The sequence below is a fragment of the Mycolicibacterium sp. HS_4_1 genome (assembly GCF_054515875.1).
This window is the reverse complement of sequence record NZ_CM137261.1, coordinates 4,046,452-4,102,684: the sequence shown is the minus strand read 5'-3', so window position 1 is coordinate 4,102,684 and position 56,233 is coordinate 4,046,452. Positions and strand designations below refer to the sequence as shown.

The 56,233-nt window shown below is 65.5% G+C and carries 59 protein-coding genes (2 of these 59 running past the window's edge); 37 read left to right on the top strand and 22 right to left on the bottom strand.

Annotated features, from left to right (window positions below; genetic code table 11):
• The 3 genes in view from ACX12F_RS19815 to ACX12F_RS19805 are tightly spaced (at most 54 nt apart) and all read left to right on the top strand, a layout consistent with a single transcriptional unit that may run on beyond the window.
• Positions 1-236: the 3' end of an acyl-CoA dehydrogenase family protein gene (locus tag ACX12F_RS19815; RefSeq protein ID WP_459366188.1), read on the top strand. It extends 985 nt beyond the left edge of the window; 236 of the gene's 1,221 nt are visible here — the last part of the coding sequence; the start codon falls outside the window, past its left edge; it ends in the stop codon at positions 234-236.
• A gap of 54 nt (positions 237-290) precedes the next feature.
• Entirely contained in the window at positions 291-755 is a 465-nt protein-coding gene (locus ACX12F_RS19810; RefSeq protein WP_459366187.1) for an RrF2 family transcriptional regulator, read from the top strand.
• A gap of 54 nt (positions 756-809) precedes the next feature.
• A complete protein-coding gene (locus ACX12F_RS19805; RefSeq protein ID WP_459366186.1) occupies positions 810-1,946 on the top strand; it encodes a hypothetical protein in 1,137 nt (378 codons plus the stop codon).
• Here the strand turns inward: ACX12F_RS19805 and ACX12F_RS19800 are convergent.
• Positions 1,880-2,680 carry a crotonase/enoyl-CoA hydratase family protein gene (locus ACX12F_RS19800; RefSeq protein ID WP_459366185.1) on the bottom strand — a complete coding sequence of 267 codons (801 nt, stop codon included), beginning with the start codon at positions 2,678-2,680 and terminating at the stop codon, positions 1,880-1,882. The genes ACX12F_RS19805 and ACX12F_RS19800 overlap by 67 nt on opposite strands.
• 106 nt (positions 2,681-2,786) lie before the next feature.
• On the opposite strand from ACX12F_RS19800, the gene ACX12F_RS19795 reads away from it, so the two are divergent.
• The 17 genes from ACX12F_RS19795 (at position 2,787) to ACX12F_RS19715 (ending at position 18,899) form a co-directional block, all read left to right on the top strand.
• The gene (locus tag ACX12F_RS19795; protein ID WP_459366184.1) at positions 2,787-3,587 is read left to right on the top strand and encodes a TetR/AcrR family transcriptional regulator; all 801 of its coding nucleotides are present in this window, start codon (positions 2,787-2,789) and stop codon (positions 3,585-3,587) included.
• Positions 3,584-4,447 (top strand): MlaE family ABC transporter permease, encoded by an 864-nt coding sequence (locus ACX12F_RS19790; RefSeq protein ID WP_459366183.1) that lies wholly within the window; start codon positions 3,584-3,586, stop codon positions 4,445-4,447. The genes ACX12F_RS19795 and ACX12F_RS19790 overlap by 4 nt, the downstream gene beginning before the upstream one ends.
• Before the next feature lies 1 nt (position 4,448).
• Positions 4,449-5,306 (top strand): MlaE family ABC transporter permease, encoded by an 858-nt coding sequence (locus tag ACX12F_RS19785; RefSeq protein ID WP_459366182.1) that lies wholly within the window; start codon positions 4,449-4,451, stop codon positions 5,304-5,306.
• Positions 5,270-6,826, top strand: coding sequence for an MlaD family protein (locus tag ACX12F_RS19780; protein WP_459366181.1), 1,557 nt, complete (start codon positions 5,270-5,272; stop codon positions 6,824-6,826). Before ACX12F_RS19785 ends, ACX12F_RS19780 begins: the two co-directional genes overlap by 37 nt.
• Entirely contained in the window at positions 6,823-7,872 is a 1,050-nt protein-coding gene (locus tag ACX12F_RS19775; RefSeq protein WP_459366180.1) for an MlaD family protein, read from the top strand. The genes ACX12F_RS19780 and ACX12F_RS19775 overlap by 4 nt, the downstream gene beginning before the upstream one ends.
• Positions 7,869-8,933: an MCE family protein gene (locus tag ACX12F_RS19770; RefSeq protein ID WP_459366179.1), complete on the top strand. Its 1,065-nt coding sequence runs from the start codon at positions 7,869-7,871 to the stop codon at positions 8,931-8,933. Before ACX12F_RS19775 ends, ACX12F_RS19770 begins: the two co-directional genes overlap by 4 nt.
• Entirely contained in the window at positions 8,930-10,123 is a 1,194-nt protein-coding gene (locus ACX12F_RS19765; protein ID WP_459366178.1) for an MCE family protein, read from the top strand. The genes ACX12F_RS19770 and ACX12F_RS19765 overlap by 4 nt, the downstream gene beginning before the upstream one ends.
• Positions 10,120-11,238, top strand: coding sequence for an MlaD family protein (locus tag ACX12F_RS19760; protein ID WP_459366177.1), 1,119 nt, complete (start codon positions 10,120-10,122; stop codon positions 11,236-11,238). The genes ACX12F_RS19765 and ACX12F_RS19760 overlap by 4 nt, the downstream gene beginning before the upstream one ends.
• The gene (locus ACX12F_RS19755; protein ID WP_459366176.1) at positions 11,235-12,494 is read left to right on the top strand and encodes an MlaD family protein; all 1,260 of its coding nucleotides are present in this window, start codon (positions 11,235-11,237) and stop codon (positions 12,492-12,494) included. The genes ACX12F_RS19760 and ACX12F_RS19755 overlap by 4 nt, the downstream gene beginning before the upstream one ends.
• Before the next feature lie 24 nt (positions 12,495-12,518).
• Entirely contained in the window at positions 12,519-13,148 is a 630-nt protein-coding gene (locus ACX12F_RS19750) for an Rv1363c family protein (protein ID WP_459366175.1), read from the top strand.
• Positions 13,145-13,738 (top strand): Rv1363c family protein, encoded by a 594-nt coding sequence (locus ACX12F_RS19745; RefSeq protein WP_459366174.1) that lies wholly within the window; start codon positions 13,145-13,147, stop codon positions 13,736-13,738. The genes ACX12F_RS19750 and ACX12F_RS19745 overlap by 4 nt, the downstream gene beginning before the upstream one ends.
• Positions 13,728-14,534, top strand: a complete 807-nt coding sequence (locus ACX12F_RS19740; RefSeq protein WP_459366173.1) for a hypothetical protein — start codon at positions 13,728-13,730, stop codon at positions 14,532-14,534. The genes ACX12F_RS19745 and ACX12F_RS19740 overlap by 11 nt, the downstream gene beginning before the upstream one ends.
• Before the next feature lie 149 nt (positions 14,535-14,683).
• Complete coding sequence (locus tag ACX12F_RS19735) at positions 14,684-15,877, top strand: PAS domain S-box protein (RefSeq protein WP_459366172.1); 1,194 nt, start codon at positions 14,684-14,686, stop codon at positions 15,875-15,877.
• Positions 15,874-16,257: an STAS domain-containing protein gene (locus ACX12F_RS19730; protein WP_459366171.1), complete on the top strand. Its 384-nt coding sequence runs from the start codon at positions 15,874-15,876 to the stop codon at positions 16,255-16,257. The genes ACX12F_RS19735 and ACX12F_RS19730 overlap by 4 nt, the downstream gene beginning before the upstream one ends.
• A 1-nt stretch (position 16,258) precedes the next feature.
• A complete protein-coding gene (locus ACX12F_RS19725) occupies positions 16,259-16,693 on the top strand; it encodes an ATP-binding protein (protein ID WP_459366170.1) in 435 nt (144 codons plus the stop codon).
• Positions 16,690-17,712 (top strand): SpoIIE family protein phosphatase, encoded by a 1,023-nt coding sequence (locus tag ACX12F_RS19720; protein ID WP_459366169.1) that lies wholly within the window; start codon positions 16,690-16,692, stop codon positions 17,710-17,712. Before ACX12F_RS19725 ends, ACX12F_RS19720 begins: the two co-directional genes overlap by 4 nt.
• Positions 17,713-17,738: 26 nt before the next feature.
• On the top strand, positions 17,739-18,899 hold the full coding sequence (locus ACX12F_RS19715) for a PAS domain-containing sensor histidine kinase (RefSeq protein ID WP_459366168.1): 1,161 nt from the start codon (positions 17,739-17,741) through the stop codon (positions 18,897-18,899).
• Between the two features lie 6 nt (positions 18,900-18,905).
• Here ACX12F_RS19715 and ACX12F_RS19710 read toward each other — a convergent pair whose 3' ends face one another.
• Together ACX12F_RS19710 and ACX12F_RS19705 are read right to left on the bottom strand one after the other, a co-directional pair.
• Positions 18,906-20,045 (bottom strand): acyl-CoA dehydrogenase family protein, encoded by a 1,140-nt coding sequence (locus tag ACX12F_RS19710; protein WP_459366167.1) that lies wholly within the window; start codon positions 20,043-20,045, stop codon positions 18,906-18,908.
• Positions 20,046-20,064: 19 nt separating this feature from the next.
• Complete coding sequence (locus ACX12F_RS19705) at positions 20,065-21,825, bottom strand: AMP-dependent synthetase/ligase (protein ID WP_459366166.1); 1,761 nt, start codon at positions 21,823-21,825, stop codon at positions 20,065-20,067.
• Between the two features lie 307 nt (positions 21,826-22,132).
• Here ACX12F_RS19705 and ACX12F_RS19700 point away from each other — a divergent pair, with 307 nt between their 5' ends.
• On the top strand, positions 22,133-22,738 hold the full coding sequence (locus ACX12F_RS19700; protein WP_459366165.1) for a TetR/AcrR family transcriptional regulator: 606 nt from the start codon (positions 22,133-22,135) through the stop codon (positions 22,736-22,738).
• Positions 22,739-22,741: 3 nt separating this feature from the next.
• Here ACX12F_RS19700 and ACX12F_RS19695 read toward each other — a convergent pair whose 3' ends face one another.
• The 5 genes from ACX12F_RS19695 to ACX12F_RS19675 form a co-directional block, all read right to left on the bottom strand.
• Positions 22,742-23,431 (bottom strand): Abi-alpha family protein, encoded by a 690-nt coding sequence (locus ACX12F_RS19695; protein ID WP_459366164.1) that lies wholly within the window; start codon positions 23,429-23,431, stop codon positions 22,742-22,744.
• A 73-nt stretch (positions 23,432-23,504) separates the two neighbouring features.
• The gene (locus tag ACX12F_RS19690; protein ID WP_459366163.1) at positions 23,505-24,344 is read right to left on the bottom strand and encodes a short-chain dehydrogenase/reductase; all 840 of its coding nucleotides are present in this window, start codon (positions 24,342-24,344) and stop codon (positions 23,505-23,507) included.
• A complete protein-coding gene (locus ACX12F_RS19685) occupies positions 24,341-25,858 on the bottom strand; it encodes a flavin-containing monooxygenase (RefSeq protein WP_459366162.1) in 1,518 nt (505 codons plus the stop codon). The genes ACX12F_RS19690 and ACX12F_RS19685 overlap by 4 nt, the downstream gene beginning before the upstream one ends.
• A gap of 28 nt (positions 25,859-25,886) precedes the next feature.
• Positions 25,887-26,972 (bottom strand): PDR/VanB family oxidoreductase, encoded by a 1,086-nt coding sequence (locus ACX12F_RS19680; RefSeq protein ID WP_459366161.1) that lies wholly within the window; start codon positions 26,970-26,972, stop codon positions 25,887-25,889.
• A complete protein-coding gene (locus ACX12F_RS19675; RefSeq protein ID WP_459366160.1) occupies positions 26,969-27,865 on the bottom strand; it encodes a metal-dependent hydrolase in 897 nt (298 codons plus the stop codon). Before ACX12F_RS19675 ends, ACX12F_RS19680 begins: the two co-directional genes overlap by 4 nt.
• Before the next feature lie 95 nt (positions 27,866-27,960).
• Between ACX12F_RS19675 and ACX12F_RS19670 the strand changes: the two genes are divergently transcribed.
• Positions 27,961-28,569, top strand: a complete 609-nt coding sequence (locus ACX12F_RS19670) for a TetR/AcrR family transcriptional regulator (protein ID WP_459366159.1) — start codon at positions 27,961-27,963, stop codon at positions 28,567-28,569.
• Between the two features lie 17 nt (positions 28,570-28,586).
• Here the strand turns inward: ACX12F_RS19670 and ACX12F_RS19665 are convergent, their stop codons facing one another.
• On the bottom strand, positions 28,587-28,934 hold the full coding sequence (locus ACX12F_RS19665; RefSeq protein ID WP_459366158.1) for a hypothetical protein: 348 nt from the start codon (positions 28,932-28,934) through the stop codon (positions 28,587-28,589).
• A 287-nt stretch (positions 28,935-29,221) separates the two neighbouring features.
• Here ACX12F_RS19665 and ACX12F_RS19660 point away from each other — a divergent pair, with 287 nt between their 5' ends.
• Both ACX12F_RS19660 and ACX12F_RS19655 read left to right on the top strand, forming a co-directional pair.
• Complete coding sequence (locus tag ACX12F_RS19660; protein ID WP_079481836.1) at positions 29,222-30,268, top strand: tyrosine-type recombinase/integrase; 1,047 nt, start codon at positions 29,222-29,224, stop codon at positions 30,266-30,268.
• Entirely contained in the window at positions 30,265-30,588 is a 324-nt protein-coding gene (locus ACX12F_RS19655; protein ID WP_043988434.1) for a helix-turn-helix domain-containing protein, read from the top strand. Before ACX12F_RS19660 ends, ACX12F_RS19655 begins: the two co-directional genes overlap by 4 nt.
• A 218-nt stretch (positions 30,589-30,806) precedes the next feature.
• Here the strand turns inward: ACX12F_RS19655 and ACX12F_RS19650 are convergent, their stop codons facing one another.
• Positions 30,807-30,962, bottom strand: a complete 156-nt coding sequence (locus tag ACX12F_RS19650; RefSeq protein ID WP_162563331.1) for a hypothetical protein — start codon at positions 30,960-30,962, stop codon at positions 30,807-30,809.
• Between the two features lie 291 nt (positions 30,963-31,253).
• Here ACX12F_RS19650 and ACX12F_RS19645 point away from each other — a divergent pair, with 291 nt between their 5' ends.
• Positions 31,254-32,426: a hypothetical protein gene (locus ACX12F_RS19645; RefSeq protein WP_043988433.1), complete on the top strand. Its 1,173-nt coding sequence runs from the start codon at positions 31,254-31,256 to the stop codon at positions 32,424-32,426.
• Here ACX12F_RS19645 and ACX12F_RS19640 read toward each other — a convergent pair.
• Positions 32,378-32,749 carry a helix-turn-helix domain-containing protein gene (locus tag ACX12F_RS19640; RefSeq protein ID WP_459366157.1) on the bottom strand — a complete coding sequence of 124 codons (372 nt, stop codon included), beginning with the start codon at positions 32,747-32,749 and terminating at the stop codon, positions 32,378-32,380. The two genes, ACX12F_RS19645 and ACX12F_RS19640, sit on opposite strands and share 49 nt — an antisense overlap.
• Positions 32,746-34,203, bottom strand: a complete 1,458-nt coding sequence (locus tag ACX12F_RS19635; RefSeq protein WP_459366156.1) for an APC family permease — start codon at positions 34,201-34,203, stop codon at positions 32,746-32,748. The genes ACX12F_RS19640 and ACX12F_RS19635 overlap by 4 nt, the downstream gene beginning before the upstream one ends.
• 185 nt (positions 34,204-34,388) lie before the next feature.
• On the opposite strand from ACX12F_RS19635, the gene ACX12F_RS19630 reads away from it, so the two are divergent.
• The 4 genes from ACX12F_RS19630 to ACX12F_RS19615 all read left to right on the top strand — a co-directional run bounded on the left by ACX12F_RS19630 (position 34,389) and on the right by ACX12F_RS19615 (position 38,089).
• Positions 34,389-35,729 (top strand): AurF N-oxygenase family protein, encoded by a 1,341-nt coding sequence (locus ACX12F_RS19630; RefSeq protein ID WP_459366155.1) that lies wholly within the window; start codon positions 34,389-34,391, stop codon positions 35,727-35,729.
• An 81-nt stretch (positions 35,730-35,810) separates the two neighbouring features.
• A complete protein-coding gene (locus ACX12F_RS19625; protein ID WP_459366154.1) occupies positions 35,811-36,239 on the top strand; it encodes a nitroreductase family deazaflavin-dependent oxidoreductase in 429 nt (142 codons plus the stop codon).
• A gap of 584 nt (positions 36,240-36,823) precedes the next feature.
• On the top strand, positions 36,824-37,057 hold the full coding sequence (locus ACX12F_RS19620; RefSeq protein WP_459366153.1) for a hypothetical protein: 234 nt from the start codon (positions 36,824-36,826) through the stop codon (positions 37,055-37,057).
• Between the two features lie 282 nt (positions 37,058-37,339).
• Entirely contained in the window at positions 37,340-38,089 is a 750-nt protein-coding gene (locus ACX12F_RS19615; RefSeq protein ID WP_459366152.1) for a hypothetical protein, read from the top strand.
• Positions 38,090-38,092: 3 nt separating this feature from the next.
• On the opposite strand, the gene ACX12F_RS19610 is transcribed toward ACX12F_RS19615, so the two are convergent.
• The 3 genes from ACX12F_RS19610 to ACX12F_RS19600 all read right to left on the bottom strand — a co-directional run bounded on the left by ACX12F_RS19610 (position 38,093) and on the right by ACX12F_RS19600 (position 41,000).
• Positions 38,093-38,929, bottom strand: coding sequence for a cutinase family protein (locus ACX12F_RS19610; protein ID WP_459366151.1), 837 nt, complete (start codon positions 38,927-38,929; stop codon positions 38,093-38,095).
• Positions 38,930-39,212: 283 nt separating this feature from the next.
• Positions 39,213-40,628, bottom strand: a complete 1,416-nt coding sequence (locus tag ACX12F_RS19605) for an HNH endonuclease signature motif containing protein (protein WP_459366150.1) — start codon at positions 40,626-40,628, stop codon at positions 39,213-39,215.
• Positions 40,629-40,808: 180 nt separating this feature from the next.
• On the bottom strand, positions 40,809-41,000 hold the full coding sequence (locus tag ACX12F_RS19600) for a hypothetical protein (protein WP_459366149.1): 192 nt from the start codon (positions 40,998-41,000) through the stop codon (positions 40,809-40,811).
• Between ACX12F_RS19600 and ACX12F_RS19595 the strand changes: the two genes are divergently transcribed.
• The gene (locus ACX12F_RS19595) at positions 40,984-41,430 is read left to right on the top strand and encodes a TetR/AcrR family transcriptional regulator (protein WP_459366148.1); all 447 of its coding nucleotides are present in this window, start codon (positions 40,984-40,986) and stop codon (positions 41,428-41,430) included. The two genes, ACX12F_RS19600 and ACX12F_RS19595, sit on opposite strands and share 17 nt — an antisense overlap.
• 80 nt (positions 41,431-41,510) lie before the next feature.
• Entirely contained in the window at positions 41,511-41,801 is a 291-nt protein-coding gene (locus ACX12F_RS19590) for a DoxX family protein (protein ID WP_459370433.1), read from the top strand.
• A 4-nt stretch (positions 41,802-41,805) separates the two neighbouring features.
• Here ACX12F_RS19590 and ACX12F_RS19585 read toward each other — a convergent pair whose 3' ends face one another.
• Together ACX12F_RS19585 and ACX12F_RS19580 are read right to left on the bottom strand one after the other, a co-directional pair.
• Positions 41,806-42,540, bottom strand: coding sequence for a sulfite exporter TauE/SafE family protein (locus ACX12F_RS19585; protein WP_459366147.1), 735 nt, complete (start codon positions 42,538-42,540; stop codon positions 41,806-41,808).
• Between the two features lie 62 nt (positions 42,541-42,602).
• Positions 42,603-43,262: a cysteine hydrolase family protein gene (locus ACX12F_RS19580; RefSeq protein ID WP_459366146.1), complete on the bottom strand. Its 660-nt coding sequence runs from the start codon at positions 43,260-43,262 to the stop codon at positions 42,603-42,605.
• Between the two features lie 134 nt (positions 43,263-43,396).
• On the opposite strand from ACX12F_RS19580, the gene ACX12F_RS19575 reads away from it, so the two are divergent.
• Both ACX12F_RS19575 and ACX12F_RS19570 read left to right on the top strand, forming a co-directional pair.
• Positions 43,397-44,851, top strand: coding sequence for an aldehyde dehydrogenase family protein (locus tag ACX12F_RS19575; RefSeq protein WP_459366145.1), 1,455 nt, complete (start codon positions 43,397-43,399; stop codon positions 44,849-44,851).
• A gap of 125 nt (positions 44,852-44,976) precedes the next feature.
• A complete protein-coding gene (locus tag ACX12F_RS19570; RefSeq protein ID WP_459366144.1) occupies positions 44,977-46,806 on the top strand; it encodes an acyl-CoA dehydrogenase in 1,830 nt (609 codons plus the stop codon).
• A gap of 51 nt (positions 46,807-46,857) precedes the next feature.
• Here the strand turns inward: ACX12F_RS19570 and ACX12F_RS19565 are convergent, their stop codons facing one another.
• Complete coding sequence (locus ACX12F_RS19565; RefSeq protein ID WP_459366143.1) at positions 46,858-48,267, bottom strand: alkaline phosphatase family protein; 1,410 nt, start codon at positions 48,265-48,267, stop codon at positions 46,858-46,860.
• A gap of 86 nt (positions 48,268-48,353) precedes the next feature.
• Here ACX12F_RS19565 and ACX12F_RS19560 point away from each other — a divergent pair, with 86 nt between their 5' ends.
• Positions 48,354-50,003, top strand: a complete 1,650-nt coding sequence (locus tag ACX12F_RS19560; protein ID WP_459366142.1) for a CocE/NonD family hydrolase — start codon at positions 48,354-48,356, stop codon at positions 50,001-50,003.
• Here the strand turns inward: ACX12F_RS19560 and ACX12F_RS19555 are convergent.
• Complete coding sequence (locus tag ACX12F_RS19555) at positions 49,990-50,961, bottom strand: NADPH:quinone oxidoreductase family protein (protein ID WP_459366141.1); 972 nt, start codon at positions 50,959-50,961, stop codon at positions 49,990-49,992. The two genes, ACX12F_RS19560 and ACX12F_RS19555, sit on opposite strands and share 14 nt — an antisense overlap.
• A gap of 44 nt (positions 50,962-51,005) precedes the next feature.
• On the opposite strand from ACX12F_RS19555, the gene ACX12F_RS19550 reads away from it, so the two are divergent.
• The 3 genes from ACX12F_RS19550 to ACX12F_RS19540 are packed head-to-tail and all read left to right on the top strand — an operon-like array spanning position 51,006 to position 54,641.
• Positions 51,006-52,097 carry an NAD(P)-dependent alcohol dehydrogenase gene (locus ACX12F_RS19550; protein ID WP_459366140.1) on the top strand — a complete coding sequence of 364 codons (1,092 nt, stop codon included), beginning with the start codon at positions 51,006-51,008 and terminating at the stop codon, positions 52,095-52,097.
• Between the two features lie 59 nt (positions 52,098-52,156).
• Positions 52,157-53,113 (top strand): alpha/beta fold hydrolase, encoded by a 957-nt coding sequence (locus tag ACX12F_RS19545; RefSeq protein ID WP_459366139.1) that lies wholly within the window; start codon positions 52,157-52,159, stop codon positions 53,111-53,113.
• 55 nt (positions 53,114-53,168) lie between these two features.
• Complete coding sequence (locus tag ACX12F_RS19540) at positions 53,169-54,641, top strand: flavin-containing monooxygenase (RefSeq protein WP_459366138.1); 1,473 nt, start codon at positions 53,169-53,171, stop codon at positions 54,639-54,641.
• Between the two features lie 3 nt (positions 54,642-54,644).
• On the opposite strand, the gene ACX12F_RS19535 is transcribed toward ACX12F_RS19540, so the two are convergent.
• From ACX12F_RS19535 to ACX12F_RS19525, 3 genes are all read right to left on the bottom strand, one after another.
• Complete coding sequence (locus tag ACX12F_RS19535; protein ID WP_459366137.1) at positions 54,645-54,983, bottom strand: MmcQ/YjbR family DNA-binding protein; 339 nt, start codon at positions 54,981-54,983, stop codon at positions 54,645-54,647.
• 94 nt (positions 54,984-55,077) lie between these two features.
• Entirely contained in the window at positions 55,078-55,995 is a 918-nt protein-coding gene (locus ACX12F_RS19530; protein WP_459366136.1) for a LysR family transcriptional regulator, read from the bottom strand.
• Positions 55,996-56,007: 12 nt separating this feature from the next.
• Positions 56,008-56,233, bottom strand: partial view of a CaiB/BaiF CoA-transferase family protein gene (locus ACX12F_RS19525; protein WP_459366135.1) — the 3' portion only. 2,174 nt of this gene lie beyond the right edge of the window; the window shows 226 of its 2,400 coding nt (coding positions 2,175-2,400); its start codon lies off the right edge, out of view — the gene reads right to left on this strand; its stop codon occupies positions 56,008-56,010.

Here is a 56,233-nt window from a genome sequence, read left to right as displayed (position 1 = left end):
CGGGAAATCGCGGCGCGCACACCGAGATTCAGTCCATCAAGATCGCTACGCCGCTGACCGTGCAGTGGATTCTGGACAAGGCCATCCAGGTGCACGGTGCCGGCGGGGTGTCGCAGGACTTCCCGCTTGCCGCGATGTACGCGGGCATCCGCACCCTGCGCTTTGCCGACGGCCCGGACGAGGTACACAAGAACGCCCTCGCTCGCACGGAGCTGAAGAAGCATCTGGTGAGCTGACCACGTCTGGCACGCTTATTTGCATCGGAAATGACGATTAAATAGCGTGGTCATGTGCGGTTGACCGGTTTCAGTGACGTCGGGCTGCGGATCTTGATCCGGCTCGCCGCTGAAGACGGCCGGCATCGGATTTCGACGCGGCAGATCGCCGAGGACATGCAGATCTCGTACACGCATGCGACCAAAGCGTGCGCGCACCTGGCGGCATCCGGCTGGCTCGATGCCGACCGGGGCCGGGGCGGCGGACTGGCCCTCACCGAGGCCGGCCGCACCGCTCGACTCGGCGACGTCGTGCGGTCGCTGGAAGACGATGGCGACACCGAGTTGGTCGATTGCAGTGGGCTGGATTGTCCACTGCAATCGGCGTGCCGGCTCCGTGCGGCGTTGGCAGAGGCCAAAGCGGCGTTTTACGCGTCGCTGAACACCAGCACGGTCGCCGATCTCGCGCAGCCACCGACCCGGAATCTCCTCATCAGCCTTGGTGCGCTGGCCGCGCAGATCGATTCCCGCGCCGATTGAACCGAATGGCTCGGTAGTTCGTGGTACCCACAACCGCTGTGTAAGGGGATCACGATGCAACTTTCCGCACGCCTGCCAACGGACCTCGTGGCCGCTACCGTCGCTTTGGTGGTCGTCGCACCTTTGGCGCCTCTCGCCCTGACCGTCGAGCATTCGTCGCCGCCGACTGTCGCGCGCGAAATCCGTTTGGCCGCAACGGTTCCACCGGGTGGGCTGCTCACCAGCTTCGTGAACAACCAGGGCATCTACTGTTCGATCATCTGTCCGCTGCTGGCGCAGACCGTCACGACGGGTATCACGACTACATTGCAGGAGCCGGGAGTGTTCCTCGCGGCACTGCCGGCGAACGGCCTGCTCAAGGCTATCGGCATCGCCGGCGCGTCGATGACGGGGCCCACCGCGGCGGCCATGGACAAGGCCATCGAGGCCGACGCGGCCATTCCCGCGCAGCGCGCCCTGAATGCCTTTGAGGTCGGCGTCGTCGGCCTGCTCAACATCCCCCCGGCGTTCCTGGGTGGCCCGGGCGCAGTTCTCGACGCGGTCCAGCAATTCCGTCAGCAGACCTTCGATGCGCTCAACGCACCTGTCGTACCGAACCCCGCGCCGACCGTCATGCCGCACGGCGTACTCCAGGTCGCGGTCATCGGTGCCATCAATGTGGTTGCGGCGGTGATCTTCCCGGCCTTCAACGACGTCCTCGCCGGCGCGTTCCATGTGCCCGACGCTGTCGCACAGGAACTGGCCAAAAGCGGCAATCCGCTCCGCGCGGCCATGGCGGGGATCCAAACCGCCGTCGGGGTCGTGACCGCGGCCGGAACGGTCATCGCGAACACTATCGTCACCGAGGTCAACAAAGTGCGCGCCGCTGCCATGGCGCCGGGTGCCTTTGCACCGCTGGCAGCGTCGAAGCCCGTCACCACGGCGGCGATCACCCCGTCTGCTGCCACCTCGTCCGCTGTCACCACGTCGCAGTCGGCGCCGAAGAAGCCGAAAACTGCGCTCGCATCACCATCGCAGACGTCCGCGCAGCTCCGGGGCCCGCTGCCCGGGCCGGCGAAAGGTCTGACGAAAGCCCTGACGCCCAAGACCGGCCCAAAGGCCGAGCCCGGCGGCAAGTCCGGATTTCAGTCCAGTGATCGCGGCGCCCAAACCGGCGTGTCGTCCCGACCGGCCTTGCGTGCCAAACGGTGATTGCGGCCGCGCAGCAGTCGCAGCTGCAAGAGCGACTCGGTCCAGAACGCTGACCGCGGCGTCGAGGTCCACGTCGAGTCGAACAGTTTCTTGGTGGCGGCCAACGCATCGGGAGACCGCTCGATGAGCTGTGCGGCCAACCCCTCTGCCGCCTGCATCGGGTCGTCGGCAACCGATGTGACCAATCCATAGCCCAAGGCCTCGGTCCCGGAGAACACCTCTGCGGTCATGGTCAGCCGCTTGGCCACATCTATCGGCAGTAGCTCGCGGAGTGTCACCGACCCCGTCATGTCCGGGATCAGGCCCCACCGGGCTTCCATGACCGACAGCTTGCAGTCCGGCGTCGCGATGCGGAAGTCCGCGGCCAGGGCCACCTGCAGTCCGCCGCCGTAGCAGTGGCCGTGCACCGCCGCGATCACAGGCACCGGCAACTCGCGCCACGCCCAGCAAGCTTTCTGGAACAGGTTGGTCTTCTGGCCGGGCACCTTGCCGAAGTTGCGCACGGCGCTGAACCCCTGCAGTTTGGCGCCGGCGAAGTCCAGTCCGGTGCAGAACGCGCGTCCGTCGCCGTGCAGGATCACGACCCGCACCGAGCGGTCTCGCGCCAGTTGGCCGGGGACCGTGGCGAGCGCCTCCAGCATCGGTAGATCGAGGCTGTTCATCTTGTTTGCCCGGTTGAGTTTTGCGTAAGCGATGCCATTGCGGATGTCGACGGTGATCCGGTCCGTTGCCATAGGGGCAGGATAGTGCGGCCCGGCTGATTACCACGGCGACCGCCGAAGCTGGGGGTATTCGGCGAAATTGCCGAAACAGCCACTTGGCTGCGAGGACCGCCCTACTGTGCTGCGGCAGCGCTTCTGTGCAATTTCCAGCAAATCCGCATCGCATGGCCACCTGCGCGCGAGACAATTCATTCCGCTTCGCGAAGACTGTGTCCCAAACCGGAATGGATACGCTACTGTGATCTGCGTGACAGGCGAGGCGCGCGCGACCATGGCAGAACGTCAGCGTGCGAAACGGGCTGAACTGGTACGCGAGGAAGTCATCGAAGCAGCGTTGGCCGAGTTCGCCGAGCGGGGATATCACCAGACCTCGATCAGTCACATTGCCAAGCGCCTCGGGTCCGGCCATTCGATGTTCTACCGGTACTTCGAGAACAAGCGCGACATCGTCGACCACGCCGTGCGCCAGGTGAATGCCCGGGTGCTCGCCGCGATCGGCGATACGACGCCGGGACGGCTGACGTCGATCATTGAGTTCCGCGATCACCTACTGGGTATCGGCATGGCCTACAGCGAACTGCTGGCCGATGAGCCGCGCCTGATGCAGTTGATCGTGGTGCAGGCGGCCGGCGTCGATCAGCTGATGACCGAGCAATTTCAGCGCCTCTTCGATGACGGAGTCAGTGTGCTCGCGACGATGCTGCGCGACGGTATCAAGCAGGGTTATATCCGTGCCGATGTCGACGTGCGTGCCACCGCCCAGACGATCTGCGCCATCCCGTTCGGTATCGCTCTTCGTTATGGACAGAAGCCGAGCCGCGAAGAGTTGCTCGCGCAGACCCTCGCAAGCAATGAACTGGTGTGCCGCGGCGTCGCCACCGAGTGGCCGCAGTCCGGCCGGGAAGCGGCGGCCGGATGACCGACCAGGCACAACCCCGGGGAGTGGCGAAGTGGGGCGCCATCGCAGAAGTCATCGACTGGGTGAAGCGCTATCTGCAGAACCATCCCATCGCGTCGCTGAGCACCGCCGGCGGTCAGATCGTGCTCGGGCTGCGGACGCTGGAGTACTTGTTCTTCGACATCGTCAAGCGTCGGTTCCAGGTACGCGAGTTCCTGGATCAGGCCGCGTTCATGGCCGGAACCGCCTTGACCCCAACGGTTCTGGTGACCATCCCGATCAGCGTGACGCTGTCGATCCAGTTCGCGCTGCTGGCGGGCCAGGTCGGGGCCTCATCGCTGTCGGGTGCTGCCACCGGCCTGGTGGTCATCCGGCAGGGCGCGCCACTGGTCGCCTCGCTGCTGCTGGCAACGGCGGTCGGTTCGGCCGTCTGCGCCGATCTCGGGTCGCGGACCATGCGTGAGGAGATCTCCGCCATGGAGGTCATGGGGGTGTCGCCGATCCAGCGCCTCGTCGTGCCGCGGCTGGCCGCACTGGTCCTCATCGGTGTGCTGCTGACCGGCGTCACCAGCTTCGTGGGCTACCTCGCCAGCTACATGTTCAACGTCTACCTGCAGAACGGCACCCCGGGCTCGTTCATCGCCACGTTCTCGTCGTTCTCGACCGTCGGCGACCTGGCGCTGGCCATGGTGAAGGCCATCGTCTTCGGCGTGATCGTGGCTGTGATCAGTTGCCACAAAGGCCTCGACACCCGCGGCGGTCCGGCCGGTGTGGCCAACTCGGTGAATGCCGCGGTGGTGGAATCCGTGCTGCTGATGATGATCGTCAACGTGGTGATGAGCCAGCTGTACGTCATCGTGTTCCCGAAGACGTCGATCTGACATGGCCGCTCCGTCAACATTCACCCCGCAACTCTTGCGGCCGGTCACCGCGGTCGGCAACGGGCTGCTGAAAGTGGCCGGACGCACCGGTCACATGATCGAGTTCTTCGGCAAGGTCGTACTGGCCATGCCGACGATGTGGTTGCGCTACCGCAAGGAACTGCTGCGGCTGCTGTCGGACATCACGTGGGGTAACGGCTCAATCGTGGTAGGCGGCGGCACGCTGAATGTCGCTGGGGTGCTTGGCATCACGGCCGGGGCGCTGGTCGCGGTCGAGGGCTATAACGCGCTGAACCTGTTGGGCCTCGGGCCGGCCACAGGTCTGGTCTCGTCGTTCGCGACAACCCGAGAATTGGCGCCGGCCATGATCGCGATGGCCTTCATCGCCCAGGCCGGCTGCCGGTTCACCGCCCAACTCGGCGCCATGCGGATCAACGACGAGATCGACGCGCTGGACACCCTCGGCATCAACTCCGTGGCCTACCTCGTGGCGACGCGGGTGGTGGCCTCGGTGATCGCCGTGGTCCCGCTGTTCCTGGCGGCGCTGGCGCTGGCCTACCTGTCCTGCCAGGTTGTCAGCGTCGTGGCGGGCCAGTCGACGGGCACGTATCTGCACTACTTCGGACTGTTCCTCGAGGGCCGCGACGTGCTGTTCGCGACCGTCAAAGCGGTCATCTTCGTGTTCATCTCGTCGACCATCCAGTGCTATTACGGCTACTTCGCCTCCGGCGGTCCCGCAGGTGTCGGCGTGGCGGCCGGCCGGGCCATGCGCGGCAGTGTCACTGTGGTGATGATCGTCAACATGCTGCTCACCATGGCGCTGTGGGGCGTCATCAGCGGCGCAAGGTTCGGTGGCTGATGGGCAACTCGTTCGACCACGACCCGCGCGGATCGACCGACCGCAAGCTGGGCATCATCGGGCTGTGCTTCACGGTGATCGCAGCATTCTGCGCCGTGCTGATGGTCGCCAAATCGCAAGGCAAGCTGGACGATTTCATCCGCGTGGACCTGAAGCTCATCAACATCGGTGACGGCCTGCCGGAACGGTCTGACGTGAAGTTCCGCGGTGTCATCGTCGGCATGGTTTCGGGTGTGACGCCGTCCCAGCACGGTCAGCCGAACGTGGTGCACGTGAACATCCAGCCGCAGTTCGCCGCAGAGATCCCCGACAACGTGACCGCTCGCGTGGTGCCGGCCAACATCTTCGCGGTGTCGGCGGTTCAGCTCGTGCAGAACGGCAGCGGGACGCGGCAGATCCGTTCCGGCGACGTCGTGCTCGAAGACCAGACCCTGCCGACGGTGCTGTTCCAGAACGTGCTGGCGAAGTTGCGCCAGCTGCTCAAGGCCGTCGGTCAGTCACCTGATGCCAACAACGTCGGTGTCTTCGCGGCGCTGGCGGAGGCCACCCACGGTCGCGGGCAGAAGATCACCGACGCCGGCCACAGTCTCAATGCGGTAATGCAGCAACTGAATACGGTGGTCAAGTCCGACGACGCCGGCCCGACGACGCTGTCGGCATTGACGGCCGCGGCCGAGAGCCTGCGCACCGTGTCGCCGGATCTGTTCACCGCGCTGGACAGTTCGGTGAAGCCGATGCAGACCATCGCCGAAAAGCGAACGCAGTTGACCAATTTCCTCTCTGGTGGACTGAACACCACCGGAACCCTGGCGGACGCGTTCGAGCACCAGACTGACCGGATGATCCAGGTGAGCACCGGTCTGACGCCGGGACTTGGTGTGCTGGCCGACCACGCGGGCGAATTCCATGGTGTGTCAACCCGATTGCAGGCCTTGGCCAACAAGATCTACGACGAGGGCTTCGACAAGGACTCCGGTCTGCTCATCTGGAAAGCGGCCATCTCGATGAATCCGTCGCGGCAGTACACCCGGGCGGACTGCCCGCGGTACGGCGCGATGGAAGGCCCGAGCTGTCAGACCGCGCCGGAAACTCCGACCGCGCCGGACCTGAAGCCCGGTCTGGAATCGATGGGCATGGCCACCCCGCCGTGGGTGACCGAGAACCGTCCCAACATTGCGCCGCCGCGCTTTTCGGTCCCGGTCGTGCCGGACTTCCCCGGTCCGCCGGACCCCGATGCACCGCCTGCGCCCCAGCCTGCACCCGGGCCCGGCCAGCAAGCCGTGCCCGCACCGCCCGGTCCTCCGCTGCCCGCAGAAGCCGGCGCGCCCGCCGGCCAGGTTCAACAGCAATCGGCATCCGTGTTCGGCGGGACCGTCGGACCGGTCGGCAGCCAGAGCGAGAAGGACCAGCTGAGCCAGATCGTCGGTGGCCCAGCCACATCCGCCCAACAACTGCTGCTGGCGCCCGTTGTCCGCGGCAGTGACGTACAGGTCACCCCGGCGCCGGAGGGGCAGCCATGAAATTGAAGCGCAGCTCCGTCGTGTTCCTGACGCTGTTCCTCGTCTTCTCGGTGGCCGTCACCTGGATGGTTTTCGCCACGTTGCAGCGCAACGTCGCCGGACCGACGTCGAGCTATTCGGCGATCTTCAGTGACGTGTCCGGATTGGCCGAAGGTGACGACGTCCGGGTAGCCGGTGTCCGGGTCGGCCGGGTCGACAAGATCGAGCTGACCGGGGACAACCAGGCCAAGGTCTCGTTCCAGGTGCGCAGCAACCAGACGCTGTACACCAACACGCTGGCCTCGGTGACCTACCAGAACATCATCGGGCAGCGGTACCTGGGCTTGAGTCAGGGGGAGGGCGACAAGCGGAAACTCCCTGTCGGAGCCCAGATTCCGGAGAACCGAACCAACCCGTCGTTCGACATCTCCTACATGCTGAACGGCTTCGAGCCGCTGTTCACCGAACTGGACCCGAAACAGGTGGACAACCTGACAAGTGCCATCATCCAGGCGTTCCAGGGCAACCAGGGATCGCTGCTGACGTTGACCACCCAGGCCTCTGTGCTGACGCAGACCCTCGCCGGTCCCGATGCGGCGCTGGGCGATTTGATCGCCAACCTGGACAAGCTGATGACGACCCTGGCCAAGCAGAGCACCAATCTGCAGACGATGCTGCACGAAACCTCGCTATCGATCGCCGCGCTGAACGGCCGGCGTGACGAACTCGTGTCCTCGGTGGGTTCGATCACCGCCAACGTGACGCGGTTATCGGCGATCGTCAACGCGATCACCCCGAACATGCAGCAGTTCATCGATCGCGACCCTGGATTCTTGAAGTACAGCGTGACCGATGGCAAGGCCCGGTTGGGGTACGCGGTCGCCAATGTGCCGTTGCTGCTCAAGGGACTTGCCCGTGCCGGGCAAGAGGGCACCTACATCGACGTGTATGCCTGCGATCTCGATTTCGGTCTGTGGCGAGGTTTGCTCAATTGGTTCCGGATGTTCGTCACCAGGGCGACACCCGGCAACGGCGGCGAAGTGTGGCACACGGCGGTGTGCCGATGAGCAGCCTGTTCGGTGGCCCGCTCCGTCCGGCGAACATCCCGGGTGGGCGTAAGCGAGTTCTGGAGGACTACAACAAGTTCTGGCTCGGCGCGATCGGCCTGACGGTGATCATCGTGATGGTCGCTGCAGTCGTCCTGGTCAGTGTCCTGGACCTCGGGAAGAAGCAGTACACCGCTGAGTTCGCCCAGGCTGCCGCCATCAAGTCGGGCAACGCGGTGACCATCGCGGGTATCAATGTCGGCGAGGTGCAGAACGTCGAGCTGGCCGGCGACCACGTGGTGGTGACCTTCAAAGCCGACAAGAACGTGCGGCTGGGCACCGAAACTCGTGCGTCCATCAAACTCACGACCATCCTGGGGTCGCGGTACCTCGAGATCACCCCCGCCGGGCCCGGCCATATCGCCGGCAACACAATCACATTGAGTCATACGGAGGTGCCGTATGACTTGCAGAAGACCCTTGAGGGCGCGACCAGCACGCTGTCGCCGCTCGATGCGGACAAGATCGCCGAGTCGGTGCGGGTGATGAGTGGCAGCCTGCAGGGTATGCCCGACGCCCTGCCGGAGGCGCTGACCAACCTGAACTCGCTTTCTGGCGTCATCCAGTCCCGCCGTGACCAGCTCGGCACCTTGATCACCAACGCAGACACCATTGCGACGCTGCTGCATAGGCAGAAGGCTGATCTGGGTGCATTGGTGTTGCAGGGCAACCAGATTCTCGGTGAGATCGCCACGCGGCGAGCCGCGATGCAGCGGCTGTTCGACGGGGTGACGTTGCTGGCCGACCGGGCCCATACGCTCCTGGCCAATGAACCGCAGCTCGACGCCTTGATCACCAATCTGCATGAGTTTTCGAAGCTGCTTGCCGAGCATGACGCACTGGTGCGCAGCATTCTTCAGGTCGCCCCGGTGACGGCGCGCAACATCGCCAACCTGACCGGCAGCGGCAACGGCGCCGACATCACTCTGCCTGCGGGCGTCATGATCGATTCCTGGATGTGTGCCATCAGCGGCCGGGCCCGCCAGTTCAACATCGTCGAGTACTTCAAGGACTGCAAATGAGTAAGCGTGCCTTGATGATTGGGGCGGTCGTGGTGATCGTGGTCGTCGCGGCGGTGACGACGGCGGCAGCCGTCGTGCCGCGGGTCTGGCAGCGCAACATCACGGTGACAGCGCACTTCCAGGACGCCGTGGGGCTGTATCCGGGCAACGCGGTCTCGGTACTGGGCATGCAGGTCGGCAAGGTCGACAGCGTGGTGAACAAGGGCAATTACGTCGAGGTCACCATGGACATCGACAAGTTGGTCCCGATCCCCAGCGATGTCACGGCCGCCACTGTCTCCGCCTCGATCCTCACCGACCGGCACGTCGAGCTGACCCCGCCGTATCGCGGCGGAAATAAGCTGCGCGATGGCGATCTGATCGCGTTGGGCCACACGAGGACTCCCGTCGAGTTCGACAAGACCCTGTCGATGATCGACAAGCTGGGCACCGCGCTGCGCGGCAACCCCGAAGGCGGTGGTCCGCTGGGAGATCTGGTGAACCTGGGCTCGCGGATCAGCTCCGAGAACAGCAGCCAGATCAAGTCGACGCTGACCAAGTTGTCCGAGGCGCTCAAGGTCGGCCCCGACGGCGGGGCGCAGACCCAGAAGAACCTGCAGGAGATCATCCGCAGCGTCTCCGATCTCACCCAGTCCGCCGCCGAAAACGATGACGCCATCCGCAAATTCGGCGGCAATGTGCATCAGCTGAGCGATATCCTCGCCGACCAGAACCTGGGCTCGGGGCGGACCGGAGCCAAGGCCAATGAGATTCTCGACGAGGTCAGCGGGCTGCTGGATCGCCATCGCGATCAGCTCAAAGGGGCGTTCGGGGACTTGAACACCGTCGTCGGGTCCCTGTCGGACAACAAGCGTGAGCTGATGGAAACGCTCGATGTGCTGCCGCTGACCCTCGACAACGTCTACAACGTGCTCGACCCGGTGGGCGGCAGCATCCGCGGCCACCTGGTGACCGACAAGCTGTTGGCGTACAACCAGCTGAACAAGGAACTGTGCAACCTGATGGGCCTCAAGCAGTTGGGTTGCGCGACAGGCACTTTGCAGGATTACGGCCCGGACTTCGGCCTGACCTCGATGATGGACCTGATGGCCAACGGCATCGGGCCGTCCGGCCAGGGCGAACCGCCCAAGCCGGGTGCTGCCGCCGCGACACCGTCGCCGACGCCGGCACCGGGAGGCCCGACTCGATGAGCGTGAAATCCGTTGTGCACGGGGCGCGGTGGGCCGGAGCTCTCGGCAGTGTGCTGCTGATGACCGGTTGCGCCGCGGGCCTCGACAGCGTGCCGTTGCCGTCGCCGGGATCAAGCGGTGCGACGTACGGCCTCAATGCGGTGTTCTCCGATGCGCTGAACCTGCCGTCCAAGGCGAAAGTACGGCTGTATGGCGCCGACATCGGTGAGGTCACGTCGATCGAGGCTGTGGACTTCACCGCGAAGGTGTCCATGCGCATCCGCCAGGACGTCCCGCTGCCGGTGGGCAGTACCGCCGAATTGCGTTCGGCCACACCGCTGGGTGATGTGTTCCTGCAGATTCGTCCGCCGAGCGACAATGCCGACGGCGGCGCGCTGCTGCGCAATGGTGACACCATCGGATTGGCGTCGACGGCTGCGGCGCCGACGGTCGAGGAGCTGCTCAACTCCCTGGCGATGTTGGTCAACGGTGGTGCGATCCGGGCGTTGACCACCGATGTCAACGGCGCCGGACGGGTGGTCGGTGGGCGCGGTGAGAAGCTGGCCGGGTTGATCGCCGAGACCAACCAGTTCCTGTCGAAGATGACGGCGCGCTCCGCTCAGTTGGACGCGACCTTGCGCAGCACGTCGAACATGGCGGCCGAGGTGGCTCGCCACCAACAGACCATCGACACGGCGCTGGCCGCCGGCGCCCCGGCTTTGGCCGTCGTCTCCGACAACACCACGCGAATCATGGACGTCATCGACAACGTCGGCCGGATCACGCGGCAACTGTCCAAGTTCCCGTCGATGCAGGGCACCGACACCCGCAGTGTCGCTGCCGATGTCAACAAGTTGTCGCAGGCGTTCAACGAGATCGCGATGGACCCGAACATCTCGCTGACCGCGTTCAACCGACTGATCGGAATCCTGGTCAAGTCCACCGATTCGACTGCGGTGCACCTGCGGGCGGAGATTGCGAAGATCGCCATCGGTGCGCTGCCGGACAAGAACTACGCGGGCGACCCCGGCATGCACGGACCTGACGGCACCGACTGGCACCTGATGATCGGCAGCCTGCGCTACGAGTGGAACATGCTGCTCGGCCGCATCTACGGATCGGATCGCACCCGATGAACGTGCTGAACAGCCTGGTGGCGTTCGTGATTCGGGTCATCAAGGCGGTGGCCGGCCGCAAGGTCGTCCTCGCGCTCTTCGGCCTGCTGCTCACCGCGGTGATCGCGTTCGGCTACATCGCTATCGATGGATTGCGGTTCAACCCGTTCCACCGGACCATGGCGATCCGCATCATGCTGCCCGAGTCCGGTGGCCTGCTGGCCAATCAGGACGTCACGTTGCGCGGCATCCCGATCGGTCATGTCGCTGCGGTCAACCTCACCAGCAGCGGTGTCGAGGCGGTCGCCTCCGTCGACTCGTCGGCCCACATCCCGACGGACAGCCCGGTGCGGGTATCCGGTCTGTCGGCGGCGGGGGAGCAGTACCTGGACTTCCGGCCCGAGCACGGCGGCGGTCCGTATCTCACTGATGGCGCGGTCATTTCGGGCAAGCAGGCCGGCATCCCGGTGACGCTGCCGCACATCATCGACCACAGCCGCGGCGCGCTGGCGCAGCTCGACGCCGACAAGCTCGGCAAGATGTTCAGCGAGCTGCACGTCACCAAGGACGGCCCACGCAAGCTCGCGGCCATCCTGGACGGTGCCAGCCTGCTGGCCAACACCGTGGATTCGGTGCTGCCCGAGACGGTCAGCATGATTCGCACCACGCGCGTGGTGTTCAGCACGGTTGCCGATGTCCGTCCGGGCCTGGCCGCCACCACGAACGACCTGACCGAGGTGCTCGGCGGCGTGAACAAGATGGATGGCGGCTTCCGTACCCTCGTCGACCGTGGTGAGCCGCAGTTGGCCACGCTGGACAACCTGATCGCCGACAACCGGCAGAACGTCGTGCAGATCCTCGGCAACCTGACCACGGTGTCGCAGATCATCTATCAGCGCATTCCGGCGCTGCAGTACATCTGGCGGCCGGACCGGGATCCGTTCATCGACCGCTTTGCGACCGTCGTTCATGATGGCGGTGTCTGGGCGATCGGCGATATCTATCCCAAGTACCGGTGCGACTACAACCTGCCCCGGCATGCTCCGTCCGATGCGAGTTTCCCCGAGCCGTACAAGTACACCTACTGTGAGGACAAGGATCCATCATTGTTGGTCCGTGGCGCCCGCAACGCGCCGCGGCCTCCGGGTGACGACACCGCCGGCCCACCGCCGGGGTATGACCCCCACGCGGTGACCGACAAGACGCCGCACTACCCGGGTTACACCATCGACACCCCATACGGGGGTCCGTCGTACCCGATCCCGATGCCGAACTGACGGGCCACGAGACCGCGAGAAATGATGAGTAAACGAACTGCCAGTGCCGATGTGTTCGAGCAGGTGCAAGACACCGAGGCCGACGAGATCCGACCGACAGTCGAAGCGGAAGCTGCCGACGTGACCAAGGTGGACGCGTCCGCCGAGGCCGCGGAGCCGGCAGCTGCGGCGGCGAAGCGCCGGGTCCGCCTCGCCACGCTGGTGTGCGCCTTGCTGTTCGCGATTCTGGTGGCAGCGCTGGGATTCTTGGGCTGGCGCCAATACCAGCAGTACCAGGTCAACGCGGCGAGCGAGGCCGGGCTGCAGGCCGCCAAGGATTACGCCGTGGTGCTGACCACGTTGGACGCCAAGAACATCGACGAGAACTACCGCAAGTCGCTCGACGGGGCCACTGGGGAGTTCAAGGACGCCTACAGCCAGGGCGCCACCCAGCTGCGGCAGGTGCTGATCGACAACAAGGCCTCGGGAACGGGCATCGTCGTCGCGGCGGCCGTGAAGTCCGCGACGCCCGACAAGGTCGAGGTGCTGTTGTTCGTCGACCAGTCGATCACCAACGCGAACAACCCGAGCCCGCGCATCGACCGCAACCGCATCGACATGACCATGGAGAAGGTCGGCGACCGCTGGCTGGCCGGTAAAGTCGAAATCCTGTGACCGACAAGGAGACCGACGTCGCCGAGGTTGCCGAGGTCGAGCCGCCCACGGTTGCAGACCCCAAGGCGCCCAAGGTCCCGAAGACCTATGCGATCCGGCGCAGCCTCTGCTGGGCCGCGGCGGCCGTGATCATCGCGCTGTCCGCCGCAGCGGGAACGGCATGGGCACTGGTGTACGCCCAGCATCAACGCGATGCCGAAGCGGCCGACGCACTGGCCGCAGCCAGGGGTTACGCGGTGATGCTGACCACGACTGACCAGAATACGATCGACAAGAACTTCGCCGACGTCCTGGGCGGGGCGACCGGCGAGTTCAAGGACGCCTACAGCAAGGCCGCGGCGACCATGCGAAAGATGTTGATCGACAACAAGGTCAGCACGACCGGCGTCGTCGAGGATGCGGCGGTCAAGGCCGTGCGCGACGATGACGTGGACGTGCTGCTGTCGGTGAAGCAGGTCGTCACCAGTGCCGCTGCGAAAGACAAGCGGACCGACTACGTCAGTGTGTCGATGACGATGCGCAAGGTGGGCGATCGATGGCTGGCGGCCGAGGTGCTGCTTGCCGGAGCGGACGGTAAACGTGGCAAGTAGAGTCCGGGAGGCCCTGGCTGCCTTGGGTGCAACAGTTGTCGCCACGACCTGTTTCGCGGGTGCCCCGGCCGCCCACGCGGCCATCGACAGCTTCTGCTCCGGGCTCGGCGCAGTCTGGGACGGCGGTGCCTGCACCGCCGTGGTCAAATCCCAGCGGGAAGCCGAAATGCTGCTGTCCCTTCGGGTTCCGGCCGAATTGATCGACAACCCGACCGTCGGGCCGGTACTGCGTGACTATTACACCCGGCTGTTCAACGGCTGGCGCGCCACCGGAAACACCACGCCGCGTGACAGCAGTGCCCGGGCCGACTACGAGATCATTTCGGGGCCCGGGGGGTTGCAGTCGGTGGTGGTCCACGAAACGTTCGAACCGTTCGGTATTCAGTCCAACAATGCCTACCGATCGTTCCTCTTCGACATGAATGCCGGGCGGCGGCTGTTCCTTCCCGATCTGTTCCGGCCGGGAGTCGACGCGAATCAAGCCGTTTCCGCCGCCGCAGCCCCGATCCTGCCGTCGGTGCTCGACGCGGCGCTGCCACCGCACGCGCCGGGTACCTATCCGTTCACCGTGGCGGAGTTCCAGCCCGACGGAGACGGCCCCGGATACTCGGGTAACTACCGGGCCTTCGCCGTCACCGGCGATTCACTGCGCCTTTACATGCCCGACCAACCGCTGTCCCGTGAAAGCCCAAGCCCGCGAGACCGATTCAGTTGGTCCATGGACGGCGGCACCGTGGTGGCAAACGTGCCGCTGGCCGCGTTGGCAGGTCAGCTGAAGCCGCAGTACGGCGGCTGAAGTACCGGGCAGCCTCACCGCGACCAGGGTCGGCGCGGCCCCATTCCCCTTCCTGGCTGGGGCCGGGGCGGTAGCATCGGCGCGGGTGGGTTGATGGGGACATTCAAGGGAGGCCTGGACCGGTGGTGCCGCCATCAGGTGAGAACGATTTGCACGCGCGTCTTCGCGACGCCGAGGCGATGCTGGACGCGATCATCGATCACGCGATCATCCAGCTTGATCTGGCCGGAAACGTCGAGCGCTGGGGCCCCGGTGCGGAGCTGATGACCGGCTATTCAGCGGCTGAAATGGTCGGAAAATCGGTCTCGGTGCTCTACACCGACGAAGACCGCGCGGCCGGACTGGTCGATCGTGAGTTGGCGGCTGTCCGCGAATCCGGTCGATTCGAGTACGAGGGTTGGCGAGTCCGCAAGGATGGGCAGCGGTTCCGCGCCGCGGTGGTGGTCAGCGCGATCCGCGACGAGGCCGACACGATCACAGGCCTGACGAAGGTGATTCGCGATCTGACCGCCGAACAGCAGCGGGCCGACTCGATGTTCCATGGGCTGCTGGAGTCGGCGCCGGACGCCATGGTCATCGTGGCATCTGATGGGCGTATCACCCTGGCCAACGCACAAGCCGATCGGTTGTTCGGCTATCGCCGTGAGGACCTGATCGGTCGCGAGATCGAGACGCTGATACCACCCCGGTTCCGGGGCGGGCATGAGCGCTATCGCAACAGCTTTTTCGCCGACCCCCAGCCACGACAGATGGGTGTGGGTCTGGAGCTGTGGGGTTTGCGTCGAGACGGCACCGAATTCCCCATCGATGTCAGCCTGAGCCCGTTGCGCACCGATGAGGGGCTGCTGGTATCTGCCGCGATCCGCGACGTCACCGAGCGCCGCGAGCAGGAGCAGCGACTGCGCCGCCAGCACGAGGAGATCATGGAGCTGTCCACCCCGGTGATCCAGGTGTGGGACAAGGTCCTGACCTTGCCGGTGATCGGCACATTGGATTCAGCACGCGCTGCGAGGTTGACCGAAGGACTGTTGTTCAAGATCGCCGAGACGCAGGCCGAGGTCATCATCTTCGATATCTCGGGCGTGCCCACCATCGACACTCAAGTTGCACAGCATCTGTTGGCCACGGTTCAGGCGGCGGCGCTGATGGGAACCATCAGCATCATGTGCGGGGTGCGTCCCGAGACCGCGCAATCGATGGTGCATCTGGGTATCGACATCGGCCAACTCCGATCCCGTACGACGTTGCGCCACGCACTGCAGCTGGCTCTGACACTGCTGGCCGAGCGGGCAGAAGCCGCAGCGGGTGTCGCCAGTCTGATGGGACCGGCTGGACTAGGGTGAACGACGACGTTATCCCGGTGATGCGCATCGCTGACACGCTGCTTGTCACGCTGCAGGGCGACCTCGACGATGCCACCGTGATCCGCATCGAGAACCAACTCACCCAGGAGGTTGCGCGCACCGGCGCGGCGGGGATGTTGATCGATGTCAGTGGACTGACTGCCGTCGACTCGTTCGTTGCGCGGGTACTGGCGCGGATTGTGGCGATGATCCGTCTGCTCGGGGCGCAAGCCGCCGTTGTGGGTATCCAGCCCGCGGTGGCCATCACACTCGTTGAGCTCGGTGTGCCGATGGGGCACCTGAACACCGCGCTCAACGCCCAACAAGGCTTGGCTCTGCTGCATCGGCTGCGCCGAGACGACGCCCACCCAACTGACTGACATGGATCAGAGCCTCCCGGATCGCACCGTCGAACAGGCTGCCGTCACCATCACCGACGAAACGGATCTGATCGGCGTCCGCCACACGCTGCGTGCACATGCGCGCGCCGCTGGACTGTCGTTGGTCGATGAGACGAAGTTGATCACCGCGGGAAGTGAGCTGGCCCGCAACATCCTGGTCCACGCCGCCGGTATCGGCGGTCGACTCGACGTCCAACAGGATGTCCGTGACCGTCGTCGTGGGGTGCGAGCCACTTTCACCGATGAAGGTCCCGGAATCGCAGATTTGGAAGCAGCGCTCACGGACGGGTTCAGCACCGCCGGCAGCCTCGGATTGGGGCTGCCAGGTTCGCGCCGATTGGTCGATGAGCTGACGATCATCTCCGCGCCGGGCTCGGGCACCACGGTAACGATCGTGAAGTGGCAGCGGCGGTGAGACAGCAGCAGCATCACCGGCATCCCATCAAGGTTCCCGAAGATGTGGGTGCTCTCCGCAGGGCGGTGGGCCGGCTGGCCGCAACGCAATCTGCAGTACGCGTCGGTGAGGCTGAACTCATAGCCACCGAGCTGGGGACGAACCTGCTGCGACATGCCGATCCGGGCGGCTACGTGCTGTATCGGCAGTTCGGCGACGGCATCGAGTTGTTATCGGTCGACAGCGGTCCCGGGATGTCCCTGCACCGCATCCCGAACGGAGCCGAGACGGCACCGATACGCCCAAGCCCCATCAGCCGGGACGGCAGCAGCGGCGGGCTGTCGGTAGGGCTGGCCAGCATCCGCCGGATTGCCACCGATTTCGGCTGCTACTCCACTCCAAGCGGGACCATCGTGCTCGCCCGACTGCACGGTGCCGACCCATCGACCGAAGGGGGATGGCGCTACGGCGCAGTCAACGTACCGCGCAGAGATGGTGACGCCAGCGGCGATGCGTGGGCGGTGACGGCCGGGCCGCAGTTAGCCGCACTCGTCGTGGACGGCCTCGGACACGGAGACTCTGCCGCCGCTGCAGCACAGGCCGCGGTCACCGTCTTCGATCAGCGACCGGTGACCGATCCACAGGACTTTATGCAGCGGGCGCACGAAGCCATGCGGGTCACCCGAGGGGGAGTGGCCGCGGTGTGCGTGATCGATCCACCAAACGAACAGCTGCTATTTGCCGGCGTCGGAAACATCGCAGGACAAGTGATTCACGGCGGCGATAAACAACACCTCATGAGCCATGCCGGAACGCTGGGCACGCACCTGCCCACTCCACGCATCCGCGTGCAACACTGCCGCTGGCCGCTCGGAGCGACCCTCGTCATGGCCTCCGACGGGTTGCGCTCGGGCTGGCATCTGGATACCTACCCTGGACTGCTGCGGCACGATCCGTCCGTTGTCGCCGCGACCCTGTACCGGGATTTCACCCGATCCACTGACGATGCATGTGTGCTGGTGGTGCGCCATGATGACTAGAAGCGCTGCCGTGAGCGCGATACGAGATGACCGCTGTGACGAACACTCCTGAGCCTGCGACGTTGGCCGAGGCGCTGGACGCGCTACACCAGCGCGACAGCGCGCTGCGCCAAGCGCACCGGCAGCTCACCGAGGCACACCAAGAACTCGAGGACACCAATCGCGGCATCATCGCGCTCCACACTGAACTGGAAGCCGCCCGCCACGCGGAATCCCGGTTGGCCGCCATCGTGCTGTCCTCCGATGACGCCATCATCTCCATGACACCGCAATACGCGATCCGAACCTGGAACCCCGGCGCACAGCAGTTGTTGGGTCACGCCGAGACGCAGATCGTCGGTCAATCCATGCGGATGCTGCTACCCCCGGCCGCTGAGGATGACTTCGCCGAGGCAGTGCAGCGAGTCCGACGGGGCGAACATGCCCAGGCCTATGACACTCAGTGGCGCCATGCCAACGGCACGGCGGTCGATGTGGTCGTTACGGTGTCCGCGCTTCGCGACAGCACCGATGAGCTCATCGGTTACTCGGCGGTGGCCCACAACATCACCGAGCGGCTGCGCACACAGGCCGAGTTGGTTGCCGCGCGGGCCGAGTCCGACGTACTGGCCGAACGTGACCGCATTGCCCGCGACCTGCACGACCACGTTATCCAGCGAGTCTTCGCCGTCGGAATCACACTGCAGGGCACCATCCCTCGCACGCGCGGCGCCGAAGTCCAGCAGCGTCTCGCGGCGGCGGTCGATGATCTGCAGGGCGTGATCCACGACATTCGTACCGTGATCTTCCAATTGCATGGCGGGTCCTCTGACGTCACTCGGCTGCGCCAGCGACTGGACGAGGCAATCGCACAGATGTCGGGAGATTTGAACACCACTGTGCGGTACGCCGGACCGCTGTCGGTCATCGACTCGACATTGGCCGATCACGCCGAAGCGGTCGTCAAAGAAGCGACCAGCAACGCGGTACGCCATGCGCAGGCCACCACGCTGACGGTCACCGTCGATGTCGCAGACTTGCTGTGCATCGACATCACCGACGACGGCAAAGGCATGCCCGAAAACATCACCAGCAGCGGCCTGACAAACTTGCGCCGGCGCGCCGAATCCCTTGGGGGAGAATTGATCATCGATGAGCCCCCCGGCGGCGGGACTCGCCTGCGGTGGTCAGCGCCCTTGCCCGAGTAGCCCTGGTCAGAGGTGACGGGCGATGAGATCCTTCATGACTTCGTTGGCGCCGGCGTAGATCCGAGAGATTCGGCTGTCGACGAACAAGCGGGAGATCGGGTATTCCTCCATATACCCGTAGCCGCCGTGCAGTTGCAGGCAGCGGTCGACGACCTGTGTCTGTTGGTCAGAGCACCAGAGTTTTACCTGCGCGGCACGCTTGACGTCGAGTTCGCCGCGGACGTGACGCTGGATCGCGTCGTCGACGAACGTGCGCATCACATCGATGATGGTGGCGATTTCGGCCAGCTCGAAACGCGTATTCTGCAGGGCGAAAAGAGGTTTGCCGAACACGTGACGATCCTTCACGTACGCCAGGGTGTGGTCATACGCGGCTTCGACCGCGCCCAGCGCGGCGACGCCGACGATGAGTCGTTCCTGCGGCAACTGCTGCATCAGCTGGACGAAGCCGCGGCCCTCGATACCGCCGAGCAGGTTTTCGGCGGGTACCCGGAGTTCGTCGAAGAACAGTTCGGTCGTGTCCTGCCCTTTCTGACCGATCTTCTTCAGCTTGCGACCGCGCTGGAATCCGGGAGTGTCGTCGCTGACCTCGGCGACGAACAAAGACAAACCCGCCGCACCCTGTCCTGGATCGGTCTTGGCCGCAATGATGATCAGGTCGCACGTCGCGCCATTCGAGATGAACGTCTTCGCACCGGAGATCACGTACTCGTCTCCCACGCGAAGCGCCCGGGTCGAAATGGCCTGCAGATCCGAACCGGTACCCGGCTCGGTCATGGCGATTGCGCCGATCCACTCACCGGAAGCGAGCTTGGGCAGCCAGCGTAGTTTCTGTTCGGTGTTGGCGTAGGCGTTCAGGTAATGCGGGACGATGCCCGCGTGAACTCCTAACTGCATGGACAGATCACCCGCGTAGGCCTGCTCTCGGAAAAGAACGGCTTCATGCGCGAAAGTTGCTCCGCCGCCGCCGAATTCCTCCGAGATGGACATCAGCAGCAGCCCCAGTTCGCCGGCACGGCGATACAACGCGCGGTCGGGCTCTCCGGCGGCGACGAACTCCTCGTGCCGTGGGGCAACTTCTTTCGTGAAGAACTCCCGGGCCAAGTCGGAGAGAGCCGCCAGTTCGGTCGTCGAGGCGTGGGTCATTGTCTTGTTCCTTTCGAACTCAACGCACGTAGAGGGCGTCGATCTGCGCTGCGTACTTTTCGGCGATCGGCACACGGCGCAGCTTGAGGGTGGGTGTCAGCTCGTCTCCGCCGGGGATCCAGTACTGCGGCAGGACTTTCCAGCTGCGTATCTGCTCAACCCGGGATAGGCGGGCGTTCGCCAGCGCTACCGCGTCGGAAACCGCGCGCTGGACAGCCTCGTTGTCCACCATTTCAGCGATGGTGGTGTCGCCGAATCCGTGCCGGCCGGCGAATTCAGCGACCGTATCGGGGTCGAGTGTGATGAGCGCGGCGATGTGTGGCCGGTTGTCGCCGATCGCGGCGACAGCGCCGATGAGAGGGCTGGCGGCCTTCAACGCGCCCTCGATGTTGCTCGGAGACATGTTCTTTCCGCCGGAGTTGATGATCAACTCCTTCTTCCGGTCGACGATGCGTAGGTACCCCTCGCCATCGAGCGTGCCGATGTCACCGGTGTGGATCCAGCCGTCGGCATCAAGAATGTCAGCGGTGCGGGCCGGATCGCGGTGGTATCCGCGCATCACCCCGCAGCCGCGCACCAGAATCTCGCCATCGGTATCCAGTTTGATTTGAGTGCCGGGTATCGATTTACCCACCGTGCCGAATTTGGGCCGGTCCTTCGGGTTCACGGTCGTGACCGCCGAAGTCTCCGACATGCCCCAGGCCTCCAGAACCGGAACGCCGATCGCGAGCATGAACTCGAGAACGGAAACATCGATGGGTGCGGCGCCCGAGACCGCGGCACTCAGCTGGTCCAGCCCCAGACGCGAGCGAATCTTCGACAACACCAACACATCTGCAGCGACGGCGGCCGCTTCGTCGAGCAGCCCCAGCCGACCTCCAGCCAGGGTGGCTGCAGCCTTCTTCTTGCCGGCCTCCAACGACCAGCGCGCCAAAACCCCGGCCGGCCCAGCTTGCTCCGCTATGAGCGCCTCGATTCGAGCCCGAATCTTGTACCACAGCATCGGTACGGCGACGAAGAACGTCGGGTGCACCCGGCCCAGCACGTCGACCAGGGTCTTCGGGTCGCCGACGTCGGTGACCGTGATGCCGAAGTACATCGGCGCGTACTGGCCGATCCATCGGTTGATGAGGTGCGCATCCGGCAGATAGGACAGCACGCGACCCCGGGTGAGATCACCGACCACGCCGGTGATCACCTCGAGTTGGTACAGCAGGTTGGCGTGAGTCAGCTCGACGCCCTTGGGATGCCCGGTGGTCCCGCTGGTGTAGATGAGGGTCAAGACATCGTCGCGCTGAACGGTCTTCCAGGCGGCGTCGAAGTCGAAATCGTCAGCACCGCAATCAGTCACCTCGTCGAGGGTGAGCACGCCGTGGCGCGCTTCATCGACGGAGATGACGTGGCGCACAACGGTGCCCGATGCGGCGGCGAGAACCTTGTCCAGATACTGCGCCTCACTGACCACCACTGCCGGCTCCGCGTTTTCGAACAGGTAGGTGATCTGTGCCGTGGCGCTGGTGTTGTACACCGAGAAGCCGACCGCGCCGAGGTGCATGACCGCGGCATCAACGATGTGGAATTCGCTGCGATTGGTCAGCATCATCGCAACCACATCACCCCGGCGCACACCCAGCGCGGCCAATCCCGCGGCGACGCGTCGAACCTCGGTCCCGTACTGCGACCACGTCAATGCCACGCTGCCGTCAGCGCGGCAGATTGCTGCGGTGTCACCGAGCTCGGCAACGCGCCGTTGGAAATGCGCGCACAGGCTTTCGCTCATCACTGCCTTCCTCGGGAGTTCATACGTCAGACCGCACGCGGCGCAGCTCCGGTGCGCCGCGTGTCGACGGCTACGGAAGCGCAACCGTTCGTTCTGAAACAGTAGAACATATTGAGTATGATTGTTTCAATGGAGCGCTGGCGTTGGATCGCGCGCGTCATCCGATCCGTCCGGATCTGCGCGAAATACCCTGCCCGACAGAAAGAGAGCCGTGATGTTGACAACTCAGCGTCGGCCCAACGGCGCTTCGTGTGCGGTGAGTGCGGCGGCTAGCGATAGCCCCAGCCCGACGGGCGGTGGCCGCGCTATGACCACAAATCGGGGTGATCACGCCCGTGCGGCGATCTTGACGGCGCTGCGGGCATTGCTGGAGCGGGACCCGATCTCTGAGATTTCGGTGCAGGCGATCGCTCGGCAGGCCGGCGTCACTCGAACCGCGTTCTACTTCTATTTCGATTCCAAGTACTCCGCTCTGGCCGAACTGTTGCACGGCCGCACCAAAGCCGCCATGCTCGATCGGTCATTTGCGTTGCGAGTGCCCGGGGAATCCACGCCGACGCTGGTCGCGCGAGTCATCACCGGCATACGTGCCGCGCTGGCGGCCGACGACCCGGTGTGGGCGTCGTGCCGCGCATCGGCAGGCTATGAACCTGAGATCGCCGAAATCGTCGCTGACGTGGAGGACGCCATCACCCGCCGGATCGTGGCGATTGTGGCCACCGAAGTATCCCAAGGCGCCCAACCGATCTCGGCCGATGTGTCGGCGCTGGTCCGTGTTCTGACCACCGCGACGGTCACCGGTTGTGATCCCGGGCGCTTCGGAGCGCCGGCCGGGCAACCCGATCCCGCTACTGACGTGGTACCGGCTCTCTGGCTGAATGCATTGTGGCCCGGGCAGTTCGGGAAATCGTGAACCCTACAGGGAATCGTTGCCCATGGACATCGTCCACAGCTCGTGCCCGAGGTCGGACAGGCGCAGACCGAGCCGCTCCACCCGAGCTGAATGCCGCGCCGCCTCGGCGTCGGCAATGGCACGCATGACCGTGGGTTCTGCCATGAGCACCTCGTACCCGGATTCCGATCGGTCCGCCTGCGGCCCGATTTCAACCAGACCGAGTTGCAACAGGTTGGCGACGTACGTCGGCACCATGGTCGGCAATGTGACGCCTGCGGTGCGGCCGATGAGAGACGTGTTGGTCAACACGGCTCGAGGTGACGACCACCATCGAGACTGCGAATAGACGTTGACAAGCGGCGACGTGGTGCCGTCTGACAGCGCGCGGAGAATCCGTGCCTCGTCGGCGACAAGCTGGTCGACGATACGGCTGTACAGCTCCAACCGGGTCTCGCATGTGCTCTGTTCAAGCGAGCGATCCAGCAGCCCGGCCATCTTGCGGTGAAGCGCATCGTTCAACTGCGGTATGTCATTCGGTTTGGCAACGTCGACATCGGCGCGCCGCGATTGCGAGTTCGAATGCATGGCGGCGTGCCCCTGCGACGGCACCTCGCGCATGGGGATGCCGGCGTTTCCCGCGATGCGCAAGCTTTGCCTGGCGAATGTAGTGGCAGCCCCGATCAGACCGTGTACGTCGGAGGTGGTGACCATCGTTTCATCTCGTTTCTCGAAGACGGTTCTTTCGGCCGGTTGGTGCTCGGAGTTCCGGGCGAGAGCCCGCGTGTTACTGCTCCAGTTGGCGGATGATGTTGGCCACCGTCGGGTTGGCGGCGAGCTGCTGGTCCAGGACCACGTTGATGACACCTCGAAGCCAGGCATAGGGAATCCACGCTCGGGGAGCGGTGCTGCTGGCTTTGCGTTGCCTGACCGCGTCGACAACGCTTTCGGCGGCGTAGTCCGCGTCAATACGTCGATTCAATGGCCAGGGCAGCAGTTCCCCGATTCGTCGGCCGACCGGATCGTCATCGAGTGTCGTGCGGGCCAGCGCCGTATCGACGATGCCGAAGTAGGAGATTCCGACCGTTACGCGATGCGCTGCCAGTTCGATTCGCAAAGCGCGCCCGAACTGTTCGACCCCGGCCTTGCTGATCATGTACGCCGCACCGCCCATTCCCGGTGCGAACGCTGCGCACGAGCCGATGAGCTGAATGTGTCCGCGGCTGGAGATGATGTGCTCGGTCGCCGCGCGCACCGTGTGCACCGCACCGAGCAAGTTGATATCGATAACCCGTTGGAACGCATCGGGTTCGATCGTGCGCAGGGTCGCCGGCGGTGGTGTGACGCCGGCGTTGGCGACCACCACGTCGATACGTCCCCAGGTGCCGACCGCGTGGTCGACCGCCGCGGTCAACGCCTCGGCATCACGCACGTCGGCCACGACACCGATGGTGTTGCTCCCCAGCAGCGCCTGGGCCTTCCCGAGTTGCTCGTCGTCGACGTCGACAAGGACGACTCGGGATCCGGCCGCGACGAACCGGGACGCCGCTTCGAAGCCGATGCCCTGTGCCGCGCCGGTGATGAGAACTACTGCACCGGAGAGATTCATCGTTGGATGCGCGGTCATCGCCCGACCACCAACTCGGTGTCGGTGGCCGCAGGTCGTGCGGTTGCGTAGCGGATGTCGAACTCTCCGAGGCGAATTCGGCGCATCTGATGCCGGAAGGTGAAGACGAAGCCGGGCCAGAAGGTGAAATTGCGGCCGGATGGACTCAGATAGTAGCTCTGACAGCCGCCAGAGTTCCACACGGAGCTTGCGAGGCGGTGGTCGACGTGCTCGACAAAGGCGTCGAGAGTCTCGTCCGACACCTCGATACTGCGGATCTGGCGGTCGCGCATCTGCGCGATGGCGTCGAGTACGAAGTCGAGCTGCGCCTCGATCGTCACGATTTGCGACGTGTACACCACTGAGTTCGGTCCGAGAATCATGAACAGATTCGGGAAACCCGGAATGACGGTGCCGAGGTGCGCTTTCATTTCGCCGCCGGCCCACACCTGGGCGAGGCTACGGCCGTCTCGACCGTGGATGCGGGTGAAGCCCTCGTTGTGCGCCAGTTTGAAACCGGTTCCGAACACGATGGCGTCGAGGCGATGGTGGGTACCGTCGGCCGTCTCGATCCCGTCCGCGGTGACCCGCCGGATCGCTGCGGTTTCCACGACGGTGTTGTCCGCCGCGAGCGCGGGGTAATAGGCGTTGGAGAACGTCGGACGCTTGCAGCCGAAAGCGTATTGCGGTGTCAGCTTGGCGCGGAGGTTCTCGTCGCGAACCTGTCGTCGGAGATGCCACAGGCCCACAGCCGCCATCGGTTGCAGGAGCATTGGGAAATGGACCAGGCCGGGCACCATCGCTTCCTGGACCAGGCTGACCGCCGAGCGCGCCACGCGCTGGACGAGCGGGGCCGTGCGGAACACCGAACGCACCGCCGGACCCACCGGGCGGTCCGGGTGGGGCAGGATCCACGTTGGAGTCCGTTGGAACACAACCAATTCGGCGGCGTCAGGCTGAATCTGCGGGATGAATTGCACGGCCGAGGCGCCGGTGCCGATGACACCGACGGCCTTTCCGTGCAGGTCGACATCGTGGCGCCACTGCGCTGAGTGAAATGCCGGGCCCGAGAAATCCTCGAGCCCTGGAAGATCCGGGACCGACGGCTCGCTGAATGGTCCGGTGGCGACGATCAGAACGCTGGCGGTGAAGAGTTGACCACCCGCGGTTATCTGCCAGACCTGGGCCAGGTCGTCCCATGAGGCGTCGGTGACATCGTGCCCGAGCCGAATGTGCGGCCGGATGCCGCTGTCATCGATACATTTTTCGATGTACGACTTCAGTTCTCGCTGCAGCGGATAGAGACGGGTCCAGTCAGGATTCGGAGCGAAAGAGTAGGAATACAGGACCGAGGGGATGTCGCACTGCGCCCCCGGGTAGGTGTTCGCCTGCCACGTGCCCCCGATATCGGTGGCCCGCTCGAACACGAGGAAGTCGCTGTCGCCGGACTCTTTGAGCCGCAATGCCGCGCCGATCCCGCCGAAGCCGGCACCGATGATCGCCGTATGGACATACGTGGGCGTGGGGTTGGTCATGGTTCGTCCTTGCTGTGCCGGTGGATGACTAGAGCGCGACGGAGATCGAGTCACCCTGGGCGCGGGAAACGCAGATCATCATCGAGTCGCTGTGCTGATCGGGAGTCAGCACCCGATCCCGGTGCTCGACGACGCCGTCCACCAGGCGCACGCGGCAGGCTCCGCAGAAACCCTGCTGGCACGAGTACTGCACGTCCGGTTTGACCTGGCGGATCGCGGCGAGGGCAGACTCGGCTGCGCCGACGTTGACTGTCAGCCCCGACTCGGTGAGTTTCACGGTGAATGCTCTGCCGTCGACGATGGGTGCGGCGCTGAAACGTTCGCTGTGGAATTCCGCAATGTTTCCTGCCCCGGCCGCAGTGGTGGCGACCTGACGAGCTTGCTCGATCATGGCCGGAGGGCCACACACGTAGAACGCCGCACGGGGTGAATCCGGTGAGCACAATTCGGCCAAATCCGGTGTGCCGTACTGATCGTCGGGCCGGATCTGTACCCGATCGTGCCCGAGTTCGGTGAGCTCGTCGATGAAGGGCATCGACTCGCGCGAACGTCCGGTGTACACCAGGCGCCACGCGGACGTGCCGGATGCCACGTCACGCACCATCGGCAAGATCGGGGTGATGCCAATTCCGCCGGCGACGAACACGTACTCGTCGGCAGGGGCGAGGCTGAACGCATTGCGTGGCCCCCGGATGCGAAGCGTGTCGCCGACGCGGACGCGATGCAGTTCGGCCGAGCCCGCGCCATCGGGTAGCTGCCGCACGGCGATTCGGTAGTGGAGTGAATCGAATCGGTCACCGGTCAGCGAGTAGTGCCGTTGCCGCCCCGACGGGGTGAACACATCGATGTGCGCACCCGGCGTCCACCGGGGGAGCGGTGAACGGTCGGGCCGGCTCAGGGTCAGGCCGACCACATCGGCGGCCAGGCGCTGCACCGCAACAACTTCGAGCCGTGCGTCGTATCCCGCCCGGCGTACCGGCCGGGTCGGAGACAAGCGGTCGGCAATCGTGCTCTCGGTGAACAGCCGCGAATAGCCGCGGGCGAGCTGCCCCATCGCCTTGAGTGCAGGACTCGGGTCATCGACAGCGCCGGGCTGGTCGAGCAGCCGGCTCATGCGTGCGCCGCCTGTGCCGCGGGCGATTGCGCCAGGTAACGCACTGCCTTGCTGATGTCGCCCATCGTCGACGGATGAAAGCCGGGACGCAGGTAGGTGTACATCTGCGAGAACAAGAAGGACACCCCTGGTACCAAACCGTGATGGGCGGCACGGATGTACTCGACGGGCCACGGACGACGACGTTGCACTGTCGCGTCATTGCTATAGAGATACGACGCGGTCGAAAACCACAGCAGGGCAAGGCCCGAACACGCGATGATGGCGGTTCGCGCGCGGCGGGCGTACCCACCGTCGACGTATTGGTAGGCATCGAACGCGACGTTGCGATGTTCGAGTTCCTCGGCGCCGTGCCATCGCAGCAAGTCGAGCATCGTCGGGTCGATGCCCGCGCGGTCGAAGGCCCCGTTGTCCAAGAGCCATTCGCCGATCACGGCGGTGAAATGCTCTGCCGCCGCGTACACCCCAAGCCGCTCGCTCAACCATGCTTTCCTGGCGGGGCCGGTGATCCCGTGGTCACCGAAGATCTTCTCCACCGCGAACTCGATGCGCCGCAGCACCACGCCGACCTCGACCCCGTGAGCGCGTAGGTAGTCGCGGAACCCCTCATGCGAAGCCGCGTGCGTTGCTTCCTGCCCGACGAATCCGATGACCTCCTCTTTGAGGCGCTCGTCATCGATGTATGGCAGCGCCTGACCGAAGACGTCGGCCATGGCCCGCTCGCCTTCCGGCAAGACCAGGTGCATCACGTTCCAGAAATGGGTGGCGTAGGCCTCGCCCGGGATGTACTCCAGCGGGACGCCGGACCAATCGAAGTGGACGTGACGAGCGCTGATCGCCAATGCCTCGTCGTTGTACTCGCGCACCACTCGCCCTGGTTGTTTGCTCGCCATCACGCGCCTTCCCTCAGCTCTGAGTCCTTCGCGCTACAGTGAAACATACAACATACAATTGTTTCAATGTTGCACAGTCGACTATCGTCAGATGCGTGCACACGGAACTCTTCGCTCTCGACACCGCGCGTGATGAGGGCGTGGAAGAGATTCTCGATGCCGCCTTGGATGTTTTTGCCAAGATCGGTATCCGGCGGGCGACTGTCGACGAAATCGCCCAACGCGCAGGGCTGGGACGAGTCACGATCTATCGGCGCGTGGGCGGAAAGAACGAGATCGTCACCGCGGTGCTCATCCGCGAATCCCAGAAGCTGTTCGAAGCCGTGCGCGCGGCTGCGGCGCGCACCGACAATTTCGCGGATCGAGTGGTCCACAGTTTTGCCACGACGATCGAGACGGTGCGCACCAATGCCGTCTGGAACAGGCTTCTCGAAATCGAACCCGACACGGTGCTGCCTCGGCTGACCCTCGAAGCCAGTCCGCTGCTTGCCGGCGCTGTTGCGGCGACCGCCGAGATACTGCGTGGCCCGGATGTCGCGGCGGTCCCCGAACCCGACCTACTTGCCCGGGCCGAAATCCTTGTCCGCATCACCCATTCGATCCTCCTCACGCCTGCGGTGCTGGCGCCGTTGGAGACTTACGAGCAGGTCGAACGATTCGCCCGGCAGAACCTCCTGCCGATCGCCGCAACGCCGGCACCGTAGCGCCGCGACCGCGTGAGTCAACCGCCGGTTGCGCACGCGATCGTCACCGCCCGGGCGTGGGGAGTCAGGAACGCCATCAACGCATCCGGGTCTGCCACTCGATGCGCGGGTGCGGAGGCAGCGAGGACGGCAATCAGTCTGTCGTCGGCGCCGCGGATCGGCAGCGCCAGACATCCGTGGCCGGGCACCAGAATGCCGCGCTGCGTGGAGAAGGCCGGACGTTCACCTCGGGCATCTGCGGCGATCATGCGTCCGATGGCCGAGCAGTCCGGCTCGGCGATGACCCGGGCCGGATCGGACAGCGGGAAATCGGGATCGATGTCGAACAATTCCAGTGCCGGCCGCCGGGTGGACCGGTGCAGCACGAGGTGTATCCCGAACCGGGCTTCCGCCCGGACAGCGTCAACGGCCTCGCGAATGAGGAAATATTGTCATCTGATGCAACATTGGTTGGGTAGCAATGTTGTCCGTTGTAGCAGGTCGGGCGCCGGGGGGTGAGACTTCGGCACCGATTGCCGGTGGTCAACACGCCCCCGATGTCCAACGCATCAATGATGCATCTGTTACAACATGTGTCGTGACCAATAATCTCGAAGGCTCGGCCGAGCGTGTATCGGCGCCCAATGTTGTCCATCTCGAACCGCAACGAGCGATGTTCGAGGCCATGTTGCAGGGCTGGGAGAAACAGCAGCGAGCGCGGTTCTTGAAGGATTCCACGATCGCGCCGCGCCTTCGGCTGGTGCGCCGTTTCGCGGAGTTCTCGGGCCTTTATCCGTGGCAGTGGACGCCGTCTGAGGGTGAGGCGTGGATCAGCGAATTGCGTTCGGGCTCTTCGCCATTGCGGTTCTCGACGGCACGTAACTATGAGATCGACATTCGGGTCTTCTGCGAGTACCTGCTTGATCAGCGGTACGGCTGGTTCGCTGATTGCGCGCAGCAGTTCGGGCAAACCCCGCAGCAGGTCTTCCACGACGACAACTCGATCCTGCACGTCGGGGAGTACGAAGGTGATCCGTCACGGCGCCCGCTGACCTACGACGAGGTTCAGGCGCTGTTCGACGCGGCCGACGGCCGAGTCGAGACGATCCGTTCACGCGGCCGCAAGGGTGCGATGACGGCTCTGCGCGATGCAGCCATGCTGAAGTTCATCTACGCCTACGGGCTGCGCCGCAACGAGGCCGCTCACGCCGATGTTGTTGACCTGCGCCGCAATTCGAAGATGGGCGACTTCGGCAGGTTCGGATCGTTCACGGTCCGGCACGGCAAAGCCTCGCGCGGAGGACCGGCGAAGCGGCGCACCGTGCTCACCGTCCCCGAGATGAGCTGGATCGTGGACATCCTGGACCACTATCTGACCGACGTGCGCCCGCAGTTCCCGGCCGACAAGAAGCCCGCGTTGTGGCTGACCGAACGTGGTACGCGGATCGGCGCCCGGACGATCAACACCGTCTTCACCGAGGTGCGTGATCTGGCCGGCATCGATCCCACGCTGAATTTGCACTGCCTGCGCCACTCGTTTGTGACGCATCTGGTCGAGTTTGACTACCCAGAGCGTTTCATTCAGGAGCAGGTTGGCCACTCGTTCTCCTCGACGACCGCCGTCTATATCGGTGTGTCCAACGAGTACCGCAACCGGATTCTGTCGAACGCCATGCACGCCCGCTACGGCGACGAGCTCGGACCGAGGCCGCCGCAATGAGGACCATGGACTATGCGTGGCACCTGCGCACCAAAATGGCTGAACGCGGGATGTTTTCGACGACCGACCTGCAACCGCACCTGGCGGATCGGGGCGTCGCGCTCTCCCGTGAGCAGACCTATCGCCTGGTCACCGGCCAGCCGCAACGACTGAGCATGAACACCCTGGTTGCGTTGTGCGACATCTTGGACTGCACCCCGAATGACTTGATCGAACCGCGCGTCACCGAAGCATCACCGCGCAAGGCCGCCGGTGGCGACAACGTCACTGCGATCACAACGCGTCGCACCACCATCAAGCGGCCGGGGAGCGGATCATGAGCGTCGCTGCGCCCCCGAAACACGTCTGCGCCCGCTGCGGCCGACTGGCCGAGCGCGCTGCGCGCACTCCTGGTGGTGGCATCTGCAAACGGTGCTACCGCAATGACCCCGCGCGGATGGAACAGTGCTCGGTCTGCGGACGTTCCAAGAACCCGTCACGGCGCACGGCTGACGGAAAACCGTTGTGCAGCAACTGCGCTCGCCCCAAGTATGTGTGCTCAGGATGCGGCCGACTCGATCACGCCAAGAAGATCACTGCCGAAGGTCCGCTCTGCCAGCGCTGCTACACAGCGCCGCAGCGTCAGTGCGGCAAGTGCGGACGCGTCCGAAAAATCGCGGTGCGCGTGCAGCAGGGAACAGTTGACCTGTGCCATCGCTGCGCGCACACCCGCGAATTCGTGTGCAGTCTGTGCTCGAAAATGCAACCCGTACATACACATTGGCCACTCGGCCCGGTCTGCATCCCCTGCTACAAGCGGTCAACACAACACCCCGCGACATGCGCCGGTTGCGGCACGGCCAAAGTCCTCATCGGACGCACCACTGCAGGCGAGCTGGCCTGCGGACCCTGCGTCGGCAGTTCCACCGACTACGTCTGCACAACGTGCGGCCAAGCCGGACCGCAACACTACGAAAACACCTGCCTGAACTGCTCCATCGTGCGCATGACACGCGAACTGCTGACCTCGCACGACGGAACCATCAGTCAGGATCTCGCTGGACTGCCGGACGTTCTCGCCCAGCACGGCCGCGCCGATTCGACGATGCGCTGGCTCATCAAGGCGCGCACCCAGCATTTCCTGCGCCTACTGGCCAACGCCGACGGCGAGTTGACCCACGCCGACGTCGACGCTTGCCCACCCGGATACGCTCGCCACTACGTGCGTGCGCTACTCGTACGGGCACAGATCCTGCCGCGTCGCGACGAGCAACTCGAGCGGTTCGAAACCTGGATCGACGAATACACCGCAGCTCTACCACCGCACCAGGGCGCGGTGTTGGCGCCCTACGCCCGCTGGGGCGTGCTGCGCACCGCCCGACGTCGGGCCGCCCGCCGTGGATTCACCACTTACGCAGCCGATTCCAGCCGCGAACGCATCCGCACGGCGCAGCGCCTGATCGAACACCTCGAGGCATCCGGACACCAGATCGGTGAGCTGACCCAGGCGATCCTCGATGGCTGGACGGCCGGTAACCGCGAGCGGACCAAGAGCATTTCCGGCTTCGTCACCTGGCTGGGCAAGCGCGGCATCGTCGACGGTGTGACTGCCCAACGGATCCAGCGCCAGTGGCCCAGCGAGATCAGCGACGAGACCGAACACCGGCAGCGAATCACCGACCTGTTGGACATGTCCACAGACATCGAGCTGTCCATCCGAGTGGCTGGGCTGCTGGTGCTGCTCTATGGTCCGCGATTGGTTCAGATCAAGGCGCTCACCACGGCCGATGTTGGCATCGACGGCAAGCGGACCCACCTGGCGCTGGCGCAACACCCGATCGAGCTACCCGCACCCGTCGGCGAACTCGTCAGTCAACTCGCCCGCCAAGCATCGGACAACCCGCGAGCAAGCACGCCCGACGGCGACGCCTACCACCTGTTTCCCGGGGCACGGCCCCATGAGTCGATCCACAGCACCACGCTCAGCGTGAAGCTCACAGCCGCCGGCATCCCAACACGTCTCAGCCGCAACTACGCCATGGTCGCCCTCACCAGTGATCTGCCCGCAGCTGTCGTCGCCACCCAGCTCGGCCTCAGCGCATCGGCAACCACGATGTGGGCCAAGTTCGGTCAACAAGACCAATCCGAATATCTACTCGCACGCCAGCAGGCCCGATGAAATGAAGGAGAACAGTGCCGAATACAGCACACACGAATATAGACCGTCCGCCAGTCTAGCCGATCCGCCGGAGTCGAAGGGATGCCGACCAATCGATCGATGCGGCGCCCGAGCGCGAATCCGCCCAAATCCGGCGTGCGGACCAGGTATTCGCTGTCCACCAAGACGGCCAGCAACCGGTACGCGGAGGACCGCGACATCCGTAGCCGGTGGGTGATGTCCAGCGCGGTGACTCCGGGCCCAGCGGCGGCGACCTCCTCGATGATGGCGAGGGCTGCGAGTGCCGAACGCGACCCGGCGTCGGGGCGCAACGTTCGGTTCATGATGTGCCCCGCAGGTAGCCGCGCCATACCGAGGACCTGACGGTTCCGGCGTGTGCGCCGATCGACGCGAACGCGTTCGGTCGGCTGCTGCGCAATCGCCACCCAGCGGCGGCCCACAGCAGCATCCAGGCCGTGGCGGCTACCGCTCCAATCCAGAACGGGCCGGCGATCGTCAGTCCCCAGAATTCGGCCACCGTGGCCGTGAGAACCAGTGCGCAGGCCGGCCCGATCACCAACGCCACCCTGCTGGGTTCGCCCAGGCGCCGCAGCATCGCGGGCATCGCGCCGGCCAGCGCGGCATATGCCAGCAGGTAGCCGCAGACCGCGCCGGCCATCAGCGAGCCGCATGCCGCTGCCGGGTCGGCGCCGCATGCACTCATGGCGAAAGGCACGCCGAATACGATCGCGGTGCACACCCAGATCCCGACGGTTGGTGCCTTGCTGCGCAGATCGGTGTGGCCAAGCGCCGCCGGTAAGACGCCTTCGCGGGCCAGGGACAGCAAGACGCGGGCTGCCGCTGTCGTGAATGCCAACGCGCAGGCGAAAGACGATAGCGTCGTCGCGAGGTAGAGGGCCGGCACCAGCATCCGGCCACCGGGATCGGCAGCCAGTGCCCCGAACCACGAATCTGTCGGTATCTGGCTTAGCGTTCCGGCTTGGGTCAAGGTCGCAAGCATCACGACGGGCCCGCCCAGCAGCAGCGAGCCACGGATTGCCGCTGGCACGGTGCGCAGCGGAGCGCGGGTCTCGACCGACAGCACTGTCGCGGTCTCAAAGCCGGCGAACGCCGCCATTGCGACCGCGACACCACCAGCCAGGTGCCCGAGATCGGGGATGGGAGCCAGCACAGAATCATGTAGACGGCGTACGTCACCATGCCAGAGCAGCCACCCCGCGACCACCACCACCAGCCCCACGGCGATGGTCTCGGTCACCAGCGCGACCCGCGCCGATAGCCGGATTCCGCGAACCAGCACCACCCCGCTGGCCACCGCGAACCCGAGCGCGCCGGCCGCGACCAGCCAGCCGTGCGCCGTCAGCCCGGCCGCGGACGCCAACCGTAATGCGAACGCCGAGGACTCGGTGACCGCGACCATTCCGATGCCGAGGTAGCCGAGCAACAGCGCACCGGCGGTGACGAACCCGGCCACCGGCCCGACACCAACGGCAGCGTACGTATAGAGCGAACCCGCTGCGGGCACACGCCGCGCGAATCCCCGAACCAGCCACGACACGATCAGGGCGAGCGCGAACGCAATGGCCGTGCTCGCAACGACCGGACCCCCCTGGGCAGCGACCAACATTGGGCTCGCCGCCGCCGCGCCGCAGGGTGCCATGGCCGAAACGGACTGTGCCGCAACATCGGCGGCGCCCAGCGCGCCGCGATCCAAGCCGCCCAGACGCGTGCGCGGGCCTAGGTCATGCAGCGGCGGGGGGTTGTCCGAGATGACCATCGCCGAGTATAGGAACCGCGCTGTTTCCGCGACATTTCGCACCAGTGTCATCCGCATATCCCGCACTGGGACAACGCTTCCCACGCGAAGAGCCGTCGCCGCAACGCGGCCGACACCGTCACGCAAATGCCTGGCAGCACGCTCGTCGGCATCCCGACCCCTTCGATACCAACGGAGGTCATGCCATGACTGTGGGCTTCACCGCACACGCCACCGCCGAATCGGTCAGATCACACGTGCGCACCGGCGCGCCGGCCGAACTCGATGCCGGCATAGCCGCAACGCTCTGCCGGGCGAGTACCCGGCGGCGTTTCGATCCGTTCATCGACATCGACTGGGATGCAGCGGAAAACACGCTGGACCAGGATGACCCGCGTTGGCAACTCGACCCCGACATCGCTCCGCTCGCGGCGACGGAATGGTATGCGCGGCAACCCGTGGAACAGCGCATCGCGATGGGGCGCTGGCTCACCGCGAATATCCTCAAGGTGACGCTGCAGTTCGAGATGATGCTGATTCGCGGGGTGATTCACCACGCCGGCACCCTGCCCAACGGTTCGGTGGTGTTTCAGTACCTACTCCATGAGCTGACCGATGAATGCCACCACATTCAGATGTTCCAGGAGTTCGTCAACCGCACCGGTGCCGATGTGCCCGGAATGCGCAGAGGGTCACGGCTTTTCGGTCCCATCCTGGGATTTCTCGGCGGCTACGCCAGCATCTTCCTGTTCATCGGCGTGCTGTGCGGAGAGCAGCCGCTGCACTTCCAGCAGACGCTGCAGCATCGGGGCTCGGCGGCGGTGCCGCCTTTGCTCAACAAGATCACTTCCATTCACCTCGCGGAGGAAGCCCGCCACATCTCCTTCGCCGACCACTATCTGACGCACCGAATCGCGGCAGTGGGACGGTTGCGGCGGCTGGTGTACGCCTTGGCATTTCCGATCTATCTGCGGTGGCTGATCGGCGAGATGATCGCACCGCCGCGCGCCTTCGCCCGGCAGTTCGGAATCCCGCGACGCGCTTTCAAAGCCGCCTACTGGCGCAGCGCTCGATCCCGGCAGATGTTGGCGGAATCGGCCGCCGATGTCCGGCGCGTTGCCGAAGACCTCGGTCTGCGCACGGTCTGGACGCGGTGGATGTGGCGGCTCTTGGGTATCGATGGGAGGCTACCCCGGTATCGCGGCGAGCCTGATCGCGGTCAACCGTGGACGGCGGCAACTGCAGGTCGGGCGGTGGTGTGGGGGCGGGTAGTGGCGGCAGCGGTCGCGGCGGGTGTTGCGATGGTGGCGACGCCGGTAGGGCCGCGGATCGTTGCGGTGGCGGCGGCAGGAGCGGTCATGTGGGCGTCTTACCACGCACTCCGGGCCCGCTTCGGGAGCGTGGTCGGCAATCAGCTGTTCGAATGGCCGCGGCTGGCCGTCTGGATCGTGTTGTGCAGCATCATGATTCCCGCAGGTGGGCTGATCGGGCTTGCCCTGGTGGTGCTCACCATTCTTGCCCTGGCTGAGTTCATGCCGACTCTATGACACCTTGCCGACCGGTAGACCGATCAGTATATTCACCGTATCGGGCCCATCGCTCAGCCGCGGCTGGCAAGGAGGAAGTTCATGGCTACAGATCACACGCGGGCCGCGCGCCGGCAGTTCCAGGTATTCCGCGCGGTTGGGCGCTACCTGCTCAATCCGACAGTGCGAGGTCTTGCTCGGCTGGGGGTCGTACGCCCAACGCAGGTAAGTGAATTGGAAACCCTTGGCCGAAAAACCGGGCAGCTGCGACGGGTGCCGGTGTCGCCGATCTTCGATGAATCGGGCGCGTGGTTGATTTGCGGTCACGGCACGTTGTCGGGCTGGGGCGCCAACATCGAGGCCAACCCGAATGTGCGTATTCAGCAAGGTAATCGATGGCGCTCTGGCATCGCATCCTTCGTGCCGGACGACGACGTGCGGGCACGCGTGCGACTGTCGGGTGCGGCGGGACCGAAGATAGCCTCCTACGGAACCGCACCCGTATCCGTGCGCATCGAATTCACTGACTAGGCCACGCGGCCGAGTCGCTGGTCGCGTCTATTGGGTATTCGAATTCGACTGGCGGATCTCGGCTGCGGGTGGGCTGTGTGCGACGAGGATATGAGCGTCGACGTTATGCCCGCCGCCATAGGAGTACGTGAAGTCACTGTGCGCGAGTATCTTTCGTCTGCGCGCTCAAGCTAGCGGCACGAGATCGGCGAAACGTCAGCTGCGCAGCGTCTGGTGTGGCCTGCGGCCGAAGGTCTGCCGGTAGGTCGGCACGATTCGCCCCGGTCTGGGCAAAGCCCGAGTGCAGCGCGACGGCTCTCACGGGGTCGTTGCGACGTCGTCGCCGTCAACCAGTGCGGTACCGGACAAAATGATGCGTAGATCACAGTGTCCTGCGTCACACCCTGAGCAGTCTGCTCAACATTTCCGCTGGCTATTGACGTAGCGCGGGCGTCACGGCAAATTTCATGGCACCGATTGCTCGTTGTTTGGCATTGCAGGTCTCGATCTGCGCTGGGGAGATTGCGGGACAAGGGGATCGGCGGTGCGTGAGCGGTCAGCGAACGCCGGCACCAGACCATCGCACGCAACAACACACTGAGGAAATGATGTCCCGTTCAGGTCCGAAGAACGCCGCCACCGTCCGTCGCATCGCGGCCGCAATCGGCGCCAGCGCCCTTGTGGCCATGGCCGTTGCCTCCGTGGCAGATGCGCAGCCCGTGCCGAACAAGCCGGTGAGCACCGATGGCGCGACCACGACCAGCACCGTCCCGCCGACGGCGCCGCTGACCCCCTCGGCCAGCCCGGTGGTCAAGGCGACGTTCTACGGAAAGGGCTAGGCCGCGGACGCTGAAAGGCCTTCTATTGCAGGCGAATTGCGAAATCGCGTGCAATAGCCGGCCTTTGTCTCAGGGGGGAGACTAGCTCCGCAGCAAGATCGTCACCGGCACGGGTGAATGTCGCAGAATCTTCGCCGCCGCCGACCCGAGGAAGACCCGGGCCGACCGTTCAGGTCTGTATCGGTCGTTGTCGGCGGCGCTGCGCTCACAGGTACCGCAAGGTTGTGCCGGTATCGTCGCACGCACTCCGCGGCGGACGGGGCGTTGACGATGGAGATGACGATGTGGCCCGCAGTGTGGTCGGAAGTGCGGTGGGCGTTCACCCCGCCGCGCAGCTGGCTGCTGGGTGTGGCGGCCAACGTCGTATTCGCCGTGCTGTGGCTCGCCGTGGAGCCGTTGACCTCCGGGGGCCGGCATCACCATGACTGGGTGATTCTGGTCGGGACCTATTTCTCGTCGTTCGTGCTTGCCGACACCACAACGACGAATGTGCTTGGCGCCGATCATGATCGGGTCCAGCAAGGGCTGGCGGAGTCGGTGGCGCCGTGGCGGATCCTGCTGCACAAGAACCTGGCGTTGCTGATCCTCGTCGGACTTCCGACACTCGGGGCCGCCGCGGTATTGACCGTCTGGTTGGAAAGCCCGGCCCGGCTCGGTGTGACGATCCCGAACGTCGCGGTGCCGATCCTGTCCTGGCTTGGACTGGGTAATGCGGTGTCGGTGCTGCTGCCGGTGGCCGAAGTTCCGTTGGTGCAGCGGTGGAGCCAGCGCCATGACCGGCGCCGGATCGCGCTGTGGCTGTCGTCGTTGGCGTTGCCGTACGCGCTGTACTTCATCGCCGACCCCATCGGTGGGGTCGAACACCGCGAGCTGTGGCGGGCGCTCCCGACCGCCGTCGCCCATGTCGTCGGTCCCGTGCTCGGTCGTGACACCAAAAGTGCTGTACACCTTGCTGTCGCGGTCGTCGTGTGGAGCGCGGGGACGCTGTTCGCGGATTGGTGGGTGCGGCGCCGGGGCGTGCAGTTCCGGTAGCGGTTACTGGGGAACGGTGTCCGGCACCGGTGCGGCCTGCTCAGGCCCCGGCAGCCACGGCGCGCTCGCCGGCATATGGGCCGGCGCCGCGCTGCTCGGCGGAGTCGCGGCCGGGGCGGGCTGACCGCGTCCTGCTTGGTCGGCGGCCTGCACCGCCGTTGATGACCACGGTGCGGGCCCGGCCAGGGCATCGGCCGCCCACCCCGCTTGCAGTTGACGCGCCGCAAAGTTGACCCCCTGGGTGACCAATCCGCTGTCGACGTAACTGTTGTGGGCATCGAAGCTCGAGCCGTGTGCGTCACAGACCAGATCGTTGGAAACACACAGATCGGTGGTCTTGGGCTGGTACACCGGTCCGACCGTCACAGAGGGGGAGCCGATGGCCCGCATGAATCGTGCGGACGGCTTGCCGAACAAGGCAACGGCCGCAACATGATCCGCGATGTCCGGCGGCATGGGTGCCGGCACCTCGGCGGCGGAGATCCCGTCGGGGATGGTGCCCGCGGTGACGAAGCCCGCAACGGCGGCGCCCTGCGAAAACCCGCCGAGCACCATCTTGGTCCGGGGGCAGGCTGCCGCGGTCGTCACGAGCTGCCTACGCGCGTCGCGAATTCCATCGACGGCGGTGGGGAAGTCGGTGGTCGCGGGGTAGTCGACGGCATATACGTCAAGGGTTTTCGGGCTGATGGCGGTGCGCAGGCCATTGATGAATGCGGTTCCGACTCCACCGGGGCCCGGTGCCTCATCGGTGCCGCGGGCGAAGATGATCTCGGTGTCGGGGCAGTCGGCTGCATGCGCTACCGGCAGTGGCGCGGCGGACAGGAATCCTGGCGGTACCACCAGGATTACGGCAGTCGTCAGGCTTCTGATTCGGCTTCTGCTTTTGCTTGGCCTCACGAGTCTATGCTGACACACCGGCACCTCGTCTGCCGGTTAGCTGCGCTCGGCGCGTTGGAATCGTGACATACCAGAAGTCTGTTATTGCCTGTTAGCGGTGACTGATTCGGTGGTGGCGTGCCGCATCGGGTGCGGGCGGGGAGCTGCCGGCAGTCATCGTGCTGGCATGCCGTATCCGCGGCGCACGCGGTGTCGTGCCACCGGGTGCTGGGTGCTGGGTGCCGGGTTAGCTTGCCGGACTGTCGCTTTCACCATCGCCGTCCTCGCTGTCGTCATCCTCGCTCTCGGGCGGGTAGAGGGTGGGGTGGTGGTATTGGTTGGTGCGGGGTTGGCCGATGTCGAGTAGTGGTGGCGGGGTCCAGTGGGCGCGGCCGTTTTTCATGGTGGTGCTCCAGCCGCCAGCGTGGGCGGCTCGGTTGTCGCAGCCGCAGGCCAGGGCGAGGTTGGTGATATCGGTGGGGCCGTCGTCGCCCCAGTCGGTGTTGACGTGGTGGGCCTGGCAGCGCGAGGCCGGGGCGGTGCAATTGGGTTTGGTGCAGCCGCGGTCGCGGGCGAACAACATGATCCGCTGGCCGGGTGATGCCGTACGACGCGCCCGACCTAAATACAGCGCAATGTTGGTGTGTTGATCGAACACCGCCAGATAATGGTAGGCACCTTGCCCGGCCATCCGGATCAAATCCCGCACCGGCAGTTTCGATCCCGTGTGGGTGACCGCGACCCCGGCGCCGCGTTCGAGTTCCTGCACCGTCGTGGTCGCCACCACCGCGACCGGGAGCCCGCTGTGCTCGCCCAACTGCCCGGAGGCCAGCATCATCCGGCCCACCGCTTTGAACGCGTCGTACTGACGCTGAGCCACGGTGCGGGTGTCGTTGTCGATTTGGGCTTGGGTGGGTGTGCCCGAGATGCACGGTTCGGGATCGTCGGGATTGCACATCCCCGGCGCGGCCAACTTTTCGAACAACGCCTCCCAGTAGGCCCGGGCTTCCGGATCGAGGCTGCCCCTGACCTCCGAGCGCCCATCGGCCTGCTGCTTACCCATCACGAACGACCGTTGCGGGTCCGGTTCGTCATCGTCAGGTTCGGGCCCGTCCTGATCGAGCCGGTACAGCAGATCAGCGGCCGCTTTGCGCAGCTCCTCCGGCGTCTTGTACCGCGCTGCGGCCACCAGGTCGCGTTCGCACTGCACCAACGTGACCGGGTCCACCCACAACGGAACTTTCGCAAAGAATCCGGTGATCACCGCGATGTGCTCGGTGTTGATGACACCCTCGACCTGCGCCTGAGCGACCAGTTCCCACACCGGGCCCAGGGGTTCGCCGGTGATCGCCGACCGCGGCCCGAGATGGTCGCAGTCGCGGACCCGGCGGCGGGCCTCCTCCCAGCTGATGCGATGCCGGATATGCAGCACCTCGGGCCAGTCTTTCGCCCCGATGTCTTTGGCCGTGGCCTGGGTTTGCGCGGCGGCCAGGATCTGGTGGTCGACCGCCTCGGCGGCACACTTGAGGGTTTCGCGGCGGGACTGCAACTCCAACAAGACTTCGATGGGCAGACCGGCGTAGTCCAGGGATGCGATCGCGGCCGCGGCGGCTTCGTAAGCGGCGTATGCCTGCTCGACGGAGGCCGGATCAGTCAATCCCATACTTCGAACATTAGTTCGAAGTACCGACAATTCGCTGTGACGAATGTGGTCCTAGTTACCTGTTGTGACCAGCGCAAACAAAGTGATCAAAGTTTCTCGGTGCGCTGCGTCGGAGTGAGACTAGCGGCGCGTGGGCGAGGTCGGGGCGCGTAGCGGGTTGAGCACGGAGGAGGGACCGGGTTACGGAATCAAGCCGCGAACCGACTTCAGCACGCTACGTACCGCGCTCTCGGTGACCGTGATGGGCGACAGGACGGTCTCGGCGACTCCGACGATGGCCTCGACGCGCGTCACGATGGCCTCCATCCGATCGACGACGCCGAAGATGCGGGGCGCCAGCTCATCGATCTGGGTGATGGGGGTCGGGGGCAAGCACAGGTTGCTCGTCGAGGTGTTCGACGAGTGGATCGCCGCAGTGCACCGCGATCGCGGGTCGGGCCGCGAATCGGTGGAACCGTTGACGCCCGACGGTGCGGTTGACGCCGTAATCGAGCTACTCACGCCGTTTCTGCACTACTTCGCCGAGGACGCCGTGTTGTCCCGGCAATACTCCTCGATCATCGTGCGCGGCAGCCACGAATCGGCGATCTTCCGTGAGCTCGCCCTCGCCTTGGTCGCCGAGTTGGAGTCTGTCCTGGCGCGCGCAGGGCTTTCAAAGGCCGCGGCCGCCCGTGCAGCCCGGGTCGTCTACTTCGCCTACCTCGGCATCGTCATGACCGGTGGCAACCACGCCTCCGGTGGTGCTTCGGTGGCCGACCAGATAAGCGACGTCGTCCGTTGCGTCATCCACGATTCAGCATGAGGAGATGAGCAGTGACCGGAATCCCGCACTACTGGTGGCCTACCGCACTCTTGGCGGCGGTGCTGTTCGGTGACGCGTTGATGTCGATTCGCCCGCCGCAGTTCATCCGCGGATGCCTTGAGGGAGTGCGGCTTCCGGAGGATTGGTGGTGGGTGCTGATCGTCGTAAAGCTGCTGGCTGTGGCGGGGCTGCTGGCTGGGCTGAAATATCCGGGCATCGGAGTGGCCGCCAACGTCGGCGTGATCGCCTACTTCCTGTGCGCGGCCTACGCGCATTACCGCGCGAATTTCCTCAAGCGGGAGTTCTGGCTCAACTGCCTTGGCATGCTGGGACTCTCGGTCGGCGTGTTCGTAATTTCGTACGCGGTGTAACCGGCTACTGCAGCATCATCGCCGTGAACGCGACGATGCTGACCACCACGATGCAGGCTCGTAGGACGTTGGGTGGCAGGCGGCGGCCGATGCGCGCCCCGATGTAGCCACCGATCGTGGATCCGACGGCCAACAGCAACGCCGGGAGCCAGGCCACGTGGCCGATGGTGATGAAGATGATGGCCGCGACCGAATTGACCAGTCCTACGGAGATGTTCTTGACGCCGTTGAGCCGTTGCAGATCTTCGGACACGAACAACCCGAACAGGGCCATCATGATGATACCTTGCGCCGCACCGAAGTACCCGCCGTACACCGCACAGCCGAACACGCCGGCGTACAGCGGGGCGGCATGGTCGGTGGTGCGTACGGCGCCGCGGCGCGCATCCAGGGTCCGGCGCAACACAGGCTGCACCAGCACCAGGACACCGGCCAGCAGGATCAGCCACGGCACCACCGCGGTGAATGCACCGGGTGGAAGTTTGAGCAGCAGTACTGCCCCGACGATCGCCCCGGCCAGCGAGACCATGCCGAGCCGGAGAATGCGGGCGCCCTGGCCGCCGAGCTCGTGCCGGTAGCCGTAGGCGCCGGTGAAGTTGCCCGGGACCAACCCGACGGAGTTGGACATGTTGGCCACCAGCGGCGGGTAACCGACGGCCATCAGGACGGGGAAAGTGATCAGGCTGCCGGAGCCGACCACCGCGTTGATCACTCCTGCGGCGACGCCCGCCAGCAGCACCGCGGTGATCGCGAGGGCGGTCAGGGGCGCGACTTACTGTGTGGTCTCACGTCCTGAATTCTTCACGGGGCCGGCGTGGCCGTCGCAGCGGCCTGGAAGAACTGCTCGACATCGGCGGTGGTCAGCGTCGCGACGCCGATGAGGGCCAGGTCCGCGAGTCGCTCGGGCGTCACCTGCGAGGTGGCGTCGGTGACCAGCGCGGCGCGGTAGTCACGCTCGGAGGCGTCGAACAGCGTCGCCCGCGGGCAGTTCGGCAGGTTGCAGCCGGCCACCACGACGGTGTTGACCGCCAGGTCGCGGAGATGCTCGTCGAGCGAGGTGCGGTAGAACGCCGACCACCGTGGCTTGAACATCACGACCTCACCGGCCGCCACGTGCTGGACACCGCCGGCCAGGAGCGAGTCGTAGTCGAGTGGATGTGCCAGCAGCTCGGCGGGCACCGCGGCGCCGTCGGTGTGCGGTGCGGCGATCTGCCGGCCGGCTTCGATGGCGGCCCGCCGGGGCGGATCGGCGTCGCTGCCGCCGGGGACGTACAGCCGCACGATGTGCACGATCGGCCGGTGCGCTGCGCGGAACGCCGCGAGCAGTCGCGCCATGGCGGGCAGCTGTTCGGCGGTGCCGTCGACTTGCGACGGACCCGAGACGAAATCGTTTTGCACGTCGATCAGCACCAGGGCGCTGCGTGCCAGGTCAGGGGAGGTGTAGTCGTGGCCGGCAGACACATTCCCGATCTTTCCAGACAACTCGCCGACGCGAGCCACTCTTGACGACCCGATGACGGCAATGCTAAGCAACTGCACAGCATTTGTTGTGTGCCCATCCCGGGGCGCGCACTGCTGACGATGAGAGGCACGCGATGACGCTGCAGTCGGTCTTGGAGGACATCCAGAAGCGCCCGGGTACGGGCGATGTCATCCCGATCATCGATCCGGTGAGCGAGGAACCTATCGGCGAGTTCACCGATTGCGGCCCCGAGTTCGTCGACGAGGCCGTCGCGCGCGCCAAGTCGTCTTTCGAGTCCGGGGTCTGGTCCGGTCTGCCCGGCCGTGAGCGCGCCAAGATCCTGTGGCGCATCGCCGACCTGATCGACGAGCACACGGCTGAGTTCGCGGCCATCGACTCGGCCAACACCGGCATGATGAAGATGCAGTCCGAGCTCGTCGTTCCGACCTGCGCCGAGTTCTTCCGCTATTACGCCGGCTGGTGTTCCAAGATCAACGGCACCGCCTACGACATCCGCACCAGCGGCATCGCCTCGGACGCCTATGTCGACCAGCACGGCTACACGCTGCGAGAGCCCTACGGCGTCGTCGGCCTGATCTTCCCCTGGAACGGTCCGATCTTCAACGCCTGCGCCAAGATCGCGCCGGCGCTGGCCGCGGGCTGCAGCAGCTTGGTGAAACCGGCTGAGGAGACGCCCCTTTCGGCGCTGCTGCTGGACCGCCTGATTCACGAGGCCGGCGTGCCCGAAGGTGTCGTCAACCTGATCACCGGTTACGGTCACACCGCGGGTGCTGCCATCACCGCGCATCCCGACGTCGAGAAGGTCGCCTTCACGGGTTCGACCGAAGTCGGCAAGGAGATCGTCAAGGCCTCGGCGGGAAACCTGAAGAAGGTTATGCTGGAACTCGGTGGCAAGTCGCCCGTGCTGATCTTCGACGACGCCGATCTCGACAAGGCCATCTTCGGCGCGGCCATGGGCATCTTCATTCACTCCGGCCAGGGATGTGTCTGCGGCTCAAGGATTTTCGTGCAGCGCGGGGTCTACGATCAGGTGGTCGAGGGCATTGCGGGTGTGGCCAACTTCATGAAGTACGGCGGGCCGGATGAAGAGGGCGTGATGAGCGGCCCGCTGATCAGCGCCAAGCAGCTGAACCGTGTTCTGGGCTTCATCGACGAAGGCCGCGGCGACGGCGTCGAGATCGTCGCGGGCGGGTACCGGCTGGACCGCAAGGGCTACTTCGTTCACCCAACGGTGTTGACCAACGTCGACCCCGGAATGCGCCTATACCAGCAGGAGATCTTCGGTCCGGTGGTGAGCATCCTGCCGTTCGACACCGAGGACGAGGCCGTCGCCATGGCCAACGACACCAGCTACGGCCTGGCGGCCACCGCATGGACCACCAACGTCAGCCGGGCGCACCGCATCGTCAAGCGGCTGCAGGCCGGCAGCGTTCAGGTCAACTGCCAGTTGGTCTTTGACCACGACCTGCCCTTCGGTGGCTACAAGCAGTCCGGTTGGGGCCAGGAATTCGGTCGCGAAGGGCTCGAGGCCTATCTCAAGAACAAGAGCGTCGTCGTTCAGCTGTGAGCCATCGCCTGGCAATGTGACGGAGGTCACGCCTGGGCGTGACCTCGCACCCTTCGGGTCCGTAACCGTAGGTTGTCGCAACCTACGGTTGCGTACCTTGTGGGGCGGCGCGGATCCTGAGCCGCGTGAGCCACTACATCGCCAACGTGCGCGATATCGAATTCAATTTGTTCGAAGTGCTGCCGCTCGGTGCGGCCCTGGATGCGGGTGGCTACGGCGACCTTGACGCCGATACGGCACGATCGATCCTCGACGAGGTCTCCACGTTGGCCGAAGACGTTGCCGCAGAGACGTTTGTCGAGGCCGACCGCAATCCGCCGGTGTTCCTGCCCGACGAGCACCGGATCACGGTGTCCGAGGAGCTGGCCAAGACGGTGCGGTTGGTCAAGGAGGCCGAGTGGTGGCGGCTGGGCCTCGATGAGCGCGCCGGCGGGACGCCCGCACCGGCGGCGCTGGTGTGGGCGACCCAAGAAATGCTCATCTCGGCCAACCCGTCAGCGACCTTCCTGTACGGCCTCGGGCCGGCGATGGCTCACACGCTGGCCGAGGTCGGCACCGAAGAGCAGCGGCACTGGGCACGGACGGCGATGGACAAGGGCTGGGCCGGCACCATGGTGCTGACCGAGCCGGACGCCGGCTCCGACGTCGGCGCGGGACGGGCCAAGGCCATCGAACAACCCGACGGCACCTGGCACATCGAAGGCGTCAAGCGCTTCATCTCTGGTGGCGATGTCGGTGATACCGCCGAGAACGTCTTCCACCTGGTGCTGGCCCGCCCTGTCGGGGCAGTCCCGGGCACCAAGGGACTCAGTCTGTTCTTCGTACCGAACTTCCTGTTCGATCCCGAGACACTCGAATTGGGGGAGCGCAACGGCGTGTACGTGACCGGCCTCGAGCACAAGATGGGCATCAAATCCTCACCCACCTGCGAGCTGACGTTCGGTGCCCACGGCAAACCGGCCATCGGCTATCTCGTGGGTGGCGTACACAACGGCATCGCGCAGATGTTCAAAGTCATCGAGAACGCCCGAATGACGGTGGGCGTCAAGGCCGCCGGCACCCTGTCCACCGGTTACCTCAACGCGCTGGCCTACGCCAAGGAACGCATCCAGGGCGCGGATATCACCCACATGGCCGACAAGACCGCGCCGCGCGTGGCGATCATCGAACACCCCGACGTGCGACGCAGCCTGATGACGCAGAAGGCGTACGCCGAAGGGCTGCGGTCGGTCTACCTGTACACCGCGGCTCACCAGAATGCCGATGTCGCCCAGCTTGTTTCAGGTGCCGATGCCGATTTGGCGCACCGGGTGAACGACCTGCTGCTGCCGATCGTGAAAGGCGTCGGCTCCGAACGCGCCTACGAAATGCTTTCGGAATCACTGCAGACATTCGGCGGCTCGGGGTTCCTGCAGGATTACCCCATCGAGCAGTACATCCGCGACGCCCGCATCGACGCGCTGTGCGAGGGCACCACGGCCATCCAGTCACTGGACTTCTTCTTCCGCAAGATCATCCGGGACCAGGGTGCGGCGCTGGCCCACGTATCCAGCCAGATCTCGGCCACCATCGACGCGGCAGGCCCGGACTTCAAAGTCGAAACCGACCGGCTGGCAACGGCTCTGGCGGATGTGCAGGCGATGGCCGCCGCGCTGACCGGGTATCTCATGGCCGCCCAGGGCGACCCCGGCCAGTTGTACAAGGTGGGCCTTGGCTCGGTGCGGTTCCTGCTTGCCGTCGGCGACCTGATGATCGGATGGCGGCTGATCCTCGCCGCTCAGGTTGCCCAGGCGGCGCTCGACGGAGCCACCGAACGCGACCATGCGTTCTATACCGGCAAGGTGGCGGTGGCGAAGTTCTTCGCGAAAAACATGCTGCCGCTGCTGAGCTCGGTGCGCGAGGTCATCGAAACCCTCGACACGGAGGTCATGGAGCTGGAGAACGCGGCCTTCTAGGGATTTGGGCACGATTTTCCGCGCACGCCGCGAATAATCGTGCCCAAATTGCTAGCTCACCCGCGGTTTGGCGCCAGGCAGTTGCACGGGTCGGCTCTGCGGTGCCGGTGGCACCACCGGCGGCGGGAGCTGGTCGGAAGTGTTGGCGCGCAACACTTCCTGGTCCACACCGGGAAACACCACGGGTTGCCCGGCTGACTGGTTGAGACGCAGCGCCGACCTCAGGTCGCCGAACGTCCGGCGCCGCCACGCGGAGATGTTGGGTTCGCGCACACCGGTGAACCACTCCAGGAACCGCAGGGTCGAGGTGTGGTCGAACGTCTCTCCGGCAACCCAGCCGCCCGCGGTCCACGGCGAGACGATGATGCACGGCACCCGGTAGCCGCCGCCGATCGGCTGGCCGCGCACGAATTCGTCCGGCGTTCCGGCTGCCGGCAGCGGCGGGATGACATGGTCGAACAGGCCGTCGTTCTCGTCGTAATTGAGGATGAAGACCGTCTTGGCCCATGCCTCGGGATTGGCTGCGATGGCGTTGATGCGGTCGGCGATGAACTTGGCGCCGTCGGCGGGACGGTAGTCGGGGTGCTCACATTCGGCTGCGCCCGGAATGATCCATGACACCGCAGGCAGGCGGCCGGCGCGGGCATCCGATTCGAACGATCCGGGCGGTGACTTTGCAATTCCCTTGCGGTACAACGGTGAATCCTGTGGCGCTTGCCGATATTGGGCGAACTGCTCGAGGAGGTTCAGCCCATAGTCGTCGCTCTCGTTGTAGACCTTCCAACTGACTCCGGCGGCTTCAAGCCGCTCGGCGTAGGTGGTCCAGGTGTAGCCGCCGCCGGGCGTGACGTTCTTGATGATCGGTCCGCCGCCGAGGCCGGCGGGGTCGATGGTGCCGGTCATCCACATCATCCGGTTCGGCCAGGTGGGCCCGAGCACCGAGCTGTGATACGCGTCGCACACTGTGAAGGCATCTGCCAGGGCGAAGTGGAACGGGATGTCCTCGCGCTGGTAGTACCCCATGACGTACGGGCCGTTTGCACCGTCGGCCTTGCGGTGCGCGGGCAACCAGCCGTCCATGCGGCCGCCGGCCAATGCTTCGTGCTGGACCGACCAGGCGTGTGAGGTGGACGGGATCTTTTGCACGCTGTTGGTCGCACTGTCCAGGTGGAACGGCAAGGTGTAGCCATCGGGGTTCTCCGGGTCGGGTTGCTGAAACACGCTGGCGCCGCCCGCAAGAGTGGCTGCGTTGGGATCCCCGAACCCGCGGACGCCGGCCATGGTGCCGAAATAGTGGTCGAACGAGCGGTTCTCCTGCATCAGCAGCACGACGTGCTCGATCGGTTGCGGCGCCACCGGCTCGGCGAGGGCCTGTTGCACGTTGCTCGGCATGGCGCCGAACGCCGCGGCCAGCGCGGAGCTGCCAAGGAAGCGTCGCCGCGTCAACATCGGTCCGCCCATGTCCGTCCCTCCGTGGGCTTTCTGCCCCGTCGATCAGATCACAGTTCCGGCCCTGAATTGCTGTGGATGTGCCGCTGCCGTGGAAAATGGTCCCAGGCCCCATCGGACGAGGAGAGTGCGACGTGCGACGCGACACCCTGGCGTGGCTCGGTGCCCGCGCACTGACCCGCCGCTTGGGTCTGCCGCGAGCCAAGAGTTTCCGGGTGGAACGGTCGCTGCCGGTGCCGATGCGTGACGGTGCGCTGCTGTTGGCCGATCACTACGCGCCGCGGACCCGGAAACCGGCCGGCACATTGTTGATGCGGGGGCCGTACGGCCGTGACGGCCTGCCCAACCGCGTGTTCGCCGGGCTATACGCCGGGCAGGGTTTTCACGTCATACTGCAGAGCACCCGCGGCACCTTCGGGTCCGACGGAGCCTTCGAGCCGGGGCGCCATGAGGTCGACGACGGTGCCGACACCGTCGAGTGGCTGCGTGAACAGCCCTGGTACACGGGGGAATTCGCCACGGTCGGCGCTTCCTACCTGGGTTTCACCCAGCTGGCGCTCCTGGTCGACCAGCCTGCCGACCTGACCACTTCGGTGATCACCATGGCGCCGCACGATTTCGGCCATTCGGTGTGGAGCACAGGATCATTCGCGCTAGGCGACTTCCTGGGCTGGAGCTATCAAGTGGCTTGGCAGCATCGTGGCGGCTGGATCCGTCAGATGCTTCGCGGCATGGCGACGCCGCGAACCCTGAAGCCGGTTCTGGAGACGCTGCCGCTCGATCCGGCGGCAGCCGAACTGCTGGGCGGACGCACCCCGTGGTTCAACGCGTGGCTCGAACAGCCCGATCCGTCGTCGCCGTACTGGGCAGAGAACGGTGTGGCGGCCGCACTCGACAACCTGCGCGGCCCGGTACTGCTGATCACCGGATGGCAGGACGTGTTCGTGGATCAGACTCTCGAGCAGTACCGGCGGCTGCGGGCCCGCGGCGTCGAGGTGGCGCTCACCGTGGGGCCATGGACTCACGGGTCGGGCGGCACCGAAGCCATCAAAGAATCCGTGCTGTGGTTGGAGGGGGCGCGCCGCGCCGCGGCTCCGGTGCGGATCTGCGTCGCCGGCGGTGACTGGCTCGACATGCAGGAGTGGCCGCCGCCGGTCACCGAAACGGTGTGGCACCTGCACCCTGGAGGGGCGCTGGCCGAGACCCCGCCGAACAGCGGCGCACCCTCGACATTTGTCTACGACCCGGCCGACCCCACACCGAGCGTCGGTGGACGCCTTCTGGTTTCCGGAAAGTCGGGCTACATCGACGACACCGAGCTGGCCGAGCGCTCGGATGTCCTGTCCTTCACCAGCCCCGTGCTGCCCGCGGATCTCGACGTCATCGGAACGCCCCACGTCGAACTGGACCACCGCACCGACAACCCGCACTCCGATGTGTTCGTTCGGATCAGCGACGTTGCGCCCGATGGACATTCGACAAATGTCACCGACGGATACCTGCGGCTCACCGCGGCCGACACCCCCGAGGCGCTGCTGCGCCTGGAGCTCGACGCGACGGCCTACCGATTCGTCGCCGGCCACCGGATCCGGCTGCTGATCGCCGGTGGCTGTTTCCCACGGTTCGCCCGAAATCTCGGGACCGGCGATCCGCTGGCCACCGCCACCCGGCTGGTGCCGTCCGTGCACACCGTTGCGCACGGCGACGGTGGGCAATCCCGGCTGGTGCTGCCGGTCAGCGCACCGTGACCACCACTTTGCCTTTCGCAGTGCGGTTTTCCAGCGACGCGATGGCGTCCGCGGCCCGCTCGAGCGGGTAGACCTCGGGCACCGGCGGGATGATCGCACCCGACGCCAGCAGCGGCTCCAGCTCCTTCCACTGCTCGGCGAGGTAGCCCGGGTGGGTCATGGCCCACGCGCCCCAGCCGACACCCACCGCATCGACGTTGTTGAGCAGCAGCCGGTTCACCTTCACCGTCGGGATATCCCCGCCGGTGAACCCCACAACCAGCAGTCGGCCAGCCGGTGCCAGTGACCGGAGGGAGTCGGTGAACCGATCGCCACCCACCGGATCGAGGATCAGGTCGACGCCCCGGCCGGCTGTCAACTCGCGCACCGCGTCTTTGAAGCCGTCGGCCAGAACGACATCGGAAGCGCCTGCGGCACGGGCGATTTCGGCCTTATCCTGTGAGCTCACCACCGCGATGGTGCGGGCCGCACCGAACGCCGGCGCCAGTCGCAGCGTCGACGTGCCGATGCCGCCGGCAGCACCGTGCACCAGCACTGTCTCGCCAGGGGCCAGGCGGCCACGGGTGCGCAGCGCGCAGTGCACCGTCAGGTCGTTGAACAGCAGGCCGGCGCCGGCCTCGAATGACACCGTGTCGGGCAGCTTGAAGACCCGATCGGCCGGTAGCGCAACGACTTCGGCCATCGCACCGGACAGCATGGTCAGAGCGGCCACCCGGTCTCCGGCCACCACGTGCGCTCCGGCGGGTGCGCTGCGCACGACACCTGCGAGCTCGGCGCCCGGGGTGTACGGCAACTCGGGCTTGTGCTGATAGAGGCCGCGGGACTGCAGCGCGTCGGGGAAGGCGACACCCGCGGCGTGCACCTCGATCACCACGGCGCCACTGCCGTCGGGTTCGGGAATCTCGTTCAGTTCGGCTGCTGACGGGCCGTCCAACCGGGCGATCTGAATGGCGCGCATGGTCTCCTCAATTCCGTCGGGATGCCACCATCTAACATCCCGGCATGATCGACGCACGTGCCGCGGTGTTGCTTCGCCCGGGTTCGGCCCCTGAACTGACCGACGTCCAGATTCGTGAGCCACAGGGCAACGAGGTGCTGGTCGGCATCGATGCGGTCGGCATCTGCCATACCGACATCAGTACGGCGGCGCGCTGGCCGGAGAAGCGACTACCCATGGTGTTCGGTCACGAGGGCGCCGGCACCGTCCTGGCCACCGGCCCGGACGCCCGCATCGACGTCGGCCGGCAGGTCGTCCTGACCTTCGCGAGCTGCTCGCAATGCGCCGCATGCTCATCCGACACGCCCGCCTACTGCGACAACGCGACCCGCCTCAACATGGCGGGCGACCGTGGTGACGACACGAGTGCCCTGCGGCTGGAGGGTCAGCCGGTTCGCGGCGGATTCTTCGGCCAGTCCAGCTTCGCCACCCATGCGCTGGCCAACACGTCCAACGTCGTGGTCCTGCCGGACGGCATCGACGCACAGCTGGCGGCCCCCCTGGCCTGCAGCGTGCAGACCGGCGTCGGAGCGGTGCTGAACACCTTGTCGGCGGGGCCCGATGACGTCCTGGTGGTGTGGGGTGCCGGTGCAGTGGGCCTCTCGGCTGTGATGGGTGCGCGCATTGCCGGGTGCCGCACGATCATCGCCGTCGACCCGATCGCCGAACGGCGTTCGCTGGCAATCGAATTGGGTGCCACCGGGGCCGTCGACTCCGCTTCGGAGAACCTGTCGGCCGAAGTCATGGAACTCACCGGCGGCGGGGCCACGCTCGCCGTCGACACCACCGCGCGCGGCCACGTCATCGGCACCGCGCTGGCGCTGCTGCGCAAGTGTGGCAGCCTCGCGCTCGTCGGGCTGGGAGCGCTGACCGCGGAGCTGCCCGTCGGACTGATCCTGGCCAACGGGCTGCGGGTACAAGGTGTCATCGAAGGCGACAGTGAGCCGCACACCTTCATCCCGCGGCTGGCCGCGCATGTCCTGCGGGGTGAACTCCCAGTCGACAAACTGGTACGGACTTACCAGTTCGACCGCTTCGCCGACGCCTGGGCGGACGCCACGGCCGGTTTTGCCGTCAAACCTGTGCTGGTTATTTAGGTAGGCTCGCTGGTACGGGATGTCCCGCCGGCAACGTCGCCGAACCCGAACGGAGCAGTATGACCGCCTTCAGTCAATCCCAGCTGGTCAAACCCGGGCGTCCCGCGGCGCTGCCACCAGGCCGTTCCATGGAAATCGAGGCCGTCGACGGCACCCGGCTGCACACCGAGGTTTTCGGCCCCGAACATGGCCGGCCGATCGTCTTCGCACACGGCATCACCTGCGCCATCGGAGTATGGGGCAACCAGATCGCCGACCTGGCGACCGACTACCGGGTCATTGCCTACGACCACCGCGGGCACGGGCAGAGCGGTGCGCCAAAGGGCCGCCACAAATACAACCTGGACTTTCTCGCGGCCGACCTGGACTCGGTGTTGACGGCGACGCTCAAGCCGGGAGAGCGGGCCGTCATCGCCGGCCACTCGATGGGCGGTATCGCGATCACGTCCTGGGCGCAGCGCTATCCGCGACGCGTCACCGAATGCGCACATGCCGTCGCCCTGATCAACACCACCACCGGGGATCTGCTCAAGCTGGTTCAGCTGGCGCAGGTGCCGAACTCACTCGCGAAGTCTCGCGCCTACGCCGCCGGCCGCATCCTGAAGACCTTCGGCGGGGCGCCGCTGGTGCCGGGTTCGCGCAAGGCGGCCCGCCAGTTCGTGGCGATGATCGCGGTCGGGCGCGACGCCGATCCGGCGGTTGCCGACTACGTCTATGAACTGTTCATGGGCACCTCCGCCGCCGGCCGCAGCGGATGGGTCAACGCTCTGGTGGACAACCTCGATGCGCACCACATCAGCCTCGACAACCTGACGGTTCCCACACTGGTCATCGGCAGCACCAAGGACCGGCTCCTGCCCATCGCGGCGTCGCGGCGGATCGCCAGCAGCGTCCCCAATCTCTGGTCGTTCGTCGAGCTGGGCGGTGGGCACTGCGCGAACCTCGAGCGCCCCGAACAGGTCAATCAGCATTTGCGGGCGCTGCTCGCCGGGTCGGCCCACAGCTCGACTGCCTAGGGCCCCGATGTCCTAAGGTGGAACCGGCGGTACCGGATCAGATCAAGGGAGATTCATGACGGGTAGCGACGGCGGCGAATTTTTCGACGTGCTGATCATCGGTGCCGGCATTTCCGGCATCGGGGCCGCATACCGGCTGCGCCAACGCAGCCCTCAGACCACCTACGCGGTCCTGGAGCGGCGGGCACGCATCGGCGGCACTTGGGACTTGTTCCGCTACCCGGGAATCCGTTCGGACAGCGACATCTTCACGCTGAGCTTCCCGTATCAGCCGTGGACCAGGCCGGAGAACATCGCCGACGGCGACCACATCCGCGAGTACCTCACCACCGCGGCGCACACCCACGGCATCGACCGCCACATCACCTTCAACACCCATGTGCTGTCGGCCGATTGGGATTCGGCGACCGACACGTGGACGGTACAGACCGCGCAGAACGGTGAAGCCAAGACCTACCGCGCCCGGTTCCTGTTCTGCGGCACCGGCTACTACAACTACGACCAGGGGTACACCCCGGATTTCCCCGGCATCGACACCTTCACCGGCGATGTCGTGCATCCGCAGTTCTGGCCGGAGTCACTCGATTACGCCGGCAAGAAGGTGGTGGTGATCGGCAGTGGAGCGACCGCCATCAGTCTGGTCCCGGCCATGGCCAAGACCGCGGCGAAGGTGACCATGCTGCAGCGGTCGCCCACCTACCTGATGTCCCAATGGCAGATCGACCCGATGGTCAGCCTGATCCGGAAGCTGTTGCCGCGCAGGATCGCCCACCGGGTCGTGTGGTTCCGCAACGTCCTCATCGGGGTGCTCAGCTACAACCTGCTCCGCAAATTCCCGAAGGGCGGGCGGCGCCTCATCCGCAGTCGGGCCATGGCCGCGCTGCCCGCCGGTTATCCGGTGGACGTGCACTTCAACCCGAAGTACGACCCGTGGGATCAGCGCCTCTGTGCGGTGCTCGACCGGGATATCTTCACCGCCATCGGTGACGGCCGCGCCGAGGTCGTCACCGACCACATCTCCCACGTCGACGCCACCGGCATCGTGCTGAAATCCGGTGCGCGCGTTGATGCCGACATCATCGTGACCGCGACGGGGCTGGAGTTGCAGGCCCTCGGCGGCATCTCGTTGGCTGTCGACGGTGTCCCGATCACACCGTCCGACCGGTACGTCTACAAGGAGTTCCTGCTCGAGGACGTGCCGAACATGGCGTGGTGCCTGGGCTACACGAACGCGTCGTGGACGCTGCGCGCCGACATGACGGCCCGCGCCTTCGCAAAGCTGGTGGAGTACATGGACACTCACGGGTACACCCATGCGTACCCGCATCTGGGTGACGTCCCGATGGATGAGAAGAAGACGTTCGACCTCGATGCCGGCTACATCAACCGCAACCCGCACGCGCTGCCCAAGTCCGGTACCCACCGCCCGTGGCATGTGCGGCACAACTACGTGCTCGACGTCATCGACCACCGCTTCGACCGCATCGAAGAGTCCATGGTCTTCGGCCGGGCGGCGCAGCGAGTCTGACTTTCACGATCCTTCTTGCTCAATGAGTCTGGCCGGGGCCGCCAGTCGCCAGGAGTCGGTGAGAATGTCGGTCAGTTCCTGCGCGTCGTCGAGGGCCTCCAGCCGAACCCGCACCCACGACGACGCCGCCTCGTGTCGAGGTACCCAGAATTTGTGCGGTTCGGCAGCGATCAGCTCTTCGCGGTCAAACCTGGGGCAGCGCACCGCAAAAGAGGTCTCATCATCGGGCACGGTGACGAACATCTTGCGCGCGACGTCGAACGTCGGATGGCCCCAACGCTCCTTCTCGGTGGTCTCTGGGAGGGACAGCGCGATGCGGCGCACGTCATCGGCGTCGAGCACGGTACCGAACCTTCCGGGGGGTTTCGAGGTGGAGCTTGTCTGCCGAGGCAGCCTACCGCTGGGCGCCGACACGTAGCGATGAGAGCAGGACCGATCAGAGCTCGGCGAGGCGGGTGGCGAGCTGCTCGACGACCGCTTCGACTTCGGCGGGGTTGGCCAGCCGGTCCGGCGCCCAGGCCAGCGCGATTCTGGCCGGCGCCCACGTGCTTTCATCGATCGGGATCAGCTTGAATTCGGGCGGCGAGAAGATGCGGCCGAGCGTCGATGCCGGCGCGTAGCTGACCAGCGCGACGAGATAGCGATTGAACACCTGGCTGGCCATCTCCAGCTCGCCGCCCAGCTGACTGACGGCTCGCACGATGCGCGTGACGCCACGTTCGTTGAGTCCGCGCGCCATCTGCGCCAGCACCACAGGATTGGGCCGCGCGAAGTCGATCACGACGTCGCGGTCCCGCAGATCCTCGATGGCGATGATGTCGTTGGCCGCCAACGGATCGTCGAACCGCACCGCCGCCGCGCCGGGATAAGTGGCCACTACGCGATGGCGTATGCGTTTGTCCGCGGACGGCAGGTGGATCAGGCCGAGGTCGACGTGCCCGGAGACCAGTTTGGCGATGACCTCCGCCGCCGACCCGGGCATGCTGTACTCGGTGGGCACCGCCAGGCCGGCCACTGCCTGTTCGAACCTGGACAGGAAATCCGATGGTGCATACGCGGTCGCCCCGATACGAATGGGATTGACCACCTGCGTGATTCGTGACGCGCTCGCCTTCAGGTCTTCGACCCGGCGCAGGATGTCGCGTGCCGGTTCCAGCAGCTGCGCGCCCAGTGGCGTCAGGCGGACCTCGTGGTACGTCCGCTCGAACAGCTCCCCACCGAGCTCGCGCTCCAGCAGCTTGATCTGCTTGCTCAGCGGCGGTGGGGTGATCATCAGCCGGTCGGCGGCGCGTTTGAAGTGCAGTTCTTCTGCGACAGCGACGAAGTAGCGAAGCCGGGTGAAGTCGATTTCCATTGCGGGTGTCGGCTACCGTCCCGAATGTGCTGCTGCCGCAGGTACTTCCAGGACGCCGCGGGCAATGAGGTCGTCGATCGTGTCGTCGTCCAGCCCGAGCAGTTCGGCCGCGATCTCGCGCGTCTGCTCGCCGAGGAGCGGCGCCTGGCCCAGCGGGGGATCCGGGATGAGGTCAGCATGGATTTGCACGTTCTCCATCATGAACGGTGCCGTGCCGTGTGGATGCAGTTCCTCGCGG

Bases quoted from the DNA above. Each gene is read 5' to 3' on its own strand.
- ACX12F_RS19805 (WP_459366186.1), top strand. From the start codon at position 810: ATGCAACTTTCCGCACGCCTGCCAACGGACCTCGTGGCCGCTACCGTC.
- ACX12F_RS19800 (WP_459366185.1), bottom strand. From the start codon at position 2,680: ATGGCAACGGACCGGATCACCGTCGACATCCGCAATGGCATCGCTTAC.
- ACX12F_RS19790 (WP_459366183.1), top strand. From the start codon at position 3,584: ATGACCGACCAGGCACAACCCCGGGGAGTGGCGAAGTGGGGCGCCATC.
- ACX12F_RS19785 (WP_459366182.1), top strand. From the start codon at position 4,449: ATGGCCGCTCCGTCAACATTCACCCCGCAACTCTTGCGGCCGGTCACC.
- ACX12F_RS19775 (WP_459366180.1), top strand. From the start codon at position 6,823: ATGAAATTGAAGCGCAGCTCCGTCGTGTTCCTGACGCTGTTCCTCGTC.
- ACX12F_RS19770 (WP_459366179.1), top strand. From the start codon at position 7,869: ATGAGCAGCCTGTTCGGTGGCCCGCTCCGTCCGGCGAACATCCCGGGT.
- ACX12F_RS19765 (WP_459366178.1), top strand. From the start codon at position 8,930: ATGAGTAAGCGTGCCTTGATGATTGGGGCGGTCGTGGTGATCGTGGTC.
- ACX12F_RS19760 (WP_459366177.1), top strand. From the start codon at position 10,120: ATGAGCGTGAAATCCGTTGTGCACGGGGCGCGGTGGGCCGGAGCTCTC.
- ACX12F_RS19755 (WP_459366176.1), top strand. From the start codon at position 11,235: ATGAACGTGCTGAACAGCCTGGTGGCGTTCGTGATTCGGGTCATCAAG.
- ACX12F_RS19750 (WP_459366175.1), top strand. From the start codon at position 12,519: ATGAGTAAACGAACTGCCAGTGCCGATGTGTTCGAGCAGGTGCAAGAC.
- ACX12F_RS19725 (WP_459366170.1), top strand. From the start codon at position 16,259: ATGGATCAGAGCCTCCCGGATCGCACCGTCGAACAGGCTGCCGTCACC.
- ACX12F_RS19715 (WP_459366168.1), top strand. From the start codon at position 17,739: ATGACCGCTGTGACGAACACTCCTGAGCCTGCGACGTTGGCCGAGGCG.
- ACX12F_RS19710 (WP_459366167.1), bottom strand. From the start codon at position 20,045: ATGACCCACGCCTCGACGACCGAACTGGCGGCTCTCTCCGACTTGGCC.
- ACX12F_RS19705 (WP_459366166.1), bottom strand. From the start codon at position 21,825: ATGAGCGAAAGCCTGTGCGCGCATTTCCAACGGCGCGTTGCCGAGCTC.
- ACX12F_RS19700 (WP_459366165.1), top strand. From the start codon at position 22,133: ATGACCACAAATCGGGGTGATCACGCCCGTGCGGCGATCTTGACGGCG.
- ACX12F_RS19695 (WP_459366164.1), bottom strand. From the start codon at position 23,431: ATGGTCACCACCTCCGACGTACACGGTCTGATCGGGGCTGCCACTACA.
- ACX12F_RS19690 (WP_459366163.1), bottom strand. From the start codon at position 24,344: ATGACCGCGCATCCAACGATGAATCTCTCCGGTGCAGTAGTTCTCATC.
- ACX12F_RS19685 (WP_459366162.1), bottom strand. From the start codon at position 25,858: ATGACCAACCCCACGCCCACGTATGTCCATACGGCGATCATCGGTGCC.
- ACX12F_RS19680 (WP_459366161.1), bottom strand. From the start codon at position 26,972: ATGAGCCGGCTGCTCGACCAGCCCGGCGCTGTCGATGACCCGAGTCCT.
- ACX12F_RS19675 (WP_459366160.1), bottom strand. From the start codon at position 27,865: ATGGCGAGCAAACAACCAGGGCGAGTGGTGCGCGAGTACAACGACGAG.
- ACX12F_RS19660 (WP_079481836.1), top strand. From the start codon at position 29,222: ATGTTCGAGGCCATGTTGCAGGGCTGGGAGAAACAGCAGCGAGCGCGG.
- ACX12F_RS19655 (WP_043988434.1), top strand. From the start codon at position 30,265: ATGAGGACCATGGACTATGCGTGGCACCTGCGCACCAAAATGGCTGAA.
- ACX12F_RS19650 (WP_162563331.1), bottom strand. From the start codon at position 30,962: ATGGCACAGGTCAACTGTTCCCTGCTGCACGCGCACCGCGATTTTTCG.
- ACX12F_RS19645 (WP_043988433.1), top strand. From the start codon at position 31,254: ATGACACGCGAACTGCTGACCTCGCACGACGGAACCATCAGTCAGGAT.
- ACX12F_RS19640 (WP_459366157.1), bottom strand. From the start codon at position 32,749: ATGAACCGAACGTTGCGCCCCGACGCCGGGTCGCGTTCGGCACTCGCA.
- ACX12F_RS19635 (WP_459366156.1), bottom strand. From the start codon at position 34,203: ATGGTCATCTCGGACAACCCCCCGCCGCTGCATGACCTAGGCCCGCGC.
- ACX12F_RS19630 (WP_459366155.1), top strand. From the start codon at position 34,389: ATGACTGTGGGCTTCACCGCACACGCCACCGCCGAATCGGTCAGATCA.
- ACX12F_RS19625 (WP_459366154.1), top strand. From the start codon at position 35,811: ATGGCTACAGATCACACGCGGGCCGCGCGCCGGCAGTTCCAGGTATTC.
- ACX12F_RS19620 (WP_459366153.1), top strand. From the start codon at position 36,824: ATGATGTCCCGTTCAGGTCCGAAGAACGCCGCCACCGTCCGTCGCATC.
- ACX12F_RS19615 (WP_459366152.1), top strand. From the start codon at position 37,340: ATGTGGCCCGCAGTGTGGTCGGAAGTGCGGTGGGCGTTCACCCCGCCG.
- ACX12F_RS19605 (WP_459366150.1), bottom strand. From the start codon at position 40,628: ATGGGATTGACTGATCCGGCCTCCGTCGAGCAGGCATACGCCGCTTAC.
- ACX12F_RS19595 (WP_459366148.1), top strand. From the start codon at position 40,984: ATGGGGGTCGGGGGCAAGCACAGGTTGCTCGTCGAGGTGTTCGACGAG.
- ACX12F_RS19590 (WP_459370433.1), top strand. From the start codon at position 41,511: ATGTCGATTCGCCCGCCGCAGTTCATCCGCGGATGCCTTGAGGGAGTG.
- ACX12F_RS19575 (WP_459366145.1), top strand. From the start codon at position 43,397: ATGACGCTGCAGTCGGTCTTGGAGGACATCCAGAAGCGCCCGGGTACG.
- ACX12F_RS19565 (WP_459366143.1), bottom strand. From the start codon at position 48,267: ATGGGCGGACCGATGTTGACGCGGCGACGCTTCCTTGGCAGCTCCGCG.
- ACX12F_RS19560 (WP_459366142.1), top strand. From the start codon at position 48,354: ATGGTCCCAGGCCCCATCGGACGAGGAGAGTGCGACGTGCGACGCGAC.
- ACX12F_RS19555 (WP_459366141.1), bottom strand. From the start codon at position 50,961: ATGCGCGCCATTCAGATCGCCCGGTTGGACGGCCCGTCAGCAGCCGAA.
- ACX12F_RS19550 (WP_459366140.1), top strand. From the start codon at position 51,006: ATGATCGACGCACGTGCCGCGGTGTTGCTTCGCCCGGGTTCGGCCCCT.
- ACX12F_RS19545 (WP_459366139.1), top strand. From the start codon at position 52,157: ATGACCGCCTTCAGTCAATCCCAGCTGGTCAAACCCGGGCGTCCCGCG.
- ACX12F_RS19540 (WP_459366138.1), top strand. From the start codon at position 53,169: ATGACGGGTAGCGACGGCGGCGAATTTTTCGACGTGCTGATCATCGGT.
- ACX12F_RS19530 (WP_459366136.1), bottom strand. From the start codon at position 55,995: ATGGAAATCGACTTCACCCGGCTTCGCTACTTCGTCGCTGTCGCAGAA.